Source organism: Actinomadura alba (genome assembly GCF_014323705.1).
GTDB classification, from domain to species: domain Bacteria; phylum Actinomycetota; class Actinomycetes; order Streptosporangiales; family Streptosporangiaceae; genus Actinomadura_C; species Actinomadura_C alba.
Genome location: NZ_JABVEC010000007.1, coordinates 166,569 through 223,948, shown reverse-complemented (window position 1 = coordinate 223,948; position 57,380 = coordinate 166,569). Strand labels below are relative to the sequence as shown.

Below are 57,380 nucleotides of genomic sequence, written 5' to 3'. Positions count from 1 at the left end.
CCTGCATCGTCTCGTTGCCGACCCCCGCCTCGGCCGCGTTCAGCCAAGCCGTTTCTGTGTCACCGGCCGGGTACGACTCCTACCACTCGCAGGCGAACTTCGACCGGCAGGGAGACGCCCTGTTCGTCTGGGTGCGTGAGTCCCACAATTACCCTTACCCGCGGCACATTCAGATGAGGTCCCGCAGCCACACCGGCACATGGGGCTCCACGGTCACCGTCTCACCGTCCGGCCAGGACCCGCGCCTACCGAAGGTCGCGCTCGATGACGACGGCGACGCGATCGTGGTGTGGCACGCGTACGCCGGCGGGGACTACCGCGTCTACGCGCGGCGGGTGTCCCGGACCGGCACGTTGGGAACGCTCAAGGTGTTGTCGCCGACCGGGGCGAAAGTCCACGGCACCGACGTGGCCATCGACTCCGATGGCGACGCCGTGGTGACCTGGAACGAGTGGCATGACGACGGCCGCGTTCTCCCGATGATGCGCCGGTACACCAAGAGCGGGTCGCTGCCTGCGGCTGTGCTGCTTGCGTCGAGCCCTGCGCGTGCGGAAACCCCGGCGGTGGCGTTCGACCGGGAAGGCGACGCCGTCCTCGCCTGGGCCAATGACAATGTCGTGCAGGCTCGAACCCTCAGCGTTTCTGGGACACTCAGCGGGCTCAAGACGGTGTCGCCGAACCTCTCGCCGATCGACCGCCATTTCACCGCGCGCGTGGCCGTGGACCGGGACGGTGACGCGCTCGTGACATGGCGCCACTGGACCGACGCAGACCAGAGCACGCAGGTCTGGGGTCGTTGGGTGTCTCGCTACGGAACCGTCGGCAACGTCCGTCAGCTCACCCCCTCATCGCATCCGGACGTGGTGAACTACTCGGTCGCGAGCGACCTCGACGGGGACGTGCTGCTGACCTGGGACCGGTTCCAGAACAAGTATTTGTACGCCCGCCCGATCAGTCGCACGGCAACGATCGGGGCGCCGGTCCTGCTGTCGGCCTCCGGCCGTCTGCACTCGGTCCGCGTCGACGACGACGGTGACGGCAGCGTGGTCTGGCAGGGGGCGGGCATCAGCGGGACTGTCGGCAGCGTGCGTACACGCCGGGTGACCCGGTCGGGAACGTGGGGAACCACGCAGGTGATCGCGACGAACGGCGTGTCCCCGACAACCGCCGTCAGCCCTGTCGGACGCGTGATCGTCGCCTGGGAACGGCGGTTCCAGGTCGATCTGCGGATCCAGGTCAGCGCCGGTCCGTAACTGAGATCAATGCGGTCCCTTTGCGCGATGGATCGAGGCGCCGGCAGTCGACTGGGTTCGACTGCCGGCGTTGCTGTACTTCCTGGCTGCGTGGGCGTACGGCACCTGCGGCCAGATATACATTGGCGCAAAGCCCGCTTGACGCATGGCTCAACCCTGAGGAGCCTTCAGGGCTGAGTGCGCCGCACACCTGCAGGAGTTCGCGTCGCGCGGCTACGAGACCGACACGGACTCCTGCTGACGGCGTACGCTATATCGCTACAACAGCGTCGACTCCGGGAGGCGTGATGAACAGGTGCCGCAAATGAGCCGTTTCAACCGCCCCGGCGCACGCAATGAAGCCCCGCCCGCCCCGGTCCACCTCCCGTAACGGTGGCGGCCGCTTGCCGTGGACCAAGTGGTACCCGAGGTTCGCCACCCAGGCACTGCTCGCGCAGGTCGTCGTACTCCTGCTGGTCGTGGGGTTCGGCTTCGTCCTGGTCACCGTCCTGCTCCGTGAGGAGCTGGAGCAGCAGTACCAGCAGCGAGCCCTGACGATCGCCCGCGCCATCGCCGCCGACCGGACCATTGCGCGTCACGTCGCCGCCCATGAGCTGTCTCCCGAGGTCAGGCAACACGCCGAGGCGGTCCGCATCCGGACCGGCGCTCTGTTCGTCTCCGTCATCGACGAGCGCGGCGTGCGGTACGCGCACATCGATCCCACGCGGGTGGGCGAGACCGGAACGGTGACGCGGGAGGTACTCGCCGGCCGTGAACTCGACGGGATCGAGCACGGCACCCTCGGCACGTCCGCCCGAGGCAGGGTGCCGTTGCGCGACGACGACGGAACGGTCGTCGGCGAGGTCGTCGCGGGTATCTCCGCCGGCGCGATCTACGACCGGCTGCGCGAGCTGCTGCAAGCCGCAGCCGGGTTCACGGTCGTGACGCTGTTGCTCGGCATGGCGGGGGCCGCGCTCCTGACCCGCCAGCTCAAGCGCCAGACCCTCGGCCTCGAACCACGCGACCTTGCCGACCTGCTGCGCGAACGCGAGGCGGTCCTGCACGGCATCGACGAGGGAGTCCTCGCCGTCGACGAGGCCGATCGCGTCACCGTGTGCAACGACGCGGCGGCCCGCCTGATCGGCAAGCCCCTCGCGCCCGGCATGCCGCTGGCCGCGACAAAGCTCCCCGCGGGTTTGCGCGCCTTGCTGGTTCGACGTCCGCCCGCGCGCGGCGTGACGACCACCACCGAGGACCGCACCCTGGTCGTGAGTGCCACCCCGGTCCGGCGCGGGGAGCACGACCTCGGCCGTGTACTGACCATGCGCGACCGCACCGAGCTCGAGCAGATGGCGCGCGAACTGGACGTCGTACGGGCCTTGTCGGACGCCTTGCGCGCCCAGGCGCACGAGTACACCAACCGGTTGCACGTCCTGTTCGGTCTGCTGCACCACGGGCACGAACGGGAGGCGGAAGCCTATGTCCGTCAGCTGATGAACGATCCGCTCGCCACGGAGCACGGCGACGGAGCCCGGTTGCGCGACCCGTATGTGCGCGGCGTGCTGGCCGCGAAGAACGCGGCCGCCGCCGAGCGGGGTGTCGACCTGCGGCTCGGTGACGAGTCGTTCGTCCCGCGTCGCCTCACAGTGCCCCTTGACGCGGTGACGGTTCTGGGGAACCTTCTCGACAACGCGATCCATGCGGCGGCCCGGGGTCGGCGCCGGCCCGCGTGGGTCGAGGTCTCCCTGGTTGCCCAGGCCGACACCTTGGAGGTCGTCGTGGTCGACAGCGGTGATGGCGTGCCCGAGGCGCTCGAGGACAGGCTCTTCGAGCCGGGCATCACCACCAACGCCGACGGCGACAAGCCGCACGGCATCGGTCTGACGTTGGCTCGGCAGGTCGCCCGGCGGCATGGCGGGGACCTGGCACTGACGAGCCGGCACGGGACGGAGTGCGGTGCGGTGTTCGTGGCAAGGTTGCCCGGCGTGCTGGAAGCCGTCGACCCGTGGGTCGAACCATCGCGGCGGGCGACCGGCGGGTCGTCGGAAGCCGTGGCGAAGGAAACGCCGTGATTCGCGTGCTCGTCGTCGACGACGACTTCCGGGTGGCCAACCTGCACGCGGCGTATGTATCGCAGACGCCCGGCTTCGAGGTCGTCGGTGTCGCCCGTACGGCGCACTCAGCCGTCGAGCTGGCGACCGAGTCGGATGCCGATCTCGTGCTACTCGACCAGTACCTTCCGGACGCGCCGGGGACATCGGTCATCCGGCGGGTGCGCTCGGACGTCATGATGCTGACCGCGGCGTCCGAGAGCGACGTCGTCCGCGAGGCGCTGCGGCTGGGAGCGGTCAACTACCTGCTCAAGCCGTTCACGGAATCCGATCTCGTTGGCCGGCTGCGGGCCTACGCGAGGTTTCGAGCGCAGATCGAGGCGCGTCAGTCACTCGAGCAGCCGGAGATCGACCGGGCGGCGCGAACCCTGCACGGTGGCGATCTCATCGACGCCATCCTGCCGAAGGGCCGGTCGGTCCACACCGCGCAGCTGATCGAGGACGCCGTGCGGACCGCACAGCATCCCGTCAGCGCCGCCGAGGTCGCGGACACGGTCGGTATTTCACGAGGAACCGCACAGCGCTACCTCTCAGATCTCGCGGCCCAAGGGCGCGTGGTCGTGGCGCTGCGCTACGGCACCAGCGGACGCCCCGAGCACCTCTACAGCTGGGACGCACCCGCCGTCGCCCGGTCTCATCGGCGGTAGCGGCTAGCCCCGCCGACGACCGAAGGCGGGGCGACCACAACTACCAAAATGCCGGTTATGTCGCTTGCCGCAGCAACCTGCACAAGGGTGGTGGCGGCCTTAACACGCTCGTAACGTCCACTCGCGTACCCGCGGGACACCCGTCCGCCATTTGGCGCCGAGCGGTCACCGCGAACGCCCACGGGGGAGCGACCTGGACGCAAGTCGACGTGAAAGGTGTGGAGAGATGGGATTGAGACGCATCCTCGGTGACAGGCGGTGCAGGACCGCCGTCATCGTGTCGGTTGCAGCGGGCCTCGTCTGTACGAGTGCTGTGGCCGCGAGCGCCGTCGACAGCGACAACACGGCAGACAGCCTCGCCGTCTGGGCGGTGCCACCGCTCAAGCCCAACACGCCCCAGACCGAGGCGGAGAAGGAACTCGCGCGAGAGCAGGGCCGCGTACTGCCCAAGCCGGAGCTGCTGCAGCCCACGCTGGACTCCGCCCTGCCGGATTACCAGCCTCGCGCGAAGAAGAACGACCTCGCCGGGAACTACAAGTGCGCCTCCTCGGACGTGCTGGTCGGGCAGTCGAAGGCGTGGACCGCAGAGTTCCAGAAGTACTTCCCCAAGGTCAACTTCACCATCGACCCGCCGTACGCCGGCAGCCTCGGCGCGCTCGAGCTGATCGACGGCAACCTCGACTGCGTCTTCGTGTCGCGCGAACTGAAGCCGAGCGACATCGCGGACTTCCGGGCGAAGTACGGCTACGACCCCACGAGTGTCCCGATCTCGGGCGGCAGCTACCGGCACTTCGGCTTCCTCGACTCCATGACCTTCGTGGTCAACAAGAACAACCCGATCGAGAAGCTCTCCTTCGACCAGCTCGACGCCATCTTGTCCACCACACGGCACCGTGGCGGTGAGCCCATCACGACCTGGGGACAGCTCGGCCTCACGGGTGAGTGGGCCGACAAGCCGATCCACATCTACGGGATCAAGCCGTGGAACGGCTTCGAGGAGTTCCTCCGCCAGCGGGTCCTCAGTACGGACGGCAAGCGTGGCGAGTGGCGCTCTCCCGCCGACGACCCGAACGTGACGTGGGAGAACACCGTCTTCAAAATCGCGAGCGACGTCGCGAACGACCCCTACGCCATCGGCTACACCGGCAACGCGTATGTCGACAAGCCGGTCAAGCTGATCTCGCTGTCCCAGCACGCAGGCGACCCGGCCTACGCTCCGACCTACGAGAACGTAGCCTCGGCTGCCTACCCGCTGAGCCGCCTGTTGTACCTCAACTTCAACCATGACCCGGGCAAGCCGATGAACCCCGTGTTCAAGGAGTTCCTGCGGTTCGTGCTCAGCAAGCAGGGTCAGCGGGTCGTCTCCGACCAGGGCGTGTTCCTGCCGCTGCGCGGCTTCCAGGCCGACGCGAGCCGGGCAGTGCTCGACTAGATCGCGAGAATCTGTGGTCGCCCCGCTGACGACGGCGGGGCGGCCGCAGTCGTGTCCGGATCGCTAGCGGGAGTCGCCCGACGTCGTGCGGGCGGCCAGCGGGAGGCGCTCCAGGCGTTCGGCGACCAGGTTGATCACGCCCTGGGAGCGTTCGAGGCGGGCTGCGGATGGCCATCGCCGAGGCCTCGCGGGCGACGCGCCGGTAGCGCCCCCAGACGCCAGTGGAGCAGACGACGGGCCAGGCACTCAACGCTCTACTCGCCGACTCCGCCCGAGAGGCTCATCTCACCGCTCCGAGGCGGTCCGCCGGTGCGCGGAAACGTGCCTCGACGCTGAGGAGGTGCAGTACGGGACCGAGCCGTCCGATTTCTACCGCGCGTGCCCGGACGCCTCGAACTCGAAGCGATCCTGGAACCAGACGAGGCCGCGCCCTACTTCGCTCATGTCCAGGAGTTGATGTCGTGGCAGGAGGCCGGCCGCCTCGCCGCAGACGGATACTGACCTCCCCGGTCGACGAGCGGTGCAGGAAAGCGCCCCAGAACCGATCACGGTCTGGGGCGTTCATGCCATAGGCGGGCCATGAGGCGTCAGGCCACGGGGACGAGTGCTCCTTCGAAGTGACCCGAGGCCCGGCGTCATCGGACGACCCTGGGTCTGCGGGCCGGGCGGCCTCAGCTGGTGAAGGTGTAGTACCGCCAGGAGCCGTACGTGGTCGCGTTCACGGCGTCGCCCGAAGAGCCGTCGATATAGCACGGCCGCACGCGCATCAAGTAGCCGACCTGATGCGTGCCGACCAGTTGCACCACCGACTTGCCCGCGGAGTTGAGCGCGAAGTACTGGGATCCCGACGACCGCCAGGCGCCGTTGTAGTACACCTGCAGCTGCAGCCGCTGCGAGCGGCCGGGATAGGCCGTCATCGTGGTCGTGAAGAGCGGGTTGGTCCTCTTCCTGAAGTAGTACCGAGTCCGCCCGCTGACCGTGGCCTTCTTGTAGTAGCGGCTGAGGCTCAGCGACACCCAGACCTTCGCACCCACCCGGCTCGTCGCCGTCTTCGCGGCGGTCCGGGCATCACCGGGGAAGCTCGCGCTCACGGTGGTGTCGCGCCTCAGCGTCAGGGTGACCGACAGATTGCCCATGCTGTCGACCGTGCCGGTCTTGACGAGGTACTTGCCCTTCCCATCGCCCGCGGTGTCCGCGTAGAGCGACAGCGTCCGGCTCTTGTACGTCTTGCCGAGGTGGGCGGTGAACTTCACCGCGCTGCCGTACGCGTAGACGCCGCCGTTCCTGTTCAACGTCAGGCTGGTGGAGTTCCGGGAGACGTCGACGGTGTCGGAGGCGGAGACGGCCGTGTGGTCGGCGTCGCCCGCGTAGGTGACGGCGTACTTCACCTTTCCGCCGGCCGGCGGGGTGTCAGTGAAGCTGTAGGTGCCGTCCGCCCGCACTGTGGCGGAAGGCAGCGCCTTGCCGTTCGGTGACTCCAGGTCGGTGCGGGTGACCTGGAGCGGGACGCCGATCGGCAGCGGCACGGTCGCCGACAGCTTGCCCGTCACGGTGAGCGGCTTGGCACGGTCGGCCGTCGCCGGGGCGTTCACCGTCAAGGTCGGGACGTTCAGGGTCGGGTCGGTGAGCGTCTGGAGCGTGTAGCCGCCGCTCGTCCCCACGAGGGCGAAGATGCGTGCGGAGTCCGGAGCCCACGTCAGGGCGGCGGCAGTGCTGGACGTGCCGGTGGTGTAGCTGCGGACCGGCTGGGTGGCGTTGGGCCGGTAGACCGCCACCTTGCCGCCGTTGATCTGGGCGACGAGTCCGTTCGCGGCGATGTCGGCACGCTGCCCAGAGGGGTAGGACCCGGCGGCGGTGAACTTCCCGTCCGCGTAGGCGTTCCGCTGCATGCCGTTGACCAGCACCTCCGAGACGCCGGGCACCAGATCGATGTCCCCGATGCCGTCGTTCAGCGTGTAGTCGCCGTCGTGCCAGGCGACCAGCTGCGGGGTTGCGCCGGAGACGTCGATGACGGCCATCGCGTTCGTGGACAGACCGGTCTCGCCGACGGCCAGCAGCCCCGGAGCGGACGGGTCGGTGTCGAGGAGCGCCGGATCCCAGACGCCGGGGTGCGCCTGGGGGAACCGCCCGAGCGTCACCGGGTCGGTCTCACTCGCCGGGTCCACCGAGCCCAGGTCACCGTCCCACTGGTCGCCGTATGTAAACCAGACCTTGCCGCCGGCGAAGGCGACGTAGCGCGGGCCCTCGGTGGTGGCGACGGCGTAGCGGGCCTTGACGTCGAGCGTGGCCGCGTCGAGGGCCACGATCTCGTGGCTGCCCGCCGCAGCCGCGTACAGGGTGGCGCCGTCATCGGACAGCGCCAAACCGGAGACCCCGCTGACGCCGCTCACCGAGTCGACGAGGGCGCCGCTGTAGTCGGCGGCGAGGACCTTCCCTGCCGAGCCGTCGCCGACGAAGACCCGCTTCAGGGCACCGTTCGCGACGATGCCGCCGGGCGAGGCGACGACGGCGGAGGCCGCCGAGGCGGACCCGGCCGCCGCGACGCTCAGTACCGTCGAACCGAAGAGGACCGCGAACGCTGTCGCAGCTCCGGTCGAAATGCTGCGCGTGCGCACAGTGCTTGACTCCCACGGGGAAACCCGGTGGCTGACCGGGAGCTGAGAGGACCGCGCAACGCTCGGACGTGACCGCCGACATGCGGTGACGGGCGGGGCGCGGTAGGTACTGGGCAGCGTATGGCATGGAAGTAACAAATGATGATCAAAAGGGCGAGAGTCCGTCCGGCCCTGGGGAAGACCCGGACGACACCGTACGACCCGCGCACCATCGATGGTGCGGGGACGACCTCACACCCCCAGAGGCCGAGACACCGCGCCTACCCGGGCGTGGTTCGTCTCGGCCTCACCGGAGTCGGACAGAGGCGGCTCCCTCACCGCCCTGATCAGGCGATCGCCGCGACATCCCCGTCGTCGAAGTAGATCGACTGCTGCAGCCGTCCGCCGAGAGCAGCCGCGTAGCGGATGAGGATTTCCTGGCCAGAGATCTTGCCCTGCTCGATCTGCGAGATTCGCCCCTTGGTCACGCCCATGCGCTCGGCGACCTGCTCCTGGGTGAGACCACGCGTGCGGCGGATCTCAGCGAGTCGATGGCCGAGGACCTCCGCCAGGAGTTCCAACTTGCCTTCCGCCACGGCGGCCTCGCCGCCGGCCCGTTCGACATGCTCAGCCCGGATGTCGCTCCACCGCACATAGCCGCTCATCACGTGACCCCTTCCTCCATGGCGCGTTCCTTCAGGTAGACCTCGTATCGCTCTTCGGCCAACGAGATCGCCTCGTCGTACCACCTGTTCCAGTGCCCGGCCTTGTCACCGGCGACCAGCAGAATGCTTGATCTCCATGGGTCGAAGACGAAGAGGATCCGCACCGTGCCCGGCCTTAACTCCTTGAGTTCTTGATCGTCGAGTTGCTGATCGAGTCGACCAACGGTCTCCCGAGGCTAGGCCCACCTTCGGAGAGTGCGTCGATCGCCTGGACCACCCGCGCGTGCGTGGCGTCGTCCAGGTTCCCGATCCACTCTCGCACCTCATCAACGACGTAGACCTCCCACCCGTCTCCCATCATGCCCGAAGTTTAGCGATTGGTATACCTCCCAATCAGAGACTCCGGTCAACGGATCGAGCGGATCGTCGGGATTTCGGCGATCAATGGCCGGAGGGCTGCCGCCTATACTGTGCCAAAAGACCGAGGAAGCCCATGTGCACATCCTTGACGACCCGTCAGGCCTGTCCGGTCGTGCCCGCGCGTTCCTGGCCCGAGTAGCGGACCGCGCTGAAGACATCGGTCACCGACCCACGGAGTACATGAGAGTCCGTGACGCGAACGGCCACGTCATCCCGGCCCCGTTCGAACTGGTGATCCGCCGCGAAGGGTTCGCGCAGAGGTTCGGCGGACTACGGTATCCGGTACGCACAATCGCGCTCATGCCGGACGGACCGTACCTGGACAGGCGCTGGTGGAGGTTCGACCTGGACGACCACGCCAGGCAGGACCGACGTGGTTGGTACTTCAGCTGGTACGGCGAGCAGGTCTCCAGTCCCGTGCGCTATCTCCAGCACACCGACGGCCGCTTCGGAGTGAGCGACTCCGACAGGTTCATTCCGGTCTATCCGACGATGCTTCACCTCATCGAGTCGCATGCACTTCTGGATGCGTGCTCCGACTGGGAGCCGCATCGAGGTTTCCCCGAGGGGATCGACAAAGCCGAGCTGATCGCTGAGCTGCCTCCGGTTCCCGAGGCATCCGGGCCGTAGGCGGGCTGGTACGCCGACGAGCACATCGCCGTCCGCCGAATCCTCATCTGGACCAGCGACAGCCCACGCCCATATGGGACCTGGATCTGGACGGCCACCCCCGAAGGCCGACGCCGAGTCACCGCAGCGGCCGCCAGGGCGGTGGCCCGAACCGAATCGTGACGGCGCCACGTCAGGCACCCGGCACCCGGTGTCAGGAACGATGCGCGGTGTACGCCACCACCTGCTGGAAGGTCGGCCGGTTCTGCCAGTCGATCGGGCGGACGCCGACGACGCCGGCGGTGACCGAGCGGATGTCGTCGGTGTGCTTGTCGTAGGTCAGCGCGTTCACTGACGGCGCACCCTGCGCCTGGAGCAGCCGGGACACCGCCGCGGACAGGGAGCTCCGCAGGTCCTGGCGGCAGGCGGTGAGTGAGCCGTCACCGCAGTACGAGCGGTGCCAGCCGCCCGTCACCGGTCGGCCGAGCAGCTGCCGCAGGTCCTTGCTGACGTAGCCGTACCACGCGACGCCGTTCCACGCCGAGCCGACTCCGTGCCGCGGGTGGTCGTCGAGCTGCTGGGGCAGCGCGTCGACGAGCGAGCCGAGGCCACCGCGCAGGGTGCTCTCGGCCGCGTCCTCCCACCACGCGTCGAAGATCGCGATCGCCGCCTGGTGGTCGTACGAGCCGTTGCGGTCACGGTCCACCCGGTGCGCGCCGTCCGCCAGCCAGGCCCGAAGCAGAGCCACCGCGTCGGCGACCTGCGGGTCGTCCCCGAGCGCGTCGAGCAGCATCGGCAGCGTGTAGCGGGCCCGTGAGTCCACGGTGGCCGCGTCCTCGACGAGACCGGCGAGCGATTCGCGGGTCACGTCGCGGGCGCCGGCGATCCGGTCGGACAGCGCCAGGCTTCGGTACACCGGACCATAGCCCCAGGCGCTGTCGGCGGCGGAGAAACCGGGCGCCTGCTTGTTGTTCCAGCTGACCAGGTGGCCGGTCGGCGGGTTGATCTGGCGGGCGTGGCTCTCGAACGGCAGGAAGCCCTGCCAGTCATAGCGGGCGTCGCCCCAGCGGGGCAGGTCGAACTCCACCTCGGTCGAGCGCTCGGGCAGCAGACCCGAGCCGAAGTAGGCGATGTCGCGGCTGTCGGCATAGAACCAGTTGAACGTGTAGTCGACCCCCTCCATCGCCCGCTGGAACGAGGTGGCGTCACGGACGTGGTCCGGGTCGTTCGCGCGGGCGAAGCCGATGATCGAGTCGACCTCGCGCCGGTAGGTGCTGCGCTGCAGCACGATCGCCACCGGCGTGCCCCCCGCGGTCGTACGAAGCTGAACGATGCCGTGATCGGTGCGAAGCACCTGGAACGTCAGCTTCTTCGGCAGGCCGGGTGCGGTCGGGTTCGGCAGCACCGTCTCAGTGTGCGTGCGCGAGTCCAGCGGAGTGCAGACACCGTTCTTGAGGTACGCCTCCGACTTCACGGTGGCGGGCGAGCCGTCCGTGTTGCACAGCCGCTCGGCGACGGTGTCGACGTTGTCGCTGCTCGCGCTCGTGGCCGACCACGCGTAGTCGACGCCTCGGCCGAGCTGGACGACCAGGTTCGTCCCGGCGAAGGCCACGCCGCGCGCCTTGACGCCCGGCCCGTCGAGGACCTGCTCGGTCAGCAGCTGGGGGGTGTAGTAGCCGGTCTGCGGGCCGAACACCGCCACCGGGTGGCCACTGCGGGTGTGGTCGGCCGCGACCAGGGCCGCGTTGCTCATCCCGTTCGCCGTCAGCCGCAGATCGACCGTGCCGAAGGGGGTGTCCAACCGGCCGGGCAGGGCGGGCGGCGTACCTCTGCCGAGCAGGTCGTCCAGCCGCGGCAGGTCGCCCGAGGTGGTCGCGCCGGAGCCCGGTGCCTTCGGGCCGTCGAGGTCGGGCAGCGCCACGCCGGGCCGGGCCGGGTCGATGCCGCCGCTGCCGCCGTACGGGAAGGTGACGGTGGCGGTCGTCGGCGCCTCCGGGTCGTTCTTGGCGCGCAGATCGTCGTAGACCTTGCGGGCCTCGGCGTCGCCGAACCGCTGCCGCAGCCGCTGGAACCAAAGCGCGTTCGCGTACTCCCCGCCGCCGCCCTTGCCGAAGATGCCGCCGACGAGCGAGGCGACGTAGGTCACGTCGGCGCGGGTCCACGTCCGCGGCCTCTTGCCCAGGGCGAGGTACTCCGCTGGGCAGTCCACTCCGGTGGGCAGGCCGAGCGGGCACAGCTTGTTCTGGCCGGCGTTGATGCCCGCGAGATAGGCGTCCACGACGGGGAGCAGCGCGGCGCCTTCGGCGCCGTGGCGACCGGCGGCTGCCGTGATCTGGTCGGCGGCCTCCTGCTCGGTGTACGGCGCGGTGCGCAGTTGTTCCTGGTCCATGGCGACGTTGGCGTCGGTCCCGCCGAGGAACTCCGCCGACCGTGCGGCACCCGCGTGCCGCAGTACGTCCTGCAGGAACATCCGGTCCATCGTGCCCGCGTAGCCCGCACCCCAGGCGACGTCCGCACGGGTCGCGCCCTTGATGTACGGCACGCCGTAGGAGTCCCAGCGGATGGTCACGCCCGGCTTCGGCCGGACCTGGCGGACGACCTGGTCCGGTTCGAAGCCGGCGTCCTTGTAGTACTTCGTCAGGTCGGCGTTCGCGATCTCGCCGGGGCCGAGCCGGCCGAGCGCGTCGTACATCTCCAGCTGGTCGGCGAAGTTCTTCGGTGCGTTCTTCCCGTCGACGGCCACCCGGCCCACGGGGTCACCGAGCAGGACCTTCGCGAGGTCGGTGGCATTGATCCCGCCGGACTGACCCGGCGGCAGGATGTTCAGCACGCGACCGTACGGGTCCTCGGCCGCGAGGGCGGGCGTCGCGGAGGTGCCAAGACCGATCGCCATGACCGCCGCGGCGGTCAGGACCTTGCTTCGACGCAAGGTGTCCTCCAAACGGGCCGGCGGACAGGCGGAGAAGCATGCCGAACGCTATTGGAAAGAAGTTCCAATAGCTCCGCGAGTATCGCCGATCTCCTGCCCCAGGACAAGACCTCTCGGAATTGAGGGGCACGCGAGGATGGTGGCGATTCGGTGAAATCTAGTCGCCGCGGATATGCCACGTACGGGTTGCGGGGTGCCACACAAGGCGCACCTGTCCTTGATCCGGCCTGCGGAGAGTCAGCTCACTCAGGTCAAGGGCGGACAGAGCCCGCAGCGCCTCATCTGATGCATTGGACCAAAGGAGGAGCGTGATGCCTGCATCCGGATCGTTCGCGATGACAAGGCCTGGCTCATCGTCAGCGCCGGGCTCGGGAGGCTGTGACGATTCCTCATCCCTGCGCAGCAGGCGGCGGACCAGGTGTCTGGCCTGCCCATAGGCGCCCTCGGCGATTTTGGCGGCGAGGGCCTGAATGAACGGCACGACAGCGGTGGTGACCACTGCGGTCACGACGACTGCTGCAACGTCTGGGGCAGCCCCAACTGTGTGGTTGCGTGCGTCCTCGTCCTCGCGGGCGCGCAGCACCTCGACCCGCCCGCGCCACACGGTGGCCTCCTCGGCTCGGCCCAGCCTTTCGAGGAGGTCGGCCAGTTGTCCGGCGGCCAACGACGAGCCCGCATCCGCATCCTGCCTGACGTACTCCTCTGCTTCGCTCAGACGGTCCTGTTCAATCAGCAGGTGCGCGAGGTAACGGCGCGCGTAGGTATTGCCGGCCGCGACAGAGGCCCGATACCAGTGTTCTGCTTCGACTCTCTGTTCCTTCTTTTCGAGCAGGTCGGCGAGGGACTGCATCGAGTATGGAACGCCGCCCTCGGCGGCTTGCCGGAGCCAGAACTCACGTTCGTCAGGGCTCTCGCTCCTCCCGGCCATGCGCTGGATTGCCTCGAGCCAACCTGCCTCCGCAGCACGCCTGAACCAGGAAGTCGCAGCGGCGGAGTCGGCCGCACCGTGCGGGCGCTTGTTCACCGACCGATCGTGGTACACCCCGGCCAGGTCGTACATCGCCTCGGGATCTCCGGCCTCCGCAGCGGCGAGCAGCCACCTCTCGGCCAGGTCTTTCCTGCCTCCGAAGGCGACGTAGAAATAGTTCCCCAGCGTCCTCATCGCCGCGACATCGCCGGCCTCCGCAGCCGACTCAAGGTTCGGATCCAGCTCTCCCGGCAGCTCTGGTACCGCCACCCGTACCCTCCTCATAACGCCCGCCATAGATCCCGTCACTTCAATCGTCGCATCGATGAGCCGCAGTGTTCCTGACTCCGGTCATGATCTTGTCTGTGCACGAACGCCCCCCCGCCCGTTCCAAGGTCGGACGGGGAACACGGCGCCGGCCCGTGCCGCCCCGGGCGTCCACGGAATCGGGGAGCATCCTGACTCCGGGCATACCGCCGAGCTAAAACCAACGGCTCGAAAACACAACTCCGCTCTTAAGAGTCTGGAGCCCAAAACTCTAGGGAAAGCACGATCGTCGATTTCTGTGTGAGTTTCTACCGGACCGTCGACGGGTAACCGTGTAACGACAGCTTACAGTGGGCTCACAGGGGGGATCATGCGTCATCTCATTGTGTGCTGCGACGGCACTTGGAATACACCGGAGGACGAGACCGTCACGAACGTACGCCGACTATATAACGCCCTCGATGACGTGGACGAAGACAAGCACCCGCAATTACGCTATTACCAGCCCGGCGTGGGCACTCTGCGGAACAGGCTGCTGGGAGGCGGTGCCGGACTAGGTCTGTCCCGCAATGTGATGGACGCCTACCACTGGTTGACCACCAGGTATGAGCCCGAGGACCTCATCTCGCTATTCGGCTTCAGCCGCGGTTCCTACACCGCGCGCAGCCTTGCCGGAATGATCTCAGCGTGCGGGTTGATCGACACCTCCAAGATGGACGAGGTAACGGTTCTGAGACAAATCAAATATGTGTACGACCGCAGGTACCGGAAGGGCAGCACTGGCGATCAACAATGGCGTGACGGGCTCACCTTCCGCTATGACCCTGACGATCGTGAGCAGATCCCGGTATACTTTATCGGAGTGTGGGACACCGTCGGTGCACTCGGCATCCCGGACTACATGGGTTGGCTCAATATTCTGGACCCACGCAGCCGCCACGACTTCCATGACCTGAAGTTGAATCCGTATATCAAGCATGCTCGTCACGCCGTGGCCATGGATGAGCGCCGTGGTCCCTACATTCCCGCGCTGTGGTCTGAGCCGTTTGCAGATGATCAGGACGTCGAGCAGGTGTGGTTCCCTGGCAGCCACAAGGACGTGGGCGGCGGCCACCTTCGAATGGGCTTGAGTGACGGCGCACTGCTGTGGATGATCGACCAAGCGCGCAGCAATAAGGTCAAGCTCGGCTTCGACAAGACGACGGTGGACCAGATCAGGCCCAATCCGCTCGACGTCCTGCACGACGACGACCGCGGTGTGGTCGGCGTGCTCGAGCCCTTGGTCGACCCATCGCTCAAGCCTTTGCTCGAGATCGCCCTGCAGCCTCGGCCGCGGGCTGTGCCCCGGATCGACCCGAACAGACCAAGCAACCGTCTCCACCAGTCGGTGTACGACCGCCATCAAACCCCGCCCATCACGAGCGGACCGTATCGACCCACCCGGGTTCTCGCTCCAGGTGAGACGGAGACGGTCGAGATATATGCCCGCGAACCGTGGAACGAGACCGGGCTCTACCTCGAAGCCGGTGACTACCGTTTCACCGCTGAGGGCGAGTGGCTGGACGGCGACATCGCGTCGGGTCCCGCCGGTACCGAGGGCCTCCGCCGCTTCAACCCGCTGGTCGAGAAGCTCCGCCTCGTGGGCACACTGTTGGGTAAGGGACAAAAGCTCTTCCGGCTTGTGACGCGGAACAAGGTTGCGGACTTCATCGGTGCGCGCCGGGAGGAAGACATGCCGTGGATGTCGCTCGTCGGCGTCGTCGCCAACGACGCGATATCCATCACGGATGCGAACAGGGCACACGAGCGCATCCCCATCGGCGCCGACACCAGCTGCCGGGTGACCAAGAGCGGATATTTCTACGCCTTCGCCAACGATGCCTGGGGTTTCTACGGGAACAACGACGGCAGTGTGCGTCTCACCGTGACCAGGACGGACGAGTAGTCCCGCGCGCTCAACCTGGTGAAGGATGATTACTACGTCTGCGCATGGCCTTGTGGCGTCCCCGGCGGTCGCGTTCGGTCCGCGAGAGTCGTACGGTCAGGGCCGCAGGGAGCGCAGCAGCTGCCGGGTCTCTTCGCGGCGGTCGTAGGCGATCAGCGCGAACACGATGGCGAACGCGGCGGGCAGCGCTGCGAACGCGGGAACGAGGACCAGCACCTGGGTGAGGATCGCGCCGATCATGAGGCCGATGAGGCCGGTCGCCGCGAGGCCGGCGAGCCGTGGCACGACCAGGCCGATCGCGCCCGCCGCCTCGACGGCGCCGGTCACGTACCGGAACCACTGGCCCCAGCCGATCTCGGCGAAGGTCTCCACCGCGTCCTTCTGCCCGGCGAACTTGGGCATCGCCGAAGCGATGAGCAGGAAGGCCGCGATGAGGATCTGGAGTACCCACAGCGTGCGGCGCAGCGTGCTCGGCTTCGAAGCGTTGCCGGAGGCGGTGGAGTGAGTGTGCGTGGTCATGTCAATGGTCCTTCCGGGACGGTCTGTCGCGTGTGTGCTGCCAACGCGTCGTCCGGCGACCGCCCGGATCGACATCCGCCCCGGATTTCTTCGAGATTCTTCAGCGGCCTTGTTCGGCCAGCTCAGCGGCGCGTCTCAGGAGCACCTGCCGTTCCGGCTCATTACGGGTGAGGGCCGCCGCCCGCTCGAACTCCGCGCTCGCCTCGGCCACCCGGCCGAGACGCGCCAGCAGGTCGCCGCGCACGCTCGGCAGAAGGTGGTAGTTCTTCAGGGACGGCTCGCCGGTGAGCGCGTCGGCGATGGCCAGGCCGCGCTCGGGGCCGTACGCCATGCCCAGCGCGACCGCCCGGTTCACCTCGACGACGGGGGAGGGTGCGGTGCGGGCGAGGATCTCGTACAGCCCCGCGATCTGCTCCCAGTCGGTGGCGTCGGCCGTGACCGCCTGAGCGTGGCAGGCCGCGATCGCCGCCTGCAGGACGTACGGACCGGGCGGGTCGCCGATGGTCCGGGCGCGCAGCAGCGCCGCGAAGCCGCGGTGGATCAGCAGCCGGTCCCAGAGCGCGCGGTCCTGCTCCGGCAGCGGGACGGGCTCGCCGGACGGTCCGGTACGGGCCCGGGTGCGGGATGCCTGGATCTCCATCAGCGCGACCAGGCCGTGCACCTCGGCCTCCGCGGGCACCAGCTCGGCCAGCACCCGTCCCAGCCGCAGCGCCTCCTGGCACAGGTCGGTACGGACCCAGTCGTCACCGGCCGTCGCCGCGTAACCCTCATTGAAGATCAGGTAGATGACCTCAAGGACCGACGCCAGCCGGGCGGCGCGATCGGCCCCGGCGGGGACTTCGAACGGGACGCCGGCCTGCGCCAAGGTCCGCTTGGCCCGGACGATCCGCTGTGCGACGGTCGCCTCGGGCACCAGAAACGCCCGCGCGATCTCGTCAGTGGTGAGCCCGCCGAGCAGCCGCAGCGTCAGAGCAACCCGGGCCGACGTGGACAACACGGGGTGGCAGGCGGTGAACACCAGCCGCAACAGGTCGTCCTCGATCTGCTCGGGATCGAGTGCGGCGTCGAACTCGGCACCGCCGGTCTCGGTCTCCAGCCCGTGCCCGATCTCCTCGATCTTGCGTTCGAGGCGCTGCTCTCGGCGGATCCGGTCGATGGCGCGGCGCTTGGCGACCGCCATGAGCCACGCACCGGGGTTGTCGGGGATGCCGGATCCGGCCCACTGCTCCAGGGCGGCGACCAGTGCGTCCTGCGCCAGTTCCTCGGCGAGGCCGACGTCGTTCACCAGGCGTACGAGGCCCGCGATGATCCGCGGCGACTCCAGCCGCCAGACCGCGGCGATCGCCCCGTGAACCGCTGATCGCTCCCCCTTTGTCTGCGTCACGGGGACGATGAGAGCACCATTGCAGGTCAACGCGCAAGAAGCCGCCCGCCGCAACCCCTGAGGTCGAGTACGGCGGGCGGCGCGCAAGGCGGCCATGCCACCCTGTGACCGGCCGGGATCACTGGCCCGGCTGGTCCTCCGGGCCGAACACCTGCTTGATCACGCCCTGACCATCGCCGACGATCTGCCAGAACCGCTTGGACAACTCGATGGCCTCCTCCCTGGTGCGTACCTCGATCAGCGCGAAGCCGACCACGGCCTCCTTGGCCTCGCTGTAGGGGCCGTCGGTCACGGTCACCTTGCCGTCCTTGGAAGCGATGTGGATGCCCTGCGGCTCGAGCCCACCGGTGGCGAGCAGCACGCCCGCCTTGCTCATCTCGGCGATGAACGCGCCCATCTCGGCCTGGAGTCGCTCGCTCGGCGGGGTGGCCGGGGTCGAACCGTCCTCTGTCGTCATCATCAGGAATCGCATGGTCTGTCTCCTCATTGCAGCGGTGCCGGTGAACTCGTTTCTCCCGGCGCTCACCGTCGCGTCGAACGGAGGGCCGCCCGATCGACACGGGCGGCCGATTTTTCTGTACGAATCGAAAGTGCCTGGTCAGAGGGGGAGGGAGCTCGCTCCAGCCGGCGCTCGGTCAGCCGGTGGCGCGGCGCGCGGTCGACCTTACACCCCTGCTTTCTCGGCTATGCGGGTCACGAGCCGGGACGGAGATATCCCAGCAGATCGTCCACGAGCTGGTCCGGGCTCGCGTTGCCCTTGCCGCCCTTGGCCAGATGTCCCACCGCGGCGAGTTCGGCGGCCCCGTGCGCGGTCGCGCGCAGGAGCGAGGCCAGCCGTACCGAGTCGCCGGGAGGCAGCGCGCCGGCGGCCTGGGTGGCGGCGACGAGGTCGACCAGCGCGGTCTGCGCCGCGTGCGCCGCCTTGGTCAGCTCGTCCGTCTGGATGTTCCACGGGCCGAACACCAGACGGAAGCGGGCCGGCCGCTCGAGCGCCCAGGCGATGTAGCCGTGCAGGGTCGCGCGCAGCGCCGCCTCGGGGGATCGCTCACTCTTGAGGGCCGCCGCCAGCTCGGCAGCGCGCCGCTCGAGCTCGGCCGCGGCCACGGCGGCCAGCAACAGCTCCTTGCTGGCGAAGTGCTTGTAGGGGGCGTTGTGCGACACGCCGACCTGCCGCCCCACCTCGCGCAGCGTCACGGCCGCCACCCCGCCCTCGTCGAGCAGGACGGTGGCCACGTCGACCAGCGCCTCCCGGGTCCCCATCGCGCCATCGTAACTAGGTTGACGATGTCAACCTAGGCCGCTAGGTTGACGCCGTCAACCACAGGAGGGATGAAGATGCGAATCTTGGTCACCGGGGCGACGGGCGGCATCGGGGAGGCGATCGCGCGCAGGCTCGCGACCGACGGGCACACGGTCGTCCTCGTCGGACGCAACCACACGCGGATCAACGAGGCGAGGTCGCGGATCGCGGCCGCGGCGCCGGACGCCGACCTCCACGGCGAGGTCGCGGACCTGTCGCTCATGACCGACGTCCGCGAGCTCGCGGCCCGGCTGGACCCGCTACCGGACGTCGCGATCAGCAACGCGGCGATCATCGCCCCGATCGACGCGGTCACCGCCGAGGGCCTGCAACTGACGTTCGCCACGAACCACCTCGCGCCGTACCTGCTGCTGCGAACGCTGGCCATGCGAGTCGGCGCGGGCCGAGCGCGGTTCGTGATCGTCGGCGCGGCGCCGCGGGCGCTGGCCCGGGTGCCGGTAGACCTCGACGACCTGCAGTTCCGCAACGCACGCACGCTCGGCGCGCTGCCGAGCTTCCGGCCGTTCGCCGCCTACGGGCGAACGAAGAACATGAACGCGATGTTCGGCTACGCGCTCGCTTCGCGGCTCGCAGGCACGAACATCACGGTCAACGGCGGCCACCCCGGCATCGTCAAGCAGACCGGCCTGGGCCGACATGCGTCAGGCGGGCTGAAAGTGTTCACCACCCTGCTCAACCCGGTCGTGCCAGGCGCCGACTACGGCGCCGACAATCCCACCTGGCTCGCCACGGCGTCCGAAGTGGAAGGAGTGACCGGACGGTACTTCGTGCGGCGCAAGGAGGTCACGACTGCGCCGCACACCACGGACGTCACCCGGCAGGATCGACTGTGGGACGAGAGCGCGCGGCTGGTGGGCCTGCCGGCGGCGCTTCGCTGAGCCGGCGCAGCAGGGTGGATCACCCTTGATCACCGCTGACCGAATCCGGTCGGCGAAGACGACGCGCGGATGGTCGGGCCGTCCAACGGCTACGGCGAGCAATACGTCACCACCAAGCCGGCGCAGTCGCGGACGTACCGCGGCGGCACCGAACTCCTCTGTGAGAACACCGAGCCCTCGGGCCGGATCGAGGTCGTGCCGGCCGACGGCGGCAACCCCGGCGTCTCCGTCGTCGACGTCCTCCAAGGCGCGACGGCCGGGCCGGTCGACTACTCGCTGTTCGGCGGATACACGATCGCCGCGACGCAGGTCGGCGCGGTGCAGCACAAGAACCTGCCGCCCGTCGTCGCGACCCCGCAGACCTCCAAGCAGCTCGCCGTCGCGACGTACAACGTGGAGAACCTCGCGCCCGGCGACCCCGCCTCGAAGTACGCGCAGCTCGCGCACGGCGTCGTCACGAATCTAGCCAAGCCCGACATCGTCGCGGTCGAGGAGGTACAGGACAACAACGGCGTCGTCGCGGCCGACCAGACGCTGACCAAACTGACCGCGGCGATCAGCGCGGCGGGCGGGCCGAAGCACGACTGGCGCGAGATCGACCCGGTCAACGACCAGGACGGCGGTGAGCCCGGCGGCAACATCCGGGTGGTGTTCCTGTTCAACCCCGAGCGCGTGTCCTTCGTGGATCGGGGCGCGCCGTCAGGCGCGTTCCAGCGCCTCATTCGGTCGCGGGGCGATCACCGCGGAGTCTCTGCTTGAGCTTAAAGGCGAGATCGTAGGAGAGGCCTTCGCCGTCCCAGAACAGGCGGGCCGTACAGAGGCGGCTGTCGAGCCTGCGCAGGGTGAACGTCAGCCGTGTCGGCTTGGAGGCGATTCCCCGAGCAAGGTCCTTGAGTGGGGCCTCCCCGAACCGGGAGCTGGTGACCGAGGCGGATCCGGCACCCGCGAGTGTGAGCCCGACCGCCGCCCCTTGGCACCCTTCGGCTGCGATGGTGCCGCGGAAGCCGACGACAGGCTGCTCGGTGAGGCCTTTCGAGACCTTGAACGTGGTGGTGGCGACGGCGCCGGGCGGCAGCTCCCAGACGAACGCGAATCCGCAGTTCAGCGATTGTGTACCCATGCAGCGGGGATTGTCCACGGCAGAGTAATGACGTGGTTCGGCTCCAGAGTGGTAGTCAAGACGGTACCCCTGGGGGACGGCGAAGAGGAGCATCGCGGGCAACACGACCGCTACGACCAGACCGACCTGGCGCCCCCAGAAACCCTCCGCCCTGTCCAGTGCACCCTCGGGCTGCTGAGGACGAGGCTGGAGGGGTGCCAGCCGGTCCTGGAGCCGGGCGTGCCGGAACTGGTAGACCGTCCCAGCCTGCCGGAGAACGCCGCGTTCGTGAGCATCAGAAATGAACCGGGTGAACCGCAGGGGGAGTCGTCTCGTCGCCGCCAGCCTGAGGCGCGAAAGCAGGAAGGTGCCCCAGGGCGTGTTCGCAGCGGATACGGTCATGAAGACCGAACCGAAAACGGCCGCGTACAGTTCCGCCGAGCGGCTGTTCGCGGCAAAGACGACCGTCACCACCGCGGCGATGACGAGTCCGACTCCGAGCCCGGCCAGCAACGCCGAACCGATGGCCGTCAGGCGCTGGCGACGCAACATGCCGAGCGGGTCGATCGCCCGCGGGTCCGGTCGGTGAATTTCGGCCCAGACGCCGTCTTTGACGACGAAGTAGCCGAAGCCCGCCATCCCGAGCGCACCGGGCGCGGCCAGCGGCGGCGCGAACAACAGGCGCAGGAACCACCAGCCCATGGCGCAGAACAACGCCGCGACGGTCAGGGCGACGACCTGGGACCGGAACTGCCACCAGGACAGGTCGCGGGTGCCATGTGCGGCCATGTTCTCCGCCAGGTAGGTGAGCCAGCGGCGCGCACGACGAGGGTCGCCGGAGGCATAGACGGCGGGGATGAAGGCATCGAGGAGGTGGCCCTCAACCGCGGCGCGGTCGGTGAAGTCCAGCAGCTCGGCGGGATCGGCGGGACGGCGTTCGTAAACGGTGCGGGCCAGGTCGGCCATGAGCGGGGTCGACAGAGCCTCGGCGAGAGAGCCGTCGGGATGGGCGCGCAGGTGAGCGCGAACCGGATTCCAGCGGTCGTCTTCCGGGATGTGGGTGAGGTCGAGGAAGTCGATGACCTCGGTGACCTCGATGGGCTCGAGTTCGATGACGGCGGCGCGGCTGAGGAACGCGCCAGTGGACGTCACGGCCGTCTCATACTCGTCGCCACGGCAGGTCAGCACCAGTGGGCCGGTGGTCACAGCGCGGTCGATGGCGTCAATGGCCTTCGCGTGCAGGTGAGGGGCGAGTTCGTCCAGGCCGTCGAGAATCGGCATCACCCTCTCGGTGGTGAGCAGCCGGGAGATGACATCCTCGGTGAGCGTCGGATGGTCGGCCCGGATACGGCACGTCATCCAGTCGAGGAGGCGCACTTCGGGATTCCAGGACGACAATGGGAGCAGGACCGGTACGGGCTCGTTCTCCTGCGGTCTCTTCAGCAGATCGAGGAGAAGCTGCATCGCCAGGACTGTTTTGCCCGATCCCGGCTTCCCCAGGACGACGAGTTGCCTCCTGGGGAGAGCCCGGAAAGCTTCGACGATCCGGCTGACGTCGCCGCGCAGCCGAAGACGGATCGGACGCGCGCCCGTCGCGTTCCGGCCGAGCACGGCCTCCGGCGGAGCCTGCACCGGCCGTCCGGTGCTGGACCAACGGACGGGCAGCGGGGCCGGCCTGAACAGTGACCCGATCCTGGCTTCTTCGGCCGCCCACTGTGCACGCACTTCGACGGCGAGAGAGCGCGCCGCCGCGTCAAGGTCCAGAACACCACGCGCTGCGCGCCAGCTTACGATCCCGATGCCCAAGCCGATCAGGCTGATGAAGACGCCGAGAACGCTGGCGGACTTGTCCGCGCGGTCCAGGCTGCCGAGGGCGATGAAGAAGATACCGATGACGAGCAGGACCAGTACGCCGCCGATTCGCTCCACTCGTCGCATCGAGCCAAATCTACAATTCCGGCGAATCTGGCGCGGAACCTTGAGACATCACTGCGCTGCGGCACACCACGGACGTCACCCGGCAGGATCGACTGTGGGACGAGAGCGCGCGGCTGGTGGGCCTGCCGGCGGCGCTTCGCTGAGCTCCGCTTCCACTTCGACCGCACGCCCTTCGATGAGTTCCGCCGCCGGCGGGCGCAGGCCGATCCATGACACCTCGACCACCCGGCCGGACCGAGTGTGGGCCTCGGGCCGGCCGGGTGGTCGAAGGGATCAGGTCAGGGATCAGGTCAGCGCCGCTCCGAAGCGCACCGCGTCCGCGGGGATCCCGTCCCTGCCCCGGAACGTAGATTCAGCGTGTTCACGGGCGCTCGCCGGGCTTGCCGACTGGCGCGGAGGCCAACTGTGCCGACAAGCCCAGCACGGAGCCCTTCTTGATATGGATGGGCGTACGAGAGTCGGTCTCCACGCCCTTGCCCACGGGCGGGACCGTGTGGTCCTTCACGGAGATCCAGCGGCTGCCCAGATAGCGGTAGGTGTTCCGGTCCAGAATGATCTCCTGCCGGATGTAGCCCTCGCTCATGACGTACAGCGCCAGCCCGTGCCGTCCCTGGGCGTCCACGGAATCGGGGAGCATCCTGACTCCGGGCATCCGGGCCAGCGCACCGTACAGGGTGGCCTGCAGACGGGGCGGCACGTAATACGACTCCAGAATCTCCGAGACCAGGTTGAACGCCGCCACACCGCGCGGCGTGTCCAGGATGCCGTTGCGGAAGGCGAGCGGCTCGCTCGCGTTCTGACCGGTGGGCCGCTTGACGAGATCGTTGATCCGGTCGACCTCGGCGTACAGGCGGGCGAGCGCGGCGTCGGGATCGCTCGGCAGATCGATGAGCACCTTCGCGGTCGGTTCGCTCACAGGTACGACGACACGGTCCTCGCGAGGCGGAGACTTCCCTTCCACGGTGAGCCATGCCTCGTTCGTCGAGTACTTGGTCCTGGGGCCTAGCGTCTCGCCGTTGATCTCAGCCGTGCGGGTCTTGACGTAGATCCACTGGCCGGGTGTCAGCGTGATGGCCGGCTGGGCCTGCGCCGCCGCCTTGGCGCGCAGAGCGACCTCCTGTGCGTTGGCCACCGGGCCGCCGGGCAGGATCCCCACCCGGCCGGGACGGTTCGCCGGTGCGTCACCACCCACGTTCTGCGCGATCGTGATGCCGGACGCGATGGCCACGGCCAGGGCGCCGACCGCGACCACGCGTACGACCGGACGGACCGGACGCGACGAACGCCCGCGCCGCGGCTCCTTGAACTCCGACAACAGCCGGGACCGCCCCTCGTTCAGCGCCCTTTGGCGGGTCGGCGCCACGTCACGGCAGAAGTCCTCCATCAGCTTCAGCTCATCCATCGTTCGACTCCTCCAGGGCGCTGCGCATCTTCTTGCGGGCTCGGTTCATGCGGGACGACACGGTTCCGACGGTGACGTTCAGTGCCCGGGCAACGTCCTTGTAACTGAGGCCGCTGGCCAGGAGCACAAGAACGTCGCGTTCGCCCACGTTCAGTCGGGCCAGGGCGGCCGCGAGCTGTTTTCGCATTGCCTGAGCCGACAACCGGTCGGCGACGATCTCAAGGGACGACTCCGCGGCCGGGTCGACGCCGGTCCTGGCGATGGCCTTGAAGAACCGGATCTCGGAGCGGCGGTGGTGGCGGATCAGGTTCGTGGCGATGCCGTACAGCCACGGACGGGCATCAGCGAACGTGGAGTCGTACCGGTCGCGCTGCCGGAACGCCCGCAGGAACGTCTCGGCCATCAGGTCGTCGCCGACGTCCGGCCCGAGCCGACGTGCGATGTAGCGCTGTATCTCCCCGGCATGCCGGTCGTAGATCTCCTCGAACCGTTCCGGCTCGTGGCGGGACGCCTCGATCAGCGCGGCGTCATCGGCGGGGGCATCGGTTGTCGTGACGGGGTGGACGATCATGCCGTTTCCGGCTTTCTCATGGGCGCTCCTTGAGGGGTTGGTCTTCACCTGCCTTTTCCCGCACCCGCCCGCCTTCTTCCAAGGGGGCGAACACGAACAAGCTCAGAACTCACATCGAGTGGATCGCACATGGGACCGCGCCACCACCGAGCAAGTAGCCCTCCACCACGACCACCGCCCCACACCCGCTGCCGGACGGAGCGCCCACCTCACCGTCCGGGCCAGGGAAAGACCCGGACGAGGAATTTCCGGCTGCCCCCGATACCCCTCACGGTTGAGGTGATCGGGTGATGGCCTTGAGGTACTCCTCATCCAGTATTCGGTGGAAGCGTCGGGCTCGTCGGCCCTCGACCGTCTCAACGCGCAATGACCTCGTGTCCGCCCAGAACCGCAGTCCCGGTTGCGCCTGGAACAGCCTGCTCGCGCCCGCGCGGAGATGTACGGCCGAGCTCGTACCTGCTCTCCCAGTACGACAGGATCAGGTTGACGTAGAGATACTGCCGCTGCTCAGTGTGATCGGCCGAAGAGCTGTACGGGCCCCAGCATTCAAGGTAGGCGGGGTCGTCCATCGCCATCTTCAGCAGATCCGTGTGCACGGCACGGGCGGCCTGCTCACGGTTCACCATCGTCTCTCTGGCCTGCAACACCAGAGAGACGGCGACACCGGCCAGCGCCAGGACCGAGAGCAGTGCGGCGGCCGCACCATAGGTCGCCCCGATATTGCCGCGACGCGTCCAGGCGGTGGCGCTCCCGCCGAAGGAGTCCAGGGCCAGGGGCGACAGGCCGACCAACATCGACGACAGCACGACGAAGACCAGAACGAACAAGCGGACAACACTGCGGCGACCAGCGGGGCGATGCCACCATCGACGCTCGTCCTCCGCCATCAACCGCTCGCTCTCTCACCTTCACACGACGGGAGGTGGGAGCGGCGCTACCTCCCGGGGAAAGAAGCTCAGCAGATCCTCGCCCTGACGATGCAGCGCCGCCATCTCCTCACGGCAGGCCGCAATGGTCTGAGCGTCGGTCACCTTACGAGCCCCGTCAAGCACGCCCGTCCCGTCGTATCTGATGACGTAGCCGACCCGATCTCCGAGGACCAGGACCTCAGGGAGCTCCCGAGCCTTCTCGAGCGGGCGGACGGCGGCAGTGTCGAGCACCCTGATCCGTTCACCTTCCTCAGCCCGGATCCGAAGGACATGAAGTTCCCACCACAGGTACGGAGACAGTGGCCACTCGACGATGCGCACCCGGTGCTGCGTGATGCCGTGTTCGTCGAGCCGCTGTTGCAGTCCCTTGATCGACGGACGCATTTCCTCGGCGAGCCGGAGCGCCGTCGCCCAGTCACCTTCGGCCATCGCCACCCAGCTAGGCACCTCGGGTTCACGGAAGGTCTGCTGCCGCTCCAGCTTCCAGCTCTCGGCCACCCGCCAGAAGCGGGACTCGAAGTCGTCGAGATAGGCGTCGAGACCCAGCTCCATGCCGGGCAGGTCGAGAAGGCGCTCAAGCATCAGGGATATCGGGCTTCGCGGCGATGAGCATGTTGCGGGGGATGACCACGAGCCGCTCGTCGTGCACGATGCCCACGCCCTCAGGCAGCCTGTCGGCATAAGCCTCGGTCAGATCGCGGCCGATCACCGCGATATCCCCGTTCTCGAGCTCCCAGATATCCGGACTACCGGCCGTGGCGTTGGTGTCCCCCAGCTCAAGCGCGGACTTACCGAGACGTCGCTTCAGTCCGGCGGATGGATCGGCTTCCCACGGTCTGTCCATAAGTCCTCCGGCCCTCGCCAGTACGGCTCAACGTGAGCATGACACGGAGCGAAGACCCGGACAATCAGCGCAGGCGCAAGGTCGTAGCGTCCACGATGGTGCCGCGCCCGCCACTCCCTCGTCGCGCTCCGTACGGCCCGAGCTTCCGCCGGAGCGGCAACCCGGGCCCGTACGACCGAAGATGGCGCGGCAGTGCGCGGACGACCTCACACCCCCGGAGGCCGACATCCGCACCACCGCGCCATCGCGCCGAAAGCTGCGCCTGCGCGACATCCTCGCGCCCCGGTTCCGGTCGGAAAGCCGACGAGCACGTCCTCAGGATCGAGGCTGGGAGTCCCGGGCGTAGAGAGGGTTGTGATCCAGGTGTTCGCGGGTGACCAGCAGTCGCACCGTCCCGGCTCTGACCGGCTCAGCGTCCCAGACGGTCCAGTCGGGTCCGATCTGGCCGGCCGTCAGGGGCTTCAGCGTGTGCTGGTCGTTGCCCTGCAGTACGACGAGCTGGAACTCGGTCTTCAGGCCGCGCCTGCGCACCTCGGCCATGACCGCTTCGAACGGGCGGCCGCGCACCTTGGCTCCGGCGAGGTCCTCGCCCTTGGCGGTGACGGACCCGGCGTTCTCGTAGGACTCACCGGGTCTGGCCGCGCGTCCCAGCTTGACCCACGCCTTCCCGGTGGAGCCGGCCGGGACACGAACCACCAGGGCGCATCCCTTCTCCGGCGCTTTGCAGTCCTTCCCGTCTCGCTCCATCCCCGTCGTGAGCACCATCCCGGGCTCGCCGCCGCTCACGCCGATCTGAACCATGTCGCCGACGGCACTCGGCGAGACGGGGACCACGCGCAGGTCGACGTGCAGACCGACCGCTTTGAACGCCGCGCTGTACTTCTCATGGTCGGCGAACGGGTCCTTGATGCGGGCGACGTAATCCTTGCCCTCGAGCCGGACCTCGACCGCGGAGTTGGCGTACGAGGTCGCCGCGCCGCGACCATCCCCCAGCAGGCTGGGCCCGACGACAACGCCCACGGCCATCACGCCTGCGGCCACCGCGGCGAGGGCGAGTCGCCAGGGGCGGTGCCGGCGAACGCGTACGGGTGCCACTGCCGTCGCGGGCTCGTCGGTCACGATCGAGGCCAGCAACGCTTGTCCCGCCGCGCCGGACGAGCGGCCTCCCGGCTCTCCGGGCTCCACCCGCGCCAGCGCTCCCACCATCGTGTCGATCTCGTTGTCGTTCACAGCGACCTCTCAGCCGGAAGCAGTCGGCTTCTGCCTTCTGAAATGAGTCGGATGTCCGCGTCGCTGAGCGCCCGTGAGAAACGCTTGCGCGCGCGGTAGAGCCTGATGCGTACGGCGTTACGCGACACGCCGAGCGCGGTGGCGATCTCCTCGCGTGTCAGTCCCTCCCAGGCGACCATCGACAGCAGCTCGCGGTCGTCGTCGGGCAGGGTCCGGAAGACCTGGGCGATGCCGGTCAACTCCGCCCGGCTCTCAGGAGAGTCTCCGTAGAGGTCGGCCATCTCATCGTCGAGCTCCACGCTGCGGGCCTGGCGGCGGACCTGGCCACGGTGATGATTCGCCAGCACCTTCCGCGCCACGCCGTACAGCCAGAGCGTGGCCGCCTGCCCCGGAGGCAACTCGTCCACCCGCCGCCAGGCGATGGTGAAGGTCTCCGCGACGACATCGGCCGCGTCCTGGGGCGAGTGACATCGGCGCGCGGCGTAGGCGGTGATCAGGCCGTACGTCTCCCGGTAGACGGTCTCGAATCTGGCCAGCCGTTCATCCTGCATGGGCAGTTCCCATGGCTGGTCTCCTTTGTCAGCGAGGAATGCGAACACTCCCGTCTATGTGCAAAGAAGACCCATCATTTCCGGCCGCTTCCGCGAGGATGTGCTGTAGGTGCCTGCGGGCAGCCGCGGGGCTCGGCGGTCACGGACGCGGTGACCGCGTCCTGAACGACCGGGCGGACAGCTCGCCGGCTCCGAGCACGAGCGCGGACGTCAGGACGACCACGAGGAGCAGGCCACCGAGGGCGATCGCCGGGATCGCGCGGTCCCCGTTGCTCAGCGCGTACACCAGCCCGGAGGCGCCGGGAACCGCTGCCACCATGCCGACGACGCACGCCGTCACCGCGACGAACGCCGCCTCCCACCGGCCCACCCGTTGTCGCTGCGCCGGCGTCGCTCCCACCGCGTGCAGGAGCGTCAGCTCGGCCCGTCGGGCGAGGTTGCCGACCACGAGCGAGCTCACCACCGCGATCGCGATGTAGCCCCACAGGATCACCAGCAGGACTACCTGGAACGACGCCGGGTCGCCCACCGATGCCTCGGGATCGGACACGACCGGCGACCGCACGACCTCCACGCCCGGGTGGTCCCGAAGCCGCTCGGCGACGCGACTCGCGCCCTGCTGCTCCGTCGTGTCGCGCGACAGGGTCACCACCAGGGCGGTCGCCTGCCCGGACGCCGTGGCGCTCCGGACATCCGCGAGTGGGAGCACCACCTCGCCGAAGCCCAGCCCGCGCCGATAGATGGTCGCGACCCGACGGTCGATCGTGCGGCCGTCGCCCAGCACCACGGTGACCTGGTCACCGATCTCGGCATAGAGCATGTCCGCGCCTTGCACGCCCAGGGCGATCTCGTCAGGCGCGAGGACCAGCGGGCCACCTCCCCGAGGGTCGAGGTCGGCATATCGCGCGAGGCCGTCGCCGTCGGCCCCGAGGACCGGCAGCACCTGCCACGCGCTGTCGTCAGCCGGTCCGCGCACGACGACGGTGCCGGCCGCGACCTGGTCGACCGAGCGGATCCCGGGAGTCTCGGCGACCTTCTCCGCCGTCGAGCGGTCGATCCCGCTGGGACCGGCCGTCACAACGAGACCTGCTCGCCGGCCGGCATCGACCTGGTCGCTCGCGACGGCTCCCGCCGAAGCGTTGGCGAAGAGCTGGGTGCAGCTGAGCGTGACGCCGAGGACTGCCGGAGCCAGCACACCGCCCACCCGCGCCGCTCGCAGCCGGACGTTGCTCAACGCGAGGTACTGCGTCGCGCCGCGCGTCGCCGGTCCCTGCACGATCCGCGCCGCCGAACGTACGACCCACGGGCTCAGCGGCCCGATCGACAAGGCGATCACCAGGCTCGACAGACCACTGAGCCCCGTGGCCCCGTCACCCGAGAACGCCCAGGGTGCGGCTGCCATCGCGACCCCGAGCGCCAGGACCGCCAGCCCGGCGGCGAGCCGGGTCCGGCTGCTGGACGGACCCGATATGCCCCCCGCCGACACCGCGTACGGCAGAGCGGTCCGCGCTTCGGGACACCGCCACCGCAGACGTGCACCAGGCCATCGTTTCCGCCGTGGAGGCGGGCGGCTGGGGCGACGCCGGGGCGTGGGTCTTCGTGCTGGACGACGCCGTCGAACCCGACCGTGTGCCAGGTCTGCTGCCTACGCTGCCGATGGCCTGCGTCGACGGGCTCCACCCCGCCGAGCGCTTTGAGATCGCCGTCCGCCCGATGGGCGATATCTGGTGCTTGCTCTTCGCCACCGCGTCGATGGGCGGCACGTACGACACAGGCGTGCACGGTGCCTATGGCCGGCTGGCGGCATGGCAGTCGATGGCGGGGCTCAGCGGTGCTCCGGCGGGCGCGAGCGCGGAGGAGGTGGAGCGCCATGCCCGGCAGAGCACTTGGTTCCACTTCGAGGCCGATGCGGACTGGTTCCACAACGAGATCTACGACTACGGCATCGCCGCACTCTCCCCCGACCGTCGCCGGATCGCCGTGCTGGCGGCGACGGACACCGACTAGTAGGAGTTCGGCCGAACTCAATTCCCGATATGAGCCGCCTCGACTGACGCCTAGAGCTGCCAGGTCACGCCCTGGTCGGCGAGGCTGTTCAGGAAGTCGGCCGCCTCGAACGCCTGGGCGGGCGTCAACGTGCCCTTCCTGTCGCCGCCGGCGATCAGCCTGCGCGCGCCTTCGACGGCGATCACGGCGGTGAGCCGGTAACCATCCGGGCCGGTCACCCAGCCCCGTACCCGATCGCCGCGCTCGTCGGCGGCCTCGGCCAGCATCAGCCAGCGGGTGTTCGCACGGGCCTCCGGGATGAGGACTTCCGGAATGCTCTCAACGACGTCCTCCGTCAGCGATGCGAACAGGTTGGCCACCTCCGTGCGGATGACGCTGCGGACACGCCGCACATTAAGGTGCCGCGGCGCGGTGACCACTCCCGGCAGCGCGAACGGCGTGACCGCGACCTCCCCCTGTTCCCCTGGTACGGCGATGGTCGCGGGCACGGCGTCGCTGACCGGCCGCCAGTCGCCGTCGACATAGTCCACGGGCCCCTGGTCGAAGACCGCGACCATCGAACGGGCGGTGCCGCGCGAGGCGGCCCCCGGGGTACGCAGGTCGGCGATCAGCAGTTCGGCGGCCGAGTCGAGCCGGTTTGCCGTCAGGTGCGCGATCATGTCGCCCGGACCGCCGTCGTCGGCCATCGCAGACACCACCGCCACCCCGGCGCGCTCCGCGTCGTCGGCGAAGGCCTCCAGGATGTGCCTGATGTACTGCTGTTCCCCCGCGGTGTCGAGGTAGTGGGTACCGGCCGCGATCGCAGCGCGCACCACAGGCTCACCCAGAATGCTGAACGGCCCGGCACAGTTGATCACGGCGTCACAGTCGCGCACCGCCGCGGCGAGTGCGGCCTGATCGCCCAGGGGTGCCACCCGGACCTCCGCCCCGCCCACCTCGGCCGCGGCCTTGGACAGCCGCTCTTCGTTCCGGCCCACCAGTACCGGCGTGAGGCCCCGGCGGCGAACCTCGGCGACGGTGAGCCCGCCGGTGAAACCCGTTGCGCCATAGACGGCGATTCTCATGTCGATCTCCCCTCTGAACTGCGGTCCACGTTAGGAAGGGCGCCGCCGGGAGCCCATGTCCGACGATCCAGCGGGTATGTCCATTCGTCTTGTCGATGCGGGTGCCGATGTACGTTCTGGACATGGACGTGCTCAGCGACGCGATCACCGCCATGCGGACGGGGCGATCGCACGCCGCCAGAACACGGCTGCGCGCGCCCTGGGGGATCCGCTTCCAGCAACAGCAGGGGGCGGGGTTCCATGTGATCCTGCAGGGCTCTTGCTGGCTGCTCCCCACCGACGGCGAACCGATCGCGCTCGGCGTCGGCGACGTGGTGTTCCTGCCCCGCGAGCTCGGCCACGGACTCGCGGACGCGCTCACAACGCCATTGGCCGAAGCCGTCCCCGAATACGAGGACGGCTCCTTCCCCATCGGCCGGGTGACCGGCGACGGCCCTGGCCCCCGCGCCGAGACGCTGTGCGGTGCCTACCGCCTCGACCAGTCCCGGATCCACCCGTTGCTGGCCGAACTGCCCGACGTCATGCACATCCCGGCCCACGTGGGGCGGCACTCGTCACTGCGCGGTGCGATCGAACTGCTCGGCCACGAACTGGACACCGCCCCAGGGCCCGGCGCCGACGCCGCCACGCTGGCTCTGCTCGACGTTCTCCTCCTGTACATCCTGCGCGCTTGGTACGAGAGCCGGCCGGGCGAGCCGGACACCGGCTGGGGCGCGGCATTGCGCGACCAGGCCGTCAGCGCCGCGCTGCGCGGCATCCACCAGCATCCCGCCCGTCCGTGGACCGTGCAGTCGCTCGCCGCGCACGCGGGGCTGTCCCGCGCGGCCTTCGCCCAGCGGTTCACCGGCAAGGTCGGCTCGCCCCCGCTGACCTACCTGACCTGGTGGCGCATGACCACCGCTGCCCGGCTGCTGCGCGACTCCGACCTGCCGCTGCGCGCGGTCGCGGAACGCACCGGGTACGCCTCCGAGTTCGCGTTCGCCAAGGCGTTCAAACGTGAGTTCGGCACCGCTCCAGGCCACTACCGGAAGGAAGATCCATAGGTCAGAGCGCGGACACCCAGTAGGGAGCGACGTCCATCCATCCATTGGCGGCGGCGCCGTTCAACCGGCCGCTGCTGGCGGTGGACAGTGTGTACCAGGAGTCGACGTAGTCCGGGTCGTCTGTCCACCACGAGGTCGGGATTGCGGACAGGATCGCGTTGACCAGCGGGACGTAGTAGCCGAGGTCCGCGATCGAGAGCAGCGCGTTGGCGATGGCCGTGGCGAGCGCCTGGTAGTTGGTGTCGCCGTCGTCCTCCATCATGACGACATCGGCCAGGTTGTACTTGTACGCCGAGAAGTGGACGATGAGCTGGTTGGGGTAGTACGTGGTGCCGTCGTTGTCGAGGTACGGCATCTGCACGATGTTGACGGCGGGTGCACCGTCGAGCCCGAAGCCACCGACAACGCTGTAGATCTCGGCGGCTCCCTTGATCCACGGTTCTTGATCGTTGTTCAGCCGGATGGCATTGATCTTGGTGGCCCAGTACCCGTTGGCCGCAAGGGCCTGGGATTCGGTGGTTCGGGATTCAGTGATTCGCGATGCGGAGGGCTTTACGGCCTTGATGCCGCGGTCGGCGAGAACGTCCCTCACGAGCTCGAGTCCCATGGGCATCGCCTTGGCGACGTCGACCTCCACCACGAGAACGGGCCTGTCGGGCGCCTTGACCGGATCGAGGAGGACCTTCCCGCCGAGCGGGTCATAGGCGGTCACCTCGGCCGGCTCGTCGTCGGTGGGTGCCGCCGCGACCAGGGGCACCTCACCACGCTCCAGAGCCGCGCGCGTGCCGGTGTTCGCCAGCCGCAGCCGCAGCAGCGACCCGCTCGTCGCGGGCAAGGCCTTGGCCGCAAGCACGGCCCGGTTGGCGGCACGCGCTTCTTGACCAAGACGCGTATCAGGCTCGATCGTCAGCAGGTCGGCCGGTCCGGAAGCTGTCGTCGAGGCGACGTGGCCCCGAGCGGTCTGATCGGCCAGTTCGCCGGCGACCTGGCGGGCGAGGTGGTCGGTGATGGTGAACACCTTGCTCGGAGCCTGGGCCCTGGGGGACGTCTGGGCCGGAACGGCCGCGGCGGCGCCGGCGGTCAGGGTGAGTGCGGTGAACGCGGCGACCGAGGTGAGGGCTGCCTTGAGGACTTGGGTCACAAGCCTTCTCCTTCTTTCTCGCGGCCGGACCAGAGGGGGTGTCCTGGTCGCGGACGGGCGAGCGAGATCAGGAGTATCTTGACCGACCCTGATACAAGGAGAAATATGAATCCTTGACTAGCGAGGCGGCTTTATTTCGTGACTCTTCCAACTAGGGCACTGCCACTGCTGGGAGAGCATCCCCGGGACCATCGGGGATCTCAGGACGACCCTTGCCGCACGTGGTCAGCCGTACGACCTAAATCACGCGCGCCACTGCGCCGTACAAGGCGGCTTCGGCGAGAGCCGGACGGGGCTGTGGTTCGGTTTCAGCGCGCCATTCGGATATCGGCACGAGTCCTGGCGAGATGACTTCGCAGCCGTCGAAGAATCCGGAGATCTCCTCGCGGGTGCGCAACTGCAGCGGGATGCCCGCTGCGTCATAGATCCGCTCCCCGGTGCGGCCGGTACTGGGCGGCAGGAAATCGCCGGTGGCGTGGGAGATCACGAGATGGCTGCCCGCCGGCAGGGCCGACAGCATGCGGGCCACAATGGCGTAAGGGTCGTCGTCATCGGTCAGGAACTGCAGCACCGATACCAAGAGAAGTGCCACTGGGCTTTCCCAGTCGAGTTCCGTCCGCGCATGCGCCAGGATGCCGTCCGGATCGCGCAGGTCGGCATGCAGGTACGCGGTCGAATCGCCGGTCAGCAGCGCCCGCGCGTGGGCCAGCACGATCGGGTCATTGTCGGCGTAAACGACTCGGCTGCCAGGGGCGACCCGCTGCGCCACCTCGTGGGTGTTGTCGACGGCGGGAATGCCCGTGCCGATGTCCAGGAACTGGCGGATCCCGGCCTCACCGGCCAGGTGAGTGACCACGCGCCGCAGGAAGGCACGGTTCTCGAGGGCGGTTGTGCGCATCGCCGGAAAGTTCGCCAGCACCTTCTCGGCGGCTTCGCGGTCGGCCGCGAAGTTGTCCTTTCCTCCCAGGTAGTAGTCGTACATCCGGGCCGAATGCGCGACATGCATGTTGAGTTTGTTCGAAGCAGCACTGCCGCCCGCTGCGTCATCGAGGTTCCGCGTCGACATGGACCGTCCTGGGGGGAGGGGACCCGACGGATTCGAGCATATCCCGCACTCGCCGTCCGCTGTCCATATTCGGGCATTCCACGGCACTTGTGGACTTTGTCGCGGCATCGCCGGTAGGCCCGTACCCGCTTCTCCGCTACGGCACCGGCGCTCAGTGATGGATCCGGACCCTGCCCTGAGTGAAGTGGGCAAGTGCCCGGTCCATCTCCTCGACCATCGTCACCGACCACGTCGCGCGCATACACGTCCCCCCGACCGGTGAGTGAGCTTCGGCTCGATCCACCGCGCCTGCGCCGCGACCGGCTCGATGCCGTTCCGGCCGGCGCGCCCCCGCCACCGGCCATGTCAAGCCTGCAGCCCGGCCGCTATCTCGCGGGCCGACGCGACCAGTCGGGCCCTCAGCTGCGGCGAGGGACGCGTGTGCGTACGACCCGACAGGTCGACCAGCAGGTTCGAGACCCGGAACTTGACGTGCACGTCGTAGACGTCGGTACGGTTGAACAGGATCTGGATGCGCATGTGGTCGACGAGGCTGAACCCCTGCTCGGCCAGGCCCGGCTCGTCCCGCACGTCGGAGGTGGGGCGCGCGTTGCGCCGCCACGTGGCGTACAGCGCGCGGGCACGCTCAGGAGCGCTCTCATGCGGGGGGTCGTCGACCCGGGTCTCAGCGTGCAGCCGCACCGTACGGAACGGGGCGTCGGTGCCGGCGACGGACGTGGACCACTTGCAGACCGCGGTCCGGTCACCGCCGCCGATGCCCAAGAACGATCGCGGCGGATGCGCCTCACCGTCGGGGTCGGGCACCGGCTTGTGCACGAGGCGGGAGACCATGCCCGGGGGCAGCAGCGGGCAGGCGGCCACCCGATCGAACCGACCGTCGTCGGTGAACGCTCCCGACCACCAGGCGGCCGTCACGCCGCACCCGCTCACCACCAGCACCAGGGCGATGGCGCCCACGCGAAGGACACGCGGCGGCCGAACGGGATGCGAAGCCCCGTCGGAAGGCGGAGCGGCCATTCCGGAACGCTCCCACGAAGGCGGATCGGCCGCAACGTTCACCGCACGAGGTGCGGGGACGTCCCCGGGTAGCCGCCGGAATGCGGCAAGCCGGGGCGCCGGCCTTGTGTCCGATGTGCGCATGACCGGGCCGGTCGGCCGCCATGACGACGGCCACGGGCGACGTCCGCACCTCGCGACCTGTACCGGCGGACCTCAGGAGAGCCGCTTCTCGGCGTTGGCCCAGGGCGGATGGCCGACCCGGTCGGCCGGACCGGCGCACCCGTCAGTAGACGTTCACGCCGAAGGCGTTGAGCGCGGGAAGGATCGGCTGGAAGTAGGTGACCCCACCGCTGGTGCAGTTGCCGGAGCCGCCGACGGTCAGGCCGAGCGCCGTCGTACCGGAGAAGAACGGCCCCCCGAAATCCCCGGGCTCGGCGCACACGTTGGTCCGCACCAGCCCGGTGAAAGTGCCCTCGGGGAAGGTCACCGTCTGGTTCAACGCCGTGACGGTGCCGCACCGGAGGCCGGTGACGGGACCGCTGCGGCACACCGACTGGCCGACGAAGGCGTTGCCCGCGGAGACGATGTCCTGCGACCCCGGCCAGAGGTGGACGCTGCCGAGTTTGGTCACCGCGGGGTTGGTGTAGCGGACGATCGAGGTGTTCCCGGTCGAGCCGGCCGTGGTCCCGAGCACGATCGTCAATGCCGGATCCGCGTACCAGGTGCCGGCGACGGTCGCGCAGCGCGCCCCCAGGACGAAGTAGTAGGTGGTGCCGCTGCGGACGTTGAACCCCAGCGTGCACCGGGAGCCGGCCGAATAGACGGGCAGCCCGCCCTCGGTCGCGGTCGCGGCCTGCGCGCCGGGCGAGGGGAGCAGTGCGCTGATCACACTCGCGGCGACGACCAGTGCTGCGGTACGGAATCTCACGGAGGCCTCCAGCCGGGGTTCGTACGCCGAGGCGACGGACGTATGCGCTTTCCCGGATAGTGCGGAACCCTCCGCGCACCGGCAAGGCGCAGAACCTGCCAAGATGACCGACCGTCGGCTGTCAACCACGAGGCGGGGCGCACCTGTGGGGCGTTCGCGGCTTCACGTCGGAAAGCCGTGCCGGCCGTGGAGGCGTACGAACGCGGCCAAGGTCACGACCTTCTTGCGGGTCAGCCCGGTGGCGGTGCGCTCGAAGAGCACGACGTCCTCCTGGCCGCCGGGGCCGATGGGCTGTACGAGCCGGCCGCCGGGCCGAAGCTGCTCGATCAGTGGTGCGGGTACCTCGGTGAATGCGGCCGACACGATGATGGCGTCATAGGGAGCACGGTCGGGCGCACCGCAGCTGCCATCCCCGGCCAGCAGCTCTACGTTGTCGATGCCGTGCTCGGCGAGGTTCCGCTCGGCCTGCCGCATGAGGTCGGGCAACCGCTCGACGCTCACGACGTCGCCCACCAGGTAGGCCAGGAGCGCGGTCTGATAGCCGAGGCCGGTGCCGACCTCCAGTACGTGCTCGCCCCCTTCGAGGCCGAGGCTTTCGATCATTCGCGCCGACAGGGACGGTTGAGTGGTCACCTGGCCGTGCCCGATCCCGATGGGCATGTCCTCATAAGCCGAGCCGGCATGGTCGACAGGGACGAATCCCGCCCGGGGTGTCATGCGAACGGCCTCGATCAGGCGTTCGTCGCAGATGCCCGCCGCCAGGACGGCCTGAACGAGAGCCTCCGAAAAGGCGTTCGCGGTCACATGGTCCACCCTAGGCAGTTCGGGTGCGCAGGGATGGATTCGGACCCGGCCCTGAGAGAAGTGGGCGAGTGCCTGGTCCATGTCCTCGATAGGCCGGCGGAGGCCGCGCGCGACTGGTCATGACCATCGGCTATCACAGCGGGTCTTGGACCGCGGTACGGCGGAGCCGCGAGCATGACATGGGTCTCCTCACCGAACGACTCCGCACGACGGGAGCTCCCATGCCAGATCCGACCCCGAGTGACCTCGGACTCACCCGGCGGAACATCATCGCCGCGGGCACCATAGGCGCCGCGGGGCTGGCCGCCACGGCAATCGGCACACCCGCTCGGGCCAACACCCAGGAGCCGCCTGATCCCGCGACCGGCAGAGCGAATCCGCGAGGCCGGTTCGCCGGGAAGGTGGTCCTGGTCACCGGGGCGACCTCGGGTATAGGCAAGGCGACCGCGTATGAGTTCGCCCGCGAGGGCGCCCGGGTGTTCTTCTGCGGGCGCCGCACCGAGCTGGGTCAGCGGAACCAGCAGGAGATCCGCGACTTCGGCGGCGACGCGACGTACATGCGTGCCGACGTGTCGAGCGAACGCGATGTCAGGGCGTTCGTGGACGCGTGCGTGCGCCGTCACGGGCGCATCGACATCGCGTTCAACAATGCCGGAATCGAGAGCCCGAAGGCAGCCCCGCTGCACGAGCAGACGCTCGCCGACTTCGAACGGGTCTGGCGGACCAACACCGCCGGGGTGTTCGTGTCGATGAAGTACGAGATCCCGCACATGCTCCGGCAGCGCGGCGGGATCATCGTGAACACGGCCTCGATCTCCGCCGAGGTCGGGTTCGCCACCATCTCCCCGTACAACTCCAGCAAGCACGGCGTCGCCTCGCTCACCAAGGTCGCCGCGCTGGAGTACGCGGAGCGGAACATCCGCGTCAACGCCCTGGCCCCGGGCGCCGTCGACACCCCGATGTTGCGCAGGGCGGCGGAGGCGTTCGGCGTCACCTATGAGCAGATCGCCCAGGACTACCCGATCAAGAGGATCGTGGAGCCGGTGGAGATGGCGCGTGTGGTGATGTGGCTCGCCTCCGACGACGCGACGGCGGTGATCGGCACCGACATCGACGCATCCGGGGGCTTCCTGACCGGCTGATACCGGCCCCACGATCGGATCCGGCCCACGGGCCCGGGTCGCCCACACGCACTCGCCCCGGCTCGGTGACACGTCAGGTCTCGCGCCTACGCGTCCACCGAACCGGGGCGACTGCGCTTGTCACCGGAACGGGTCTTGAGCCGGGGTCAGTGCATCGGCATGGGCGCGTCGGCCGGCGACTCCTCCGGCCTACGGCGTGGCAGCAGCAGCGCCGGGATGAACGCCAGGGCGAGCAGGCCCAGCGCCCACCAGTAGGTGCTCTGGAAGGCTTCCGCCATCGGACCGACGATCTTCTGCATGGCCTCCGGCGGGACGTCCCGGGTGGCGGAGAGACCCCCACCCCCCTGGGCACCGAGCTTGTCGGCCAGGTTGTTGGCGAGCAGTACGGACAACAGCGCGGTGCCGACAGAGGCCGACACCTGCTGGATGATGTTCAGCATCGTGCTGGCCCTCGGCACCTCGTCGTGTACGAGGGTCTGGATCGCCGCCGCCATCGTGGGCATCATCGTCATGCCCAGGCCCATGCCCATGACGAACAGCACCGAGCCGAGCACCCAGTACGAGGTGTCGGCCTGCAGGACCGCGGTGAAGGCGGCCACCGAGCCGACGACGACGACCATGCCCATCAGGACGACCCGGCCCGGGCCGATGCGGTCGGTGAGCCTGCCGCCGATCGGCATCGTGACCATCGCGCCGAGGCCCTGCGGGGCGAGCAGCAGGCCGGAGGCCAACGCGCTTTCCTGCCGCACCAACTGGTAGTACAGGGGCAGCAGGAGCATGGCGCCCATGAACGCGCACATGAACAACACCATGGTGCCCGAGGCCGCGGCGACCGCGGGCCGCTTGAGCAGCCGCAGGTCGATCAGCGGGACCTTGGCGGTCAACGCGCGGATCGCGAACAGGACGACCAGCACCGCTCCCGCGATCGTGGTGATGAGGACCTCGGCCGAACTGAAGTCGCTCTTCTCCGCGCCCCTCGCCAGGCCGTAGATGAGCGCGGCCAGGCCGGGCGACAACAGCACGAGGCCGAGGAGGTCGAGGCGTTCGCCCGGGTGCGGGGTGTCGCGCGGCAGGATCCTCGCGGCGAGGAACAGCGCGACGACGCCGATCGGAAGGTTGATGAAGAAGATCCCGCGCCAGGAGACGTCGTCGACCAGCCAGCCGCCCAGGATCGGTCCACAGATCGGCCCGAGCAGCATCGGGATACCGACGACGCTCATCACCTGGCCGACCCGCTTCGGGCCGGCGGCCTGTGTGAGAATCGTCATACCCGCCGGCATGATCATTCCGCCGCCCAGGCCCTGCAGGACCCGGAAGACGATCAGCGACTCGGCCGACCAGGCAAAACCGGCCAGCGCCGATCCGATGACGAACAGCCCGATCGAGATCATGTACAGCCGCTTGGTGCCGAACCTGGCCGAGGCCCAGCCGGTGACCGGGATGACCGTGGCGAGGGCGAGCGTATAGCCGGTGGCCACCCACTGGATGGTGGACAACGGAGCGTCGAACTCCGTGGCGAGATGGCTGATCGCGACGTTGACGACGGTCACGTCCAGAATCGACATGATCGCGCCGAGGACGACGACCATCGCGACCGCGAGCACGCCCCGATCAAGCCCTCCCGGCGGCGCGGACGCCTCCGGCGGGTCGTCCGCCAACGTGGGTGAAGTCAATGTGCTCAACGCAGTGTTCCCATCGTGAAAAAGCCGCCCAAGGGGCGGTTAGGTGCTGATTCAGGGTTGTTCTACACATCATGGCTGGTGGCACCGACACTTTGGCAAGCGGATATAGCTCACCGCGGCGGCCGTCGCCGCGGACCCGGTCGCCGCGGAGCGGTCGTGGGTTTCAGCCGGCGGGATCCGGCCGACGTGCCGCGTCCGCCAGACGGTCGGCGAGCGCGCGGATGTGCTCGACCAGCTCGGGCGGTTCGTGCACCTCGAACCCGACACCCATCAGCGCGACCCACAGGGCCATCGCGTCCAGCGAGTTCGACCCGCAGGTCAGCACGCACGTCCGCGCGTCGACGGGCTCGACCGTCGCCGTCGTCGGGGACATCCGCTCGGCCACGACGGCCGCCGGAGCGTGCACGGTGAACCGGCCCTGGTAGCGGTACGGCGCGTTGGAGATACCCCGCGAGGTGTACGCGACGAGGTCGGCATCGGGCGGCTCGCGGGGGACGAAGCGCGGGCCGCCCGGTGTGCGCAGGCTCACCCGATCGAGGCGGAAGGTGCGCCACCCCGCACGGCTCGTGTCGTACGCCACCAGATACCAGCGCCGCCCGGCGGCCACGAGGCGATGGGGCTCCACCAGCCGACTGCTCTCGCTGCCGTCGTGCGACCGGTAGTCGATGCGCAGGCTCTCATGGTCGCGGCAGGCCGCCGCGACGGCGGTCAGTACGTGCGGGGCGACCGTGGGCCCGGCGGCCGGCATCGGGACGGTCATGGACTGCAGCGCGTGGACGCGGTGCCGCAACCGGGACGGCAGCACCCGCTCCAACTTGGCGAGCGCCCGCACCGAGCTCTCCTCGATCCCGGCCACGGTGCCACCGGCCGCGGTGCGCAACCCCACGGCGACCGCCACCGCCTCGTCGTCGTCGAGCAGCAGCGGCGGCAGATCCGATCCCGCGCCGAGCCGGTACCCGGACACACCGGCACTGGCGTGTACGGGGTAGCCGAGCCGGCGCAGCCTGTCCACGTCGCGACGGACCGTACGCGGGGTAACACCGAGCCGCTCCGCGAGCTCCGCACCGGACCAGTCCCGATGAATCTGCAGCAGCGAGAGCAGCCTGAGCAGGCGAGCCGAGGTCTCCAACACGTTCTCCACTGTGCCCGATGCCTAGGACCGCGCCTGTCCCCACCGGCTCCTAACGTCCGCCCCATGACGAACACATCCGAGATCCGCCCCTTCCGTGTCGACATCCCCCAGGCCGACCTGGACGACCTTCGCGACCGGCTGGGCCGTACCCGCTGGCCCAGTGAGGTAGGCGGCCAGGGCTGGAGCCGCGGCGTACCGGTCGACTACCTCAAGGAGCTGGCCGCGTACTGGGCCGACGGCTACGACTGGCGCGCCTGGGAGGCCAGGCTGAACGCCCACCCGCAGTTCACCACCGAGATCGACGGGCAGAACATCCACTTCCTGCACATCCGATCCGGCGAGGACGACGCCCTGCCGCTGATCCTCACGCACGGCTGGCCCGGCTCGATCATCGAGTTCCTCGACCTGATCGAGCCGCTGTCGCGGGACTTCCACCTGGTCATCCCGTCGATCCCCGGCTTCGGCTTCTCCGGTCCGACCGGCGAGGCCGGCTGGACGACCCAGCGCATCGCCGCCGCCTGGGCCGAGCTCATGAGCAGGCTCGGCTACGAGAGGTACGGCGCGCAGGGCGGCGACTTCGGCAGCGGCATCTCCCGTGCGCTCAGCCTCATCGCCCCGGAGAACGTCGTCGCCGTACACGTCAACGGGGGCACGACGTACCCGAGCGTCGGCGAAGACGAGCCCACGCTCACCGAGCGCGAGCGGGCCAGGGTGCGGCGGATGAACGAGTTCATGAACGAGGCGGGCGGCTACATCGCCATCCAGTCGACCAGGCCGCAGACCCTCGCCTACGGCCTGACCGACTCGCCCGCCGGCCAGCTCGCCTGGATCGTCGACAAGATCAGGGACATGACCGACCTGGCCAAGGAACTCCCGCATGAGGCGATCGACCGCGACCTGCTGCTCACCAACATCACGATCTACTGGCTGACCGGCACCGCGGGCTCCTCGGGCGCGCTCTACTACGAGGACGGGCAGACGTGGGGAGAGCAGGAGGTGTCGTCCGTACCGCTCGGCGTGGCGCTGTTCGGCACCCAGGACATCGCGCTGCGCCGTGACGAAGAGAAGATCAACAACCTCGTGCGCTGGTCCGACTTCGACGAGGGCGGCCACTTCGCGGCGATGGAGGCGCCCGGCCTGCTGCTCGCCGACATCCGCGAGTTCTTCGCCGGCCGCCGCTGACCTCGCGGGCGGCGTCTCAGCACGTGATGATCAAGGATCGGGGTACGCCGGGGTGCCCGGATCCTTGATCGACAGTATCGGTCGACCGGCCCGGTGTGACGAAGTGTACATAGGGTATCTATATAGAACAGCTATATATTGGTCCTGTGGCGTTGAGTGAGCAGGACCAGATGGAGACGGCGCGGGCCCTGGAGGAGATCTCCCGGTTCGTGGTGCGACAGATGGCGGCGCTGCCCGAGATCGGCTTCACCGCCATCGCAGCGCTCTCGATGCTCGAATCGGCGGGTCCGCGCCGGATCACCGAACTGGCCGTCGACGAGGGCATCAGCCAGCCGTCGATGACCGCGATGGTCTCCCGGCTGGAACGGCACGGCCTCGTGGAACGGCGGCGTGATCCATCAGACGGCCGGATAGTGCTGGTCGCCATCACCGGTGCCGGCCGGGAGGTGATCCGGCGTCGCCGCGCCGGGCGGGTGGCCTTCCTGTCCAGCCTCATCGGCTCACTCGATCCCACCGAACAGCGCGCGCTCGCCGACGCCGCCCCGGCGCTGCGTCACCTGACCGACCACACAGTGGTGGCGGCGGCACTGCACGCCGCCAAGCGGGCCACCGCGGAGGAACGTGGCAGGAAGTGAGAGAGACATGTCCTTACACATCGCCGATTCGGGAGCGCCCGCGCAACCGGACGGCATCCCGGACTATCCGATGCCCAGGGCGGCCGGCTGCCCCTTCGACCCGGCCCCGGCACTGAGGGACCTGCGGGCCGAGGCGCCGCTCGTCAAGGTCCGCACGTGGGACGGCAGCACGCCGTGGCTGGTCACCCGCCATGCCGAGCAGCGCGCATTACTGGCCGACCGGCGGATCAGCGCCGACGTCACCCGTCCCGGCTACCCGCACGTCACCGCCGCATCGCGCGAGCGCAGGCTGCGGACACGGGCCTTCATCGGCATGGACGACCCCGAGCACGCCCGGCTGCGCCGCATGGTGACCGCCCCGTTCGCCATCAAGCGCGTCGAGGCGCTGCGCCCGGCGATCCAGCGCATAGTGGACCGCCTCATCGACGACATGCTCGCCGGCCCCAAGCCGGTCGACCTCGTACAGGCATTCGCCCTGCCCGTGCCGTCGCTGGTGATCTGTGAGCTGCTCGGCGTGCCGTACGCCGACCACGACTTCTTCCAGCGCAACACCAGAGTCCTCGTCAATCGTGACCAGCCACCGGAGGCGATGCGGGAGGCCGTGGACGCTCTGATCGACTATCTGGAGCGCCTGGTCGCCGAGAAACTCGCCCACCCCGCCGCTGACCTGCTGTCGAAGCTGGGCGTGGAGCAGGTCAGGAGAGGAGAGCTGACCGCGCACGAGCTCGCCGTGACGGGCATGCTGCTGCTCGTCGCCGGGCACGAGACCACCGCGAACATGATCGCACTCGGCACGCTGGCGCTGCTGGAGCACCCCGACCAGCTCGCCGCCCTCCGCGCCACCGACGACCCCAAGCTGATCGCCGGGGCGGTCGAGGAGCTGCTGCGTTACCTGTCCATCGTCCACTCGGGCCGGCGCAGGGTCGCGCTCGAGGACATCGAGATCGGTGGCCGGGTCATCCACGCCGGCGACGGCGTGATCATGGCGAACGAAGTGGCCAACCGGGACGAGGACGTGTTCACCGATCCCGACCGGCTCGACGTCCACCGGGACGCGCGCGGCCACGTGGCCTTCGGCTTCGGAGTGCACCAGTGCCTCGGCCAGCCGCTCGCCCGGGTGGAGCTCCAGGTCGTCTACGGAACGCTCTACCGGCGCGTCCCCGGCCTGCGACTCGCCGTCGACCGCGACCAGGTGCCCTTCAAGCACGACGGACTGATCTACGGGGTGTACGAGCTGCCCGTGACCTGGTGATCGGACGGCCAGAGAACGAATGGGGGAGACATCATGCGCGTGAGCGTCGATCGGGAGAAGTGCGTCGGCTCCGGGCAGTGCGTGCTGTCGGCGGCGGGCGTGTTCGACCAGAGCGATGAGGACGGCATCGTCGTGCTGCTGGACGAAAGCCCTCCGGCCGACGTGCACATGGACGTCCGCAGGGCCGCCTCGCTCTGCCCGGCCCTGGCCATCACGGTGACCGAATCTTGAGCGGGGCGGAATCGCCCGCCCGTCGCCGGTGGGACACCCCGCTGCGCAGGTCCCGCGCGACCGACCGGCGGCGGCCCGCCGCCGGACCCGATGCCACGGCCACAGCGAGTACGGAGACCCGGGTGCGAACCGCTTTCGTGTTCCAGGGTGGTGGAAGCATCGCCGCCACACAGGTGGGGATGTTGCGTGCCCTGACCGAGGCGGGAATCCGGCCCGATCTCGTCGTGGGCTGTTCGGCCGGGGCGATCAACGCGGTCGGCTTCGCGCGGGAGCCGACCCTGGACGGGATCGAGCGGCTGGAGACGCTGTGGCGGTCGGTGAAGCGCAGGAACGTGTTCCCGGTGTCGGCGTGGAGCCTGGCGCATGCGCTGGTGGGCCACAGCGGCGGGGTCTCGTCCCACCGGGCCCTGCGGCGGCTGCTCGAACATGAGCTGGGCGAAACCTACCTCGACCGGCTGGAACTGCCCGCGCACGTGGTCGCGACCGATGTGGCGAGCGGCGACCCGGTCGTCCTCTCCGAGGGACCCACGGTACGGGCGCTGCTGGCCACCACCTCGCTGCCGGGTGTGTTCCCTCCCGTCGACGTCGGCGGGCGGCTGCTGTACGACGGCGGGATCGCCGCGGCCACCCCCGTGCTGCAGGCCGACGCCCTGGGCGCCGACATCAGTTACGTACTGCCGTCCCTCGGCCAGAGCGCTCCCGGGTCGGTCCCGCGCGGGGCGGCGCCCGTGGCACTGCGCGCGCTCAGCCAGCTGCTGGGCCACGCCTCGGTGAACGCGGTCGCCGGCGCCCACCACGAGGTACGAATGCTCCCCGCACCCGCTCTCGAGACCGCGAACCTCTTCGACTTCCGCGACACCCCCGCCCTGATCGAAGAGGGTGAACGACTCGTTCGCGCCTGGCTGGACGACCGCCAGACCGCCGCGGGCGGCGAGAGCGCTCCACCGGTACGGAGTCATGACGAGGCCGAGACGGGTCGTCGCAGGATCGCCGGGCGCGGAATTCCGGGCGGGCTGAGACCCTGGGCGGCCAGGACCACGGCTCGCTGACCCGGCGAGCGCTGTGTTGTGCGCCGGCCGCGGTACTGATCACGAACGTCGGTGCCGAGCCGCGCCCGACTCGGCAAGGACTGACCATTGCAAAATAGCCGGTTCCCAACAATTCGGGATTTGGAGATCTTCTTTCGTTGCTTTGTTTCATTTGGGCAGCAGGTTCAGCAATTTACTCTTTTCTAAACGTCGATCTGGATTAAGCGCGGTAATGCTCCGTGACCATGGGAAAGAGGGATACAAAGGACGCGTATCCGCTCGCCCTAAGGACTGCCATGGACGCAAATCCCGTCTCCACGCTGATCACTGGCGCCGTCCTGGCCGGTGTGTTCGTCGGAATCGCCGTTCAGCGGGCCCGCCATGCGTTCACGCAATGGCGGAACGCGATCAGGGGTCTCCCCGTCCTGAAGAACAAGGCGTACGGCGAGGTGAGGCGGGCGGGAACAGCCGTACTGATCGTCTCGGCCGTTCTGTACGCACTCATCCGAGCCGGCGGTTGACCGCGAGTTGGAACAGGCTCCGGTCGCTCCCTTTCATGGTTCGGTCACCATCCCGACTCAGTGCCCGTACGGGCCGCCCATAGGGTGAGCCGAAGCGGCACCTGTGGACGACCGCCGTACGAGGGGAGAGGTCCGTGAGCGACATCCGGCACGAGCTTTCCGAGCGGCTCGCGGGTGACCCGTTGCGCATCGGCACCCGGGCCTCGCCCCTCGCCAGGGCGCAGACGCACCAGGCGGTCGAGCACCTGGCCCAGATCGTGCCCGGGCTGCTCGTCGAGATCGTGGACATCGAGACCTCCGCCGACCGGTGGACCGGCGACCTGTCACTGCTCGGCGGCAAGGGCAACTTCACCAAGGAGATCGACCGGGCGCTGGTGCACGGCCGGATCGACCTCGCCGTCCACTCCATGAAGGACGTTCCCGGTGACGTGCCCCTGCCCGAGGGCACCGAGTTCGCCGCCTACCTGCCGCGCGGCGACGTGCACGATGTCGTGCTCTCCCGTGACGGCCGGTGCCTGCCCGACCTGCCGCAGGGCGCCAAGGTCGGCACGTCGTCCGTACGGCGGCGCGCCCAGCTCTCGCTCCGCCGGCCCGACCTGCGGGTGGAGCGCATCCGGGGCGGCATCGACACCCGCATCAAGAAGCTCGACTCGGGCGATTACGACGCGATCCTGCTGGCGCGCACCGGCCTGCAGCGGATCGGCCTGGACGACCGGATCACCGAGGTACTGCCCACGACCTGGGCGGACGGAGACACCCTCGCGATCGTGCCCGCCGTCGGCGCCGCAGTCATCGGCATGCAGGCGCGCACCGCCGACGAGCCGGTCATGCGCCTGCTCAAGGAGATCGACGACTCCGACACCGCCCGGTACGTCACGGCCGAGCGAACGATGCTGCGCATGCTCCAGGGCCACTGCAACAGCCCCATCGCGGGGCACGCGCACACCGCATCGGACGGGCGGCTCAGCCTGTTCGGCATGGTGTTCAACGAGGACGGCTCGCGATGGGCCCGCTCACGCGAGTGGGGACCGGCCGATGACCCGGCGTCGCTCGGCGAGCGGGTCGCCGGCGACCTCCTGCGGAAGGGCGCCCGGCGGCTGATCACCGCCACTCGCAAGTGAGTGAGGCGGCGAGCCGAGGTCAGCTCGCGAGCTCGGTCTCCAGCTTGGCGAGCTGCTGGTCGTAGATCCGGCGCAGTCCCTTCGGCGCGAAGGTGCGCTCGAAGAACCCGCCGATGCCGCCCGCGCCGCTCCAGGTGGTCTCGACCCGTACCTGCGATCCCTCCCCCTCCGGCGAGACGGTCCACGTGGTGACCATGGTCGAGTTGGCGTCCCGCTCCACCAGCGTGTCGTCCTGCGGCGTGCTCACCGACATGAGGCAGTCGCGCGTCCGCTTGCTGGTCGCGGCGAGCTTCCAGTGCACCACGGTGCCGGCTCCCTGGCCGCCCTCGCGGACCTCGTACTCGCTGAAGTGCTCGGTGAGCAGCCTCGCCCGCGTACCGTCGTAGTCGCCAAGCGCGGCGATCACCCGGTCCGGGGCCGCGTTGAACGTCTTCCGCGCGCTGGCCGTGACGTTACCCATGCACTCATCCTCTCGCAGCGCCACGGCGACCGTGACGCCCCCTCAGGACTCACGCGCCCGCAGGTCGTCCCCACCCTGTGGATAACCGCCGACCCGCTTCCGGCCGGACTGGCAACATGTTGCCGGTCGTGACCGGCCGATGGAGGGACCGTTGTGGGCAAGGCGAACCGGATGCGCCGTAAGGCCAGGGGACAAGACCGTAAGCGGCGGCGGCAGGCTTCGGCCGGTCAGGCAGGGCCGCACCCGCTCTTCGGGGCGGCAGAGCCGCACCGGTCCCGAGGGCCGGCTCCCGGAGAGGTGATCGAGCTCTTAGTGGACGGTGCTGTCCGCGCGGCCGTCCATGGCGATGCCGAGTCCTTCACCGAATCCGTGCTGGCCCTGACCGATCTGCCCGGCCGCGCCGGGCCGACCCTGCCGGCGCGGCTGGTGGACCGCGCACTGACCGGTGCCATGAACAGTGGCGTCACGCTCGGGTGGCGGCGCGGCTGGCAGCCGGCCGATCTGGTCCGGTACGTCGGCCGTGAGCATGGCAAGCATGCGCAGCGGATGATGACCGACGCGGTCGCGGCCGAGATGCGCGCCTACTCGTCGGCGACCGTGGACGAGCGGTGGCTGGACCAGATGTCGGTGCTGGACGCGACCGTGTGGTGGGACCGCGACGACACGTACCTGAGCGATTGGGCCGCCCGCCAGGGAACGGACCGCGCCACCACGATCACCTGCGCCCTGCACGTGATCGCGCTGCTGCGTACCCTGCCTCAGCTGGAGCGGCTGTGCCCGCCACCGGGCGAGGCCCGGCGCACCGCATCCAGTACCCGGACGGCCACGGCGGCCGATCAGCGGATGCTCGACAAGATCAGAGCCCTGCTGGCCAAGGCCGAGTCCACGGACTTCCCCGAAGAGGCCGAGGCGCTCACCGCACGGGCCCAGCAGCTCATGGCCCGTTACAGCATCGACCACGCGCTGCTCGCGGCGCGCTCCGGCGGCGAGCAGGAGGGTCCGGGCGGCCGCCGCCTGCCCATCGACAACCCGTACGAATCCCCCAAAGCGGTGCTGCTCGCCAACATCGCGCAGGCCAATCGGTGCCGCGCAGTGTGGACCAAGCGCCTGGGATTCTCCACCGTCCTGGGGTTCCCCGCGGATCTGGACGCCGTGGAGCTGCTGTTCACCTCGCTGCTGGTGCAGGCCAACACCGCACTCGTGCGCGAAGGCGGCAAGCGAGGGCCGGGCGGCCGGTCCCGGACCCGGTCCTTCCGCCACTCGTTCCTGTCCTCGTACGCCCTGCGCATCGGCGAACGGCTCACCAAGGCCACCGGGGACGTGGAGCGCCAAGCGGCGGCGGAGGCACCGGGGACCGGTCTCCTGCCGGTCCTGGCCGCACGTGATCGAGCCGTCGACGACGCCCTGGGCTCGATGTTCCCCGAGCTCACCGAGCACCGCATGACCGGAATCACCGACCGCGAGGGCTGGATGTCCGGCCGCGCCGCCGCCGACCGCGCGGACCTCCACGGCCACACCCCGGCGATCGGAAGCGAGGGATGACGGGCGACGTCAGCACGCTGACATCGGACGACCCTCCTCAGGTCTGCTGAGTGGCGAACAGCTCAAGGTGCCCGCACTTGGGGCAACGGAAGGAATCGATCTGCCACCGTTGCCGGCCGAACCTCTTGGCACCGCCGAGGACACCCTTTTCCAGGGCACCCGCGATCCATCGTGCGTATCCCTTGGAGTGCTCGCCCGCGTCCTCGATGAAGCCCGGCTCCAGACCGACCTCTCCACATTGCGTGCACTTGATGTGGTTCACGCCTGGAGCCTAGCCAGGCGGCGGCGGTGCGGTTGAAGGCACCGTGACGCACGCTCGGGGCCCTGTCGGTGCCTGTCGCTACGGTCGTCATCGAGCGGCGGACATGGACAAGGAGCCCCCGATGAGCACATGGAACGACGCCCCGTACGAGGCGAGGCGGCGGTGACGGCGGCGGCGAACGCGGGTCGGCGGATCGCGGCCGGCCGCAGGAGCGGCTGCCGTAGCGGAGGCCACGGATCGTGACCGCAGGCGGAGCCGCGTGGGAGCAGCACAGCGTGGTGCGGGTGGTGCCCCCGGTCAAGCCGCGCAAGCTGGCGAAGGTCCCCTTCGTCGAGCTGGCCGACGGGCGATTGCAGGGGGTCGTGTCGAGCGGTTCGGACATCTCCCGGGTGTACGTCTCGTCGATCACCGCCGGCACCCACGGCCTGAACTGCAGTACCAACAACAACCGGCCGTGCGGCGGGCTGCGCGGCGCGGCCTGCAAGCACCTCCAGGCGCTGGTCGACGAGGCCGTGCTGCAGTACGGGCTCGACCGCGTCGCCCGCTACCTGCGGGTCGAGGTCGCCGACGGTGACGACCTGATGAGCTGTCTGAGGGGTTCACGTGAAACAGCGCCGGCGGCGGTGGTGTTCAGCCGCTTCCTGCGCCATCTGGCCTATCTGGAGCTGCCCGGCACCACGGCGCCCATCCCCGAGTTGCACTGGTTCCCGGCCATGGGGGAGGTCCGCTGATGCTCGGTGTGCAGGTCGCCGAACTGCTGGTCGAGTCACCGCCGGGAGTCGACGAAGCACTCGACCTGGTGACGGGGTTCGACGACGCCCTCGAAGGCGGCTTCGGCCGGCTGGGTGAGCAGCGCGCGGCGGCGCTGGCCGCCTTTGCCGCCGCCATGGGCGCCACGCCGCTCGGACCGGCTCTGGCCGAGGCGGCCGAGAAGGTCGCCGCCGGTTCGACCGCGGGCGAGCATCTATCGGCACTGGCGGGCGGGCGCGCCGCGCTGCTCGGCTCGGTGCACGACGCCGAGCTCGGACGGCTCGACACCGCGCTCGGACGTACGAGGGACTCATGGCAGGAGCCGACGCCCACCACCGAAGCCGAGGCGGATCGAGCGACCAATCTGCTCGCCGGATGCCGGTCCTGGCTGCACGAACTGGCCATCACCGGATGGCGGGGCGTCGACCACGACCTGGTCTCGGCCGCCGACCAGACGCTCGAGGCCCTGCTGGCCGAGCCCACCCTGCGGCGGCTCGCCGTGCTGCTCGACGGTCTGGTGGCCGAGCTGCGGGCGTCGTGCCCCGTCGCGACGATGGAACGGCTGCCCGTCCGGCGCTGGGCCGACCTGTGGACCCGCGCCATGCTGCTCGCACAGCCGGCCGACGACCGGTCCGGCGGCGGCGAGACGGTGTCGGGACGGCTGCTGATCCTCGGCGTCGAGGTGCACGAGCACGGCACCGCCGTGCAGATGCAGGTCCATGGCGTGCTGGAGCCCGCGGGCGGGGGAGATGCCCGCCTGGTGCGTACGAGCGTCGCCGCGGCGAAGGTCGACACGATCGTCGGCCCGGCGGTGTGGCGGCTGCTGAACGACCATCCCGTACTGCTGAAGGCGCTGGCCGAGCACCGGAGCCTGGAGGTCACCGACGTGCCCCTGCTCGGCAGCGGCGACCTGGTGTGGCATGACGACCAGGCCGACGCGGGCGATCCCGCCGACCCCTTCGCCACCGCCCGGATCCGGCTCGCCGGCGCGCTCGCCCCGGCCGTACCGCCCCTCGACCGCCATCCGGTGCGCATCTGCGAACCGGTGCTGGTGGAGGGCTACACCACCGACGGCGGCACGTTCGATCTCGACGGCGACACCCTCGCCGTCGACACCGGCCGGCTGCCGGCCTGCGGGCCGCTCACCCCTGAGCTGGTGGCCGCCTCGACGGCCTGCATCGGCCTGATTCGCTGGGACGCGGGCCGGTGGACGCTGCAGCCCCTCGCCGTACAGGCGACGGTCAAGCGCACGGCGGTCGAGGCGCACAACGGCGACTGGGCGCAGGGCGTCACGGACCCCAAGGCGGTAAAGGCGGAGGCCCGGACCGGCGACGCGGTCGCCGTGCTGCGCGAGCGCGCGGGACGGTTGCTGAGGAAGTGAGAGAGACCGGCGAGATGAGCGACTCACCCGAGTCCGGCGACTCGAACGAGAACCGGCGCCAGGTGCTCTACTGGCGGATGCTGGCGCGGATGTTCGACGGTGACGAGCAGCCCACGCTGGAGGCGTCGAGCGTGGCCATCGTCGACGACCTCGGGCTGCCCGCGGCGCTGCTCGACCCCTCGGTGTCGGTCGACAACCTCGTGCAGCGCTTCCCCGACCTCGGCGACGAGTTCCGCGGCCTGACGACGCCGGGGGAGGCCGAGTACGACGATGAGGACGATCCGGAGCAGCGGGTGCGGCGGGCGGCGCTGGTTTCCAAGCTGCTGCTCAACGTGTTCGCGACCGGCACCGGAAGCGTGACCGCCACGCAGTTGGCCGGCTGGCAGCAGGACGCGGGCTGGCTGAAGCAGGCGCTCGGTGACGAGGGCGGGCTGGGCGGCACACTGGCCGAGCTGGAGGGCGACCTGGTCAGCCGCATGCAGCTGCGCGAGGTGCTGGCCGACCCGGTGCTGGCCCGGCAGCTGACACCCAGCATGTCGCTCATCGAGCAGTTGCTGCGCGACAAGTCCAACCTGTCCGGCGTCGCGCTCGCCAACGCCAAGTCACTGATCCGCAGGTACGTCGACGAGATCGCCGAGGTGCTGCGCACCCAGGTGCAGCAGACGAGCACCGGCACCATCGACCGGTCGGTGCCGCCCAAACGGGTGTTCCGCAACCTCGACCTCGAACGCACGATCTGGAAGAACCTCACCAACTGGAGCCCCGAGGACGAGCGGCTGTACGTCGACCGGCTGTTCTACCGGCACACCGCCAAGCGCACCACGCCGGCCCGCCTCATCGTGGTCGTCGACCAGTCCGGATCGATGGTCGACTCGATGGTGAACTGCACGATCCTGGCGTCGATCTTCGCCGGACTGCCCAAGGTCGACGTCCACCTGATCGCCTACGACACCCGCGCGATCGACCTGACCCCCTGGGTGCAGGATCCGTTCGAGGTACTGCTGCGGACCAACCTCGGCGGCGGCAACGACGGCCCGGTCGCCATGGCCATGGCCCGGCCGAAGATCACCGATCCGCGCAACACCGTGATGGTGTGGATCTCCGACTTCTACGAGTTCGACCGGTCCCGGCCGCTGTTCGACGGCATCAAGGCGGTGCACGGCTCCGGGGTGAAGTTCATCCCGGTCGGCTCGGTGAACAGCTCCGGGCACCAGAGCGTCGAGCCGTGGTTCCGGCAGCAGTTCAAGAACCTGGGCACCCCCGTGATCTCTGGCCACATCGACAAGCTCGTGTTCGAGCTCAAGAACTTCCTCACCTAGGAACTCAGGAGACAGGCAATGACCGACGAGATGTTGCGCGCCCCGGCCGAGGTCAAGTACGCCGAGGAGCTCGACTGGCTGGAGTCCGTGGACGACGGGCCCAAGCCGTTCTCCTGGCGGCTCAGCCCGCGCATGGTGCGGCTGTTCGTCCTCGGCTCGGAGCGCTCCGACGGGCTCGACCGTGAGATTCCGCAGAAGTGGTTCGGCGACCGCAGTTTCGTCGAGCGCAGCATCGTGACACTCGCGTCCGACCGCGGACTGCTGCTCCTCGGCGACCCGGGCACCGGCAAGAGCTGGCTCGCCGAGCTGATCTCGGCCGCGATCTGCCGCAACTCGACCCTGGTCGTCCAGGGAACGGCGGGCACGACGGAAGACCACATCAAGTACTCGTGGAACGTCTCCATGGTGATCGCCAAGGGGCAGTCGCGGGAATCGATGATCCCTTCGCCGATCATGACGGCGATGGAGCAGGGCGTGATCGGCCGCTTCGAGGAGCTCACCAGGTCGACGAGCGACGTGCAGGACGCGCTGATCTCCATCCTGTCCGAGAAGTACGTGTCCATCCCCGAGCTCGACCACGACAACACCGTCTTCGCCCAGCCCGGATTCTCGATCATCGCCACGGCCAACAGCCGGGACCGCGGCGTGAACGACCTCTCCTCGGCCCTGAAACGGCGGTTCAACTTCGTCCGCATCCCGGTGGTGACGAACAAGCGCAGCGAGGCCGAGATCGTCCGGTTCCGCACCACCGAACTGCTGCGCCGCCACCAGATCGAGCTGGATGTGCCGCCGACGCTGCTCGACATCCTGCTGCAGAGCTTCGCCGACCTGCGGGCCGCGGCGAACTCCGCCGCCGGCGACGACGAGAAGCTCGAGTCCGCGCTGTCGACCGCCGAGCAGATCGGCGTGCTCGAGGACGCCATCCTGCACAGCCAGTTCTTCGGCGACCGCACGCTGCGGGCGGGCACGCTCGCCGGGTCGCTGGTGGGCTCGCTGGCCCGTCGCAGCCCCGAGGACCTGGCCATCCTGAACAAGTTCTGGCACCGCGTCGTCGAGCCGCGCAGCAAGAAGGACGAGGGCGGGCCGTGGCAGGACTTCCTCGAAGGCGGCCGCGAGGCGATCGCCACCCTGTCTTGACGTCCTCCCCCGCCCGAGGGCAGGGGATTCCAACTCGCCCCTACACAGAGGAGGAAACGAGTTGAGGTTCGCGGTTCCCAGGCCCGCCCGGCGGCCGGCCTCCCCGCGCAGACACCGTCCGCCCGACGGCGATGTTTTTGGCCGCGTTCACGTCCGCGTGATCAGTGTGCCCGCAGGCGCGACAGTGAAAAACCGCTTGGCTCTCACGGCTGCTCGCTGCCCGATACCCGCAAGCGTTACAGATCTGGGATGTGTACGCGGGATCGACTCTCTCCACCCGCCCAGGGGCTTTTTCCTCCAGACGGGCTACCAATCGCCCCCACCCGGCCGCGTGAATGGACCGGTTCAACCCGGCCTTTGCTCGCACATTCTTCCCGGGCGCCTGGACGGTGCCGCGTGCAGAACGGATCATGTTTCGGATCTTCAGGTCCTCCACGCGGAGTATGTCGAAGCGGCGGGCCAGATCGGTGGAGGTCTTCTCCACCCAGTCCTTACGCCGATCCACCTCCCTGGCCTTCAGGCGGCCGATCGTGGTCTTGAGGCGCTGCCGTCGGTTCGACCCCGGCTTCGCGCGAGCGAGCCTCCGCTGCAGCCGCAGCAGACGTTTAGCCTCACTGTCACGCAGGCCAAGCACGGACAGCAGCTCGCCGGTCGACAGCGCGGCCGACACAACCACGCCACGATCCACACCGATCACCTGACCCGTCCCTGGACCGTCGACCGGTGGAGGGATGGCGGCGAACGCAACATGCCAGCGACCGGCTCGATCCCGGACGACCCTAAACGACTTGACCGAATCGGTAACGGCGCGGGACCAGCGGAACCGGACCCAGCCGACTTTCGGAACCCACACCTCACCGACTTTGCGGGACAGGCGGCGTACATCCCAGTGGCTACCGCGACGGCCGACGATCCGGAATCCTTCATGTCGGCCTGCCTTACGCCAGGTCGGCCTGCGGTGAGTCCCGGCGAAGAAATTGCTCATTGCCTGCGCGAAGTCCCGCAGCGCCTGCTGCTGCACCGTCTGCGACCCGCACGCCAGCCACCCAAACGCTTTACGAGCTTCGGTCAACTGACGGGACTGCTCCGCATAGCCCGGTGCGCTTGTGCGTCCCGGACGCCAGTGGGCATGTTGCTCAACCGCAAGATTCCAGACAAACCGGGCGTGTGCGCAATGCTCCAGCAACGCCCGTTCTTGAGCGAGCGTGGGCTGAAGACGAAACCTCATACGAACACGCTATCGAGCACCGCCAACAAACAAGGGAGGGAACGGCGTCTCATCCCCGGCTTTATGACCGAGGCCTGCACGCCACGCAACCAATGAGTCCTTTCGGAGCGCTCCGGGAGCAGTTGCTCGACGCCGCCGACGCCTTCGCCGACGGGCCCGGTGGCGTGCACGGAATCCTGGCGGGCATCGTCGACGACGTCGACCGGGCACTGCGCGAGCAACTCGAGATCTTCCCGGTGTGCCACCACTCGCCCGCCTCGGCGCTGGCCATGGTGCGGCGCCTGCGCGAGAAGCAGCCCAAGGTCATCTACCTGGAGCTGTGCGAGGACCTGCGGCCACTGCTCGACGAGCTGCGCAACTGCCGGCTGCCCGTGGCGCTGCAGGCGTTCGCGACCGACGTCGACGGCTTTCCGGAGGACTGGGTGCCGCTCAGCGTCGTCGCTCCGATCACCGAGGCGTCGGCGGAGTACCAGGCGATCGCGTACGCCCTCGACACCCCGGGCGTCGAAATCGTCCTGGTGGACCGCTCGACCGACCACGTCTTCCAGTGGCAACCGCGCGAGCCCGCCGAGGCCACGGAGGCCGAGCCCGAGGCGGCCTCCGATGAGGACGCGGCCCTGCACGGCGACGCCGTCGGCATCGAGATCGGCGACCTGCGGCCCCGCTTCGCCGAACTCGAAGCGCACCTGCTGCACCACGGCAAGGTCAGGCACTGGTCGGAGTGGTGGGACCAGTACGTCGAGCAGCCCCTGGTCGGCGCCGACCACGACACCTACCGGCAGGTCATGGTCCTCATCGGCAGCCTGTTCCGGCGGCTGGCCCCGCACGACGGCGACGGCGACCATCGCCGCGACGAGGACCGCGAGCGCTACATGTGGACCCGGATGCGCGAACACCTCGCCGCCTCCGGTACCGACCCCTCCGACTGCCTGTACGTGTGCGGCGCCTTCCACGCGGCCAGCCGGGTCGAGCAGTTCGGCCTGGCGGCCGACGCCGAGCCGTACGACATCAGCCCTCGTACGGCCACGCGCTGGCACTACGGGCTCATCCCGTCCAGTCACTCCTCCATCGAGGCCCAGTTCGGGCTGGCCCCCGGGTCGGTGTCGATCGCCGCGGCGACCTGGACCAAGGCGGTCGCCCGCAGCCGAGCCAAGCCGTTCGTGCTCGAAGGCCAGAAGGGCGCGCGCAAGCACTCCAAGCGCCTGCCCGGCGCGGCGCCGGCTCCACGAGAACCGGTCACCGACCGGCTGTCGGGCTTCCTGTCCAAGCCGCCCGTCCTCGACGACCTCGACGAGGCCGAGCTGCTCGGCTGGTGCGTCGACATCGTCCGGCTGGCCCGCCGCAACGGCTACCTGGCCAGCACGGCCGACGCCATCGCGGTGTTCGAGACCTCCATCCTGCTCGCCGGCCTGCGCGGCCGTGGCCGGCCCACCCCGTACGACTTCCAGGACGCCGCGATCACCTGCATCGAGAAGGACGCCGTGCCGGGCCGGCGCGACGTGCGCCGCCTGTGCGAGATCCTGCTCGGCGGCGACCGGATCGGCCAGGTCGGCTACGAGGCGCTTCCGCCGCTGGCCCGTGACGTGCTCGACCGGCTGACGCCGCTCGGGCTCGACCTGGAGAAGCGCGCCGTCCAGCGGGCCCTGCTCGACCTGAACGCCGATCCGGAGCTGGTGCCGTGCTCCGACCTGCTGTGGATCCTGCGCCGCCTGCTGCCCGGCAACGCCGTACGTCCCATCATGGGCACCCGCGCGCTGGGCGAACGGCCGATCCAGGAGAGCTGGGATCTGGCGATCGGCCACCACCAGCGATCGCTCGTCGAGCTCGGCCACGAGGGCG

At 69.1% G+C, this 57,380-nt stretch carries 54 protein-coding genes and 1 pseudogene (2 of these 55 cut by a window edge); 25 read left to right on the top strand and 30 right to left on the bottom strand.

What is annotated here, in order from left to right:
• The 5 genes from HKK74_RS12395 to HKK74_RS40795 all read left to right on the top strand — a co-directional run.
• Positions 1 to 1,253: the 3' portion of a hypothetical protein gene (locus HKK74_RS12395; protein ID WP_187243301.1), read on the top strand. It extends 64 nt beyond the left edge of the window; 1,253 of the gene's 1,317 nt are visible here — the last part of the coding sequence; the start codon falls outside the window, past its left edge; the stop codon is at positions 1,251 to 1,253.
• Positions 1,254 to 1,636: 383 nt separating this feature from the next.
• Positions 1,637 to 3,304, top strand: a complete 1,668-nt coding sequence (locus tag HKK74_RS12390; protein ID WP_222722175.1) for an ATP-binding protein — start codon at positions 1,637 to 1,639, stop codon at positions 3,302 to 3,304.
• Positions 3,301 to 3,990 (top strand): response regulator, encoded by a 690-nt coding sequence (locus HKK74_RS12385; protein WP_187243299.1) that lies wholly within the window; start codon positions 3,301 to 3,303, stop codon positions 3,988 to 3,990. The genes HKK74_RS12390 and HKK74_RS12385 overlap by 4 nt, the downstream gene beginning before the upstream one ends.
• Positions 3,991 to 4,216: 226 nt before the next feature.
• Positions 4,217 to 5,422, top strand: coding sequence for a PstS family phosphate ABC transporter substrate-binding protein (locus tag HKK74_RS12380; RefSeq protein ID WP_187243298.1), 1,206 nt, complete (start codon positions 4,217 to 4,219; stop codon positions 5,420 to 5,422).
• A 378-nt stretch (positions 5,423 to 5,800) separates the two neighbouring features.
• Positions 5,801 to 5,923, top strand: coding sequence for a hypothetical protein (locus HKK74_RS40795; RefSeq protein WP_281397740.1), 123 nt, complete (start codon positions 5,801 to 5,803; stop codon positions 5,921 to 5,923).
• 170 nt (positions 5,924 to 6,093) lie between these two features.
• On the opposite strand, the gene HKK74_RS12375 is transcribed toward HKK74_RS40795, so the two are convergent.
• The 4 genes from HKK74_RS12375 to HKK74_RS41365 all read right to left on the bottom strand — a co-directional run bounded on the left by HKK74_RS12375 (position 6,094) and on the right by HKK74_RS41365 (position 9,039).
• Entirely contained in the window at positions 6,094 to 8,037 is a 1,944-nt protein-coding gene (locus tag HKK74_RS12375; RefSeq protein WP_187243297.1) for a YncE family protein, read from the bottom strand.
• A gap of 326 nt (positions 8,038 to 8,363) precedes the next feature.
• The gene (relB, locus tag HKK74_RS12370) at positions 8,364 to 8,681 is read right to left on the bottom strand and encodes a type II toxin-antitoxin system RelB family anti-toxin (RefSeq protein ID WP_187243296.1); all 318 of its coding nucleotides are present in this window, start codon (positions 8,679 to 8,681) and stop codon (positions 8,364 to 8,366) included.
• A complete protein-coding gene (locus HKK74_RS41370; protein ID WP_312881437.1) occupies positions 8,681 to 8,845 on the bottom strand; it encodes a type II toxin-antitoxin system RelE/ParE family toxin in 165 nt (54 codons plus the stop codon). The genes relB and HKK74_RS41370 overlap by 1 nt, the downstream gene beginning before the upstream one ends.
• Before the next feature lie 11 nt (positions 8,846 to 8,856).
• Positions 8,857 to 9,039 (bottom strand): type II toxin-antitoxin system RelE/ParE family toxin, encoded by a 183-nt coding sequence (locus HKK74_RS41365; RefSeq protein WP_312881441.1) that lies wholly within the window; start codon positions 9,037 to 9,039, stop codon positions 8,857 to 8,859.
• 242 nt (positions 9,040 to 9,281) lie between these two features.
• Between HKK74_RS41365 and HKK74_RS12360 the strand changes: the two genes are divergently transcribed.
• Complete coding sequence (locus HKK74_RS12360; protein ID WP_187243295.1) at positions 9,282 to 9,731, top strand: hypothetical protein; 450 nt, start codon at positions 9,282 to 9,284, stop codon at positions 9,729 to 9,731.
• Between the two features lie 193 nt (positions 9,732 to 9,924).
• On the opposite strand, the gene HKK74_RS12355 is transcribed toward HKK74_RS12360, so the two are convergent.
• Entirely contained in the window at positions 9,925 to 12,639 is a 2,715-nt protein-coding gene (locus tag HKK74_RS12355) for a penicillin acylase family protein (RefSeq protein WP_187243294.1), read from the bottom strand.
• A gap of 157 nt (positions 12,640 to 12,796) precedes the next feature.
• Positions 12,797 to 13,876, bottom strand: coding sequence for a tetratricopeptide repeat protein (locus HKK74_RS12350; protein WP_187243293.1), 1,080 nt, complete (start codon positions 13,874 to 13,876; stop codon positions 12,797 to 12,799).
• 367 nt (positions 13,877 to 14,243) lie between these two features.
• Between HKK74_RS12350 and HKK74_RS12345 the strand changes: the two genes are divergently transcribed.
• Positions 14,244 to 15,818: a T6SS phospholipase effector Tle1-like catalytic domain-containing protein gene (locus tag HKK74_RS12345; RefSeq protein ID WP_222722174.1), complete on the top strand. Its 1,575-nt coding sequence runs from the start codon at positions 14,244 to 14,246 to the stop codon at positions 15,816 to 15,818.
• Between the two features lie 96 nt (positions 15,819 to 15,914).
• On the opposite strand, the gene HKK74_RS12340 is transcribed toward HKK74_RS12345, so the two are convergent.
• The 4 genes from HKK74_RS12340 to HKK74_RS12325 all read right to left on the bottom strand — a co-directional run bounded on the left by HKK74_RS12340 (position 15,915) and on the right by HKK74_RS12325 (position 18,981).
• The gene (locus tag HKK74_RS12340; RefSeq protein WP_187243292.1) at positions 15,915 to 16,337 is read right to left on the bottom strand and encodes a DoxX family protein; all 423 of its coding nucleotides are present in this window, start codon (positions 16,335 to 16,337) and stop codon (positions 15,915 to 15,917) included.
• A 100-nt stretch (positions 16,338 to 16,437) separates the two neighbouring features.
• Positions 16,438 to 17,721 (bottom strand): RNA polymerase sigma factor, encoded by a 1,284-nt coding sequence (locus HKK74_RS12335; protein WP_312881436.1) that lies wholly within the window; start codon positions 17,719 to 17,721, stop codon positions 16,438 to 16,440.
• Positions 17,722 to 17,839: 118 nt separating this feature from the next.
• Positions 17,840 to 18,193, bottom strand: coding sequence for a YciI family protein (locus HKK74_RS12330; protein ID WP_187243290.1), 354 nt, complete (start codon positions 18,191 to 18,193; stop codon positions 17,840 to 17,842).
• Positions 18,194 to 18,414: 221 nt separating this feature from the next.
• Complete coding sequence (locus tag HKK74_RS12325; RefSeq protein ID WP_187243289.1) at positions 18,415 to 18,981, bottom strand: TetR/AcrR family transcriptional regulator; 567 nt, start codon at positions 18,979 to 18,981, stop codon at positions 18,415 to 18,417.
• A 75-nt stretch (positions 18,982 to 19,056) separates the two neighbouring features.
• Between HKK74_RS12325 and HKK74_RS12320 the strand changes: the two genes are divergently transcribed.
• Positions 19,057 to 19,920, top strand: coding sequence for an SDR family NAD(P)-dependent oxidoreductase (locus tag HKK74_RS12320; protein WP_222722173.1), 864 nt, complete (start codon positions 19,057 to 19,059; stop codon positions 19,918 to 19,920).
• Positions 19,921 to 19,989: 69 nt separating this feature from the next.
• Positions 19,990 to 20,679 carry an endonuclease/exonuclease/phosphatase family protein gene (locus HKK74_RS12315; RefSeq protein WP_187243287.1) on the top strand — a complete coding sequence of 230 codons (690 nt, stop codon included), beginning with the start codon at positions 19,990 to 19,992 and terminating at the stop codon, positions 20,677 to 20,679.
• Here HKK74_RS12315 and HKK74_RS12310 read toward each other — a convergent pair.
• The 9 genes and pseudogenes from HKK74_RS12310 to HKK74_RS12270 all read right to left on the bottom strand — a co-directional run bounded on the left by HKK74_RS12310 (position 20,639) and on the right by HKK74_RS12270 (position 29,970).
• Positions 20,639 to 22,957, bottom strand: coding sequence for an NACHT domain-containing protein (locus HKK74_RS12310; protein ID WP_187243286.1), 2,319 nt, complete (start codon positions 22,955 to 22,957; stop codon positions 20,639 to 20,641). The genes HKK74_RS12315 and HKK74_RS12310 overlap by 41 nt on opposite strands.
• A 361-nt stretch (positions 22,958 to 23,318) precedes the next feature.
• Positions 23,319 to 24,359 carry a CU044_5270 family protein gene (locus HKK74_RS12305; RefSeq protein ID WP_187243285.1) on the bottom strand — a complete coding sequence of 347 codons (1,041 nt, stop codon included), beginning with the start codon at positions 24,357 to 24,359 and terminating at the stop codon, positions 23,319 to 23,321.
• Positions 24,352 to 24,930 carry an RNA polymerase sigma factor gene (locus HKK74_RS12300; RefSeq protein ID WP_187243284.1) on the bottom strand — a complete coding sequence of 193 codons (579 nt, stop codon included), beginning with the start codon at positions 24,928 to 24,930 and terminating at the stop codon, positions 24,352 to 24,354. Before HKK74_RS12300 ends, HKK74_RS12305 begins: the two co-directional genes overlap by 8 nt.
• 268 nt (positions 24,931 to 25,198) lie before the next feature.
• Positions 25,199 to 25,724, bottom strand: a pseudogene (locus HKK74_RS12295) (DUF6082 family protein).
• Between the two features lie 114 nt (positions 25,725 to 25,838).
• On the bottom strand, positions 25,839 to 26,441 hold the full coding sequence (locus HKK74_RS12290) for a DUF6879 family protein (RefSeq protein WP_187243282.1): 603 nt from the start codon (positions 26,439 to 26,441) through the stop codon (positions 25,839 to 25,841).
• Positions 26,434 to 26,703, bottom strand: a complete 270-nt coding sequence (locus tag HKK74_RS12285; protein ID WP_187243281.1) for a hypothetical protein — start codon at positions 26,701 to 26,703, stop codon at positions 26,434 to 26,436. The genes HKK74_RS12290 and HKK74_RS12285 overlap by 8 nt, the downstream gene beginning before the upstream one ends.
• Before the next feature lie 315 nt (positions 26,704 to 27,018).
• Positions 27,019 to 27,933 (bottom strand): hypothetical protein, encoded by a 915-nt coding sequence (locus tag HKK74_RS12280; protein ID WP_187243280.1) that lies wholly within the window; start codon positions 27,931 to 27,933, stop codon positions 27,019 to 27,021.
• The gene (locus HKK74_RS12275) at positions 27,930 to 28,484 is read right to left on the bottom strand and encodes an RNA polymerase sigma factor (protein WP_187243279.1); all 555 of its coding nucleotides are present in this window, start codon (positions 28,482 to 28,484) and stop codon (positions 27,930 to 27,932) included. Before HKK74_RS12275 ends, HKK74_RS12280 begins: the two co-directional genes overlap by 4 nt.
• Before the next feature lie 139 nt (positions 28,485 to 28,623).
• Complete coding sequence (locus HKK74_RS12270) at positions 28,624 to 29,970, bottom strand: ABC transporter permease family protein (RefSeq protein WP_187243278.1); 1,347 nt, start codon at positions 29,968 to 29,970, stop codon at positions 28,624 to 28,626.
• Here HKK74_RS12270 and HKK74_RS12265 point away from each other — a divergent pair.
• Positions 29,874 to 30,491, top strand: coding sequence for a DUF6183 family protein (locus tag HKK74_RS12265; RefSeq protein ID WP_222722172.1), 618 nt, complete (start codon positions 29,874 to 29,876; stop codon positions 30,489 to 30,491). The genes HKK74_RS12270 and HKK74_RS12265 overlap by 97 nt on opposite strands.
• Before the next feature lie 50 nt (positions 30,492 to 30,541).
• Here HKK74_RS12265 and HKK74_RS12260 read toward each other — a convergent pair whose 3' ends face one another.
• Positions 30,542 to 31,555: a saccharopine dehydrogenase family protein gene (locus tag HKK74_RS12260; RefSeq protein WP_187243276.1), complete on the bottom strand. Its 1,014-nt coding sequence runs from the start codon at positions 31,553 to 31,555 to the stop codon at positions 30,542 to 30,544.
• A 122-nt stretch (positions 31,556 to 31,677) separates the two neighbouring features.
• Here HKK74_RS12260 and HKK74_RS12255 point away from each other — a divergent pair, with 122 nt between their 5' ends.
• The gene (locus HKK74_RS12255) at positions 31,678 to 32,598 is read left to right on the top strand and encodes an AraC family transcriptional regulator (RefSeq protein ID WP_187243275.1); all 921 of its coding nucleotides are present in this window, start codon (positions 31,678 to 31,680) and stop codon (positions 32,596 to 32,598) included.
• A 1-nt stretch (position 32,599) separates the two neighbouring features.
• Here the strand turns inward: HKK74_RS12255 and HKK74_RS12250 are convergent, their stop codons facing one another.
• From HKK74_RS12250 to HKK74_RS12230, 5 genes are all read right to left on the bottom strand, one after another.
• On the bottom strand, positions 32,600 to 33,739 hold the full coding sequence (locus HKK74_RS12250) for a DUF3103 family protein (RefSeq protein ID WP_187243274.1): 1,140 nt from the start codon (positions 33,737 to 33,739) through the stop codon (positions 32,600 to 32,602).
• A 238-nt stretch (positions 33,740 to 33,977) separates the two neighbouring features.
• Positions 33,978 to 34,805, bottom strand: a complete 828-nt coding sequence (locus tag HKK74_RS12245) for an SAM-dependent methyltransferase (RefSeq protein WP_187243273.1) — start codon at positions 34,803 to 34,805, stop codon at positions 33,978 to 33,980.
• Positions 34,806 to 35,150: 345 nt separating this feature from the next.
• Complete coding sequence (locus HKK74_RS12240; protein WP_187243272.1) at positions 35,151 to 35,762, bottom strand: hypothetical protein; 612 nt, start codon at positions 35,760 to 35,762, stop codon at positions 35,151 to 35,153.
• A 325-nt stretch (positions 35,763 to 36,087) separates the two neighbouring features.
• The gene (locus HKK74_RS12235) at positions 36,088 to 36,732 is read right to left on the bottom strand and encodes a S1 family peptidase (protein ID WP_187243271.1); all 645 of its coding nucleotides are present in this window, start codon (positions 36,730 to 36,732) and stop codon (positions 36,088 to 36,090) included.
• A gap of 162 nt (positions 36,733 to 36,894) precedes the next feature.
• A complete protein-coding gene (locus tag HKK74_RS12230) occupies positions 36,895 to 37,536 on the bottom strand; it encodes a protein-L-isoaspartate(D-aspartate) O-methyltransferase (protein WP_312881434.1) in 642 nt (213 codons plus the stop codon).
• A 221-nt stretch (positions 37,537 to 37,757) separates the two neighbouring features.
• Here HKK74_RS12230 and HKK74_RS12225 point away from each other — a divergent pair, with 221 nt between their 5' ends.
• Positions 37,758 to 38,678, top strand: a complete 921-nt coding sequence (locus HKK74_RS12225) for an SDR family NAD(P)-dependent oxidoreductase (protein ID WP_187243269.1) — start codon at positions 37,758 to 37,760, stop codon at positions 38,676 to 38,678.
• A gap of 146 nt (positions 38,679 to 38,824) precedes the next feature.
• Here the strand turns inward: HKK74_RS12225 and HKK74_RS12220 are convergent, their stop codons facing one another.
• Together HKK74_RS12220 and HKK74_RS12215 are read right to left on the bottom strand one after the other, a co-directional pair.
• Complete coding sequence (locus HKK74_RS12220) at positions 38,825 to 40,360, bottom strand: DHA2 family efflux MFS transporter permease subunit (protein WP_246491470.1); 1,536 nt, start codon at positions 40,358 to 40,360, stop codon at positions 38,825 to 38,827.
• A gap of 163 nt (positions 40,361 to 40,523) precedes the next feature.
• Positions 40,524 to 41,492, bottom strand: a complete 969-nt coding sequence (locus HKK74_RS12215; protein ID WP_187243268.1) for a helix-turn-helix transcriptional regulator — start codon at positions 41,490 to 41,492, stop codon at positions 40,524 to 40,526.
• Between the two features lie 63 nt (positions 41,493 to 41,555).
• On the opposite strand from HKK74_RS12215, the gene HKK74_RS12210 reads away from it, so the two are divergent.
• The 7 genes from HKK74_RS12210 (at position 41,556) to hemC (ending at position 47,462) form a co-directional block, all read left to right on the top strand.
• The gene (locus HKK74_RS12210; protein WP_187243267.1) at positions 41,556 to 42,674 is read left to right on the top strand and encodes an epoxide hydrolase family protein; all 1,119 of its coding nucleotides are present in this window, start codon (positions 41,556 to 41,558) and stop codon (positions 42,672 to 42,674) included.
• 146 nt (positions 42,675 to 42,820) lie between these two features.
• On the top strand, positions 42,821 to 43,309 hold the full coding sequence (locus tag HKK74_RS12205) for a MarR family winged helix-turn-helix transcriptional regulator (RefSeq protein ID WP_222722171.1): 489 nt from the start codon (positions 42,821 to 42,823) through the stop codon (positions 43,307 to 43,309).
• Positions 43,310 to 43,316: 7 nt separating this feature from the next.
• Positions 43,317 to 44,561, top strand: coding sequence for a cytochrome P450 (locus HKK74_RS12200; protein ID WP_187243266.1), 1,245 nt, complete (start codon positions 43,317 to 43,319; stop codon positions 44,559 to 44,561).
• Positions 44,562 to 44,594: 33 nt separating this feature from the next.
• Positions 44,595 to 44,792 carry a ferredoxin gene (locus HKK74_RS12195; RefSeq protein ID WP_187243265.1) on the top strand — a complete coding sequence of 66 codons (198 nt, stop codon included), beginning with the start codon at positions 44,595 to 44,597 and terminating at the stop codon, positions 44,790 to 44,792.
• A gap of 122 nt (positions 44,793 to 44,914) precedes the next feature.
• Positions 44,915 to 45,841 carry a patatin-like phospholipase family protein gene (locus HKK74_RS12190; protein WP_187243264.1) on the top strand — a complete coding sequence of 309 codons (927 nt, stop codon included), beginning with the start codon at positions 44,915 to 44,917 and terminating at the stop codon, positions 45,839 to 45,841.
• A gap of 275 nt (positions 45,842 to 46,116) precedes the next feature.
• A complete protein-coding gene (locus HKK74_RS12185) occupies positions 46,117 to 46,341 on the top strand; it encodes a hypothetical protein (RefSeq protein WP_187243263.1) in 225 nt (74 codons plus the stop codon).
• A gap of 134 nt (positions 46,342 to 46,475) precedes the next feature.
• Positions 46,476 to 47,462, top strand: coding sequence for a hydroxymethylbilane synthase (gene hemC, locus HKK74_RS12180; protein WP_222722170.1), 987 nt, complete (start codon positions 46,476 to 46,478; stop codon positions 47,460 to 47,462).
• Positions 47,463 to 47,481: 19 nt separating this feature from the next.
• Here hemC and HKK74_RS12175 read toward each other — a convergent pair whose 3' ends face one another.
• Positions 47,482 to 47,922, bottom strand: coding sequence for an SRPBCC family protein (locus HKK74_RS12175; RefSeq protein ID WP_187243262.1), 441 nt, complete (start codon positions 47,920 to 47,922; stop codon positions 47,482 to 47,484).
• Positions 47,923 to 48,234: 312 nt separating this feature from the next.
• Between HKK74_RS12175 and HKK74_RS12170 the strand changes: the two genes are divergently transcribed.
• Positions 48,235 to 49,464, top strand: a complete 1,230-nt coding sequence (locus HKK74_RS12170) for a DUF2786 domain-containing protein (protein WP_312881432.1) — start codon at positions 48,235 to 48,237, stop codon at positions 49,462 to 49,464.
• A 37-nt stretch (positions 49,465 to 49,501) separates the two neighbouring features.
• Here the strand turns inward: HKK74_RS12170 and HKK74_RS12165 are convergent, their stop codons facing one another.
• Positions 49,502 to 49,726, bottom strand: coding sequence for a hypothetical protein (locus HKK74_RS12165; RefSeq protein WP_187243260.1), 225 nt, complete (start codon positions 49,724 to 49,726; stop codon positions 49,502 to 49,504).
• 239 nt (positions 49,727 to 49,965) lie between these two features.
• On the opposite strand from HKK74_RS12165, the gene HKK74_RS12160 reads away from it, so the two are divergent.
• From HKK74_RS12160 to HKK74_RS12145, 4 genes are read left to right on the top strand one after another with little or no spacing between them, the layout of a single operon-like run.
• Complete coding sequence (locus HKK74_RS12160) at positions 49,966 to 50,457, top strand: hypothetical protein (RefSeq protein ID WP_187243259.1); 492 nt, start codon at positions 49,966 to 49,968, stop codon at positions 50,455 to 50,457.
• On the top strand, positions 50,457 to 51,857 hold the full coding sequence (locus tag HKK74_RS12155; RefSeq protein WP_187243258.1) for a hypothetical protein: 1,401 nt from the start codon (positions 50,457 to 50,459) through the stop codon (positions 51,855 to 51,857). The genes HKK74_RS12160 and HKK74_RS12155 overlap by 1 nt, the downstream gene beginning before the upstream one ends.
• A 14-nt stretch (positions 51,858 to 51,871) precedes the next feature.
• Positions 51,872 to 53,176, top strand: coding sequence for a VWA domain-containing protein (locus HKK74_RS12150; protein ID WP_187243257.1), 1,305 nt, complete (start codon positions 51,872 to 51,874; stop codon positions 53,174 to 53,176).
• A gap of 18 nt (positions 53,177 to 53,194) precedes the next feature.
• Entirely contained in the window at positions 53,195 to 54,313 is a 1,119-nt protein-coding gene (locus tag HKK74_RS12145) for an ATP-binding protein (RefSeq protein WP_187243256.1), read from the top strand.
• A 40-nt stretch (positions 54,314 to 54,353) separates the two neighbouring features.
• Here HKK74_RS12145 and HKK74_RS12140 read toward each other — a convergent pair whose 3' ends face one another.
• Complete coding sequence (locus HKK74_RS12140; protein WP_187243255.1) at positions 54,354 to 55,541, bottom strand: RNA-guided endonuclease InsQ/TnpB family protein; 1,188 nt, start codon at positions 55,539 to 55,541, stop codon at positions 54,354 to 54,356.
• A gap of 92 nt (positions 55,542 to 55,633) precedes the next feature.
• On the opposite strand from HKK74_RS12140, the gene HKK74_RS12135 reads away from it, so the two are divergent.
• Positions 55,634 to 57,380 carry the 5' portion of a DUF5682 family protein gene (locus tag HKK74_RS12135; protein WP_187243254.1) on the top strand. Its footprint extends 1,067 nt past the window's final position, so 1,747 of the gene's 2,814 nt are visible here — the first part of the coding sequence; its start codon is at positions 55,634 to 55,636; the stop codon falls past the right edge of the window.

Coding starts and splice junctions, on each gene's coding strand:
- HKK74_RS12380 (WP_187243298.1), top strand. CDS start 4,217: ATGGGATTGAGACGCATCCTCGGTGACAGGCGGTGCAGGACCGCCGTC.
- relB (WP_187243296.1), bottom strand. CDS start 8,681: ATGAGCGGCTATGTGCGGTGGAGCGACATCCGGGCTGAGCATGTCGAA.
- HKK74_RS41365 (WP_312881441.1), bottom strand. CDS start 9,039: ATGGGAGACGGGTGGGAGGTCTACGTCGTTGATGAGGTGCGAGAGTGG.
- HKK74_RS12360 (WP_187243295.1), top strand. CDS start 9,282: ATGAGAGTCCGTGACGCGAACGGCCACGTCATCCCGGCCCCGTTCGAA.
- HKK74_RS12345 (WP_222722174.1), top strand. CDS start 14,244: ATGCGTCATCTCATTGTGTGCTGCGACGGCACTTGGAATACACCGGAG.
- HKK74_RS12340 (WP_187243292.1), bottom strand. CDS start 16,337: ATGACCACGCACACTCACTCCACCGCCTCCGGCAACGCTTCGAAGCCG.
- HKK74_RS12330 (WP_187243290.1), bottom strand. CDS start 18,193: ATGCGATTCCTGATGATGACGACAGAGGACGGTTCGACCCCGGCCACC.
- HKK74_RS12325 (WP_187243289.1), bottom strand. CDS start 18,981: ATGGGGACCCGGGAGGCGCTGGTCGACGTGGCCACCGTCCTGCTCGAC.
- HKK74_RS12320 (WP_222722173.1), top strand. CDS start 19,057: ATGCGAATCTTGGTCACCGGGGCGACGGGCGGCATCGGGGAGGCGATC.
- HKK74_RS12315 (WP_187243287.1), top strand. CDS start 19,990: ATGGTCGGGCCGTCCAACGGCTACGGCGAGCAATACGTCACCACCAAG.
- HKK74_RS12310 (WP_187243286.1), bottom strand. CDS start 22,957: ATGCGACGAGTGGAGCGAATCGGCGGCGTACTGGTCCTGCTCGTCATC.
- HKK74_RS12305 (WP_187243285.1), bottom strand. CDS start 24,359: ATGGATGAGCTGAAGCTGATGGAGGACTTCTGCCGTGACGTGGCGCCG.
- HKK74_RS12300 (WP_187243284.1), bottom strand. CDS start 24,930: ATGATCGTCCACCCCGTCACGACAACCGATGCCCCCGCCGATGACGCC.
- HKK74_RS12290 (WP_187243282.1), bottom strand. CDS start 26,441: ATGCTTGAGCGCCTTCTCGACCTGCCCGGCATGGAGCTGGGTCTCGAC.
- HKK74_RS12285 (WP_187243281.1), bottom strand. CDS start 26,703: ATGGACAGACCGTGGGAAGCCGATCCATCCGCCGGACTGAAGCGACGT.
- HKK74_RS12275 (WP_187243279.1), bottom strand. CDS start 28,484: ATGCAGGATGAACGGCTGGCCAGATTCGAGACCGTCTACCGGGAGACG.
- HKK74_RS12260 (WP_187243276.1), bottom strand. CDS start 31,555: ATGAGAATCGCCGTCTATGGCGCAACGGGTTTCACCGGCGGGCTCACC.
- HKK74_RS12255 (WP_187243275.1), top strand. CDS start 31,678: ATGGACGTGCTCAGCGACGCGATCACCGCCATGCGGACGGGGCGATCG.
- HKK74_RS12245 (WP_187243273.1), bottom strand. CDS start 34,805: ATGTCGACGCGGAACCTCGATGACGCAGCGGGCGGCAGTGCTGCTTCG.
- HKK74_RS12225 (WP_187243269.1), top strand. CDS start 37,758: ATGCCAGATCCGACCCCGAGTGACCTCGGACTCACCCGGCGGAACATC.
- HKK74_RS12210 (WP_187243267.1), top strand. CDS start 41,556: ATGACGAACACATCCGAGATCCGCCCCTTCCGTGTCGACATCCCCCAG.
- HKK74_RS12200 (WP_187243266.1), top strand. CDS start 43,317: ATGTCCTTACACATCGCCGATTCGGGAGCGCCCGCGCAACCGGACGGC.
- HKK74_RS12195 (WP_187243265.1), top strand. CDS start 44,595: ATGCGCGTGAGCGTCGATCGGGAGAAGTGCGTCGGCTCCGGGCAGTGC.
- HKK74_RS12185 (WP_187243263.1), top strand. CDS start 46,117: ATGGACGCAAATCCCGTCTCCACGCTGATCACTGGCGCCGTCCTGGCC.
- HKK74_RS12175 (WP_187243262.1), bottom strand. CDS start 47,922: ATGGGTAACGTCACGGCCAGCGCGCGGAAGACGTTCAACGCGGCCCCG.
- HKK74_RS12155 (WP_187243258.1), top strand. CDS start 50,457: ATGCTCGGTGTGCAGGTCGCCGAACTGCTGGTCGAGTCACCGCCGGGA.
- HKK74_RS12150 (WP_187243257.1), top strand. CDS start 51,872: ATGAGCGACTCACCCGAGTCCGGCGACTCGAACGAGAACCGGCGCCAG.
- HKK74_RS12145 (WP_187243256.1), top strand. CDS start 53,195: ATGACCGACGAGATGTTGCGCGCCCCGGCCGAGGTCAAGTACGCCGAG.
- HKK74_RS12140 (WP_187243255.1), bottom strand. CDS start 55,541: ATGAGGTTTCGTCTTCAGCCCACGCTCGCTCAAGAACGGGCGTTGCTG.